50 protein-coding genes and 1 pseudogene (1 of these 51 running past the window's edge) are annotated in these 57,671 nt (G+C 71.1%); 37 read left to right on the top strand and 14 right to left on the bottom strand.

Features of this window, described 5'->3' with window-relative positions:
* Nucleotides 1-374 carry the 5' portion of a DUF2470 domain-containing protein gene (locus tag GA0115234_RS12840; RefSeq protein ID WP_176729150.1) on the bottom strand. It extends 328 nt beyond the left edge of the window, so the window shows 374 of its 702 coding nt (coding positions 1-374); the start codon lies at nt 372-374; its stop codon lies beyond the left edge, outside the window.
* Between the two features lie 188 nt (nt 375-562).
* On the opposite strand from GA0115234_RS12840, the gene rpsD reads away from it, so the two are divergent.
* Nucleotides 563-1,177, top strand: a complete 615-nt coding sequence (rpsD, locus tag GA0115234_RS12835) for a 30S ribosomal protein S4 (RefSeq protein ID WP_093541052.1) — start codon at nt 563-565, stop codon at nt 1,175-1,177.
* 17 nt (nt 1,178-1,194) lie between these two features.
* Here the strand turns inward: rpsD and GA0115234_RS12830 are convergent, their stop codons facing one another.
* Entirely contained in the window at nt 1,195-3,396 is a 2,202-nt protein-coding gene (locus GA0115234_RS12830) for an ATP-binding protein (protein ID WP_093541051.1), read from the bottom strand.
* Nucleotides 3,397-3,631: 235 nt separating this feature from the next.
* On the opposite strand from GA0115234_RS12830, the gene GA0115234_RS12825 reads away from it, so the two are divergent.
* The 13 genes from GA0115234_RS12825 to nusB all read left to right on the top strand — a co-directional run bounded on the left by GA0115234_RS12825 (nt 3,632) and on the right by nusB (nt 16,867).
* Nucleotides 3,632-4,069, top strand: a complete 438-nt coding sequence (locus GA0115234_RS12825) for a DUF948 domain-containing protein (protein WP_093541050.1) — start codon at nt 3,632-3,634, stop codon at nt 4,067-4,069.
* A 7-nt stretch (nt 4,070-4,076) separates the two neighbouring features.
* On the top strand, nt 4,077-4,439 hold the full coding sequence (locus GA0115234_RS12820) for a DUF6167 family protein (RefSeq protein ID WP_093541049.1): 363 nt from the start codon (nt 4,077-4,079) through the stop codon (nt 4,437-4,439).
* A complete protein-coding gene (alaS, locus tag GA0115234_RS12815) occupies nt 4,439-7,108 on the top strand; it encodes an alanine--tRNA ligase (protein ID WP_093541048.1) in 2,670 nt (889 codons plus the stop codon). Before GA0115234_RS12820 ends, alaS begins: the two co-directional genes overlap by 1 nt.
* Nucleotides 7,109-7,116: 8 nt before the next feature.
* Complete coding sequence (gene ruvX, locus GA0115234_RS12810; RefSeq protein ID WP_176729163.1) at nt 7,117-7,590, top strand: Holliday junction resolvase RuvX; 474 nt, start codon at nt 7,117-7,119, stop codon at nt 7,588-7,590.
* A 96-nt stretch (nt 7,591-7,686) separates the two neighbouring features.
* Entirely contained in the window at nt 7,687-9,441 is a 1,755-nt protein-coding gene (gene mltG / locus GA0115234_RS12800; protein WP_093541046.1) for an endolytic transglycosylase MltG, read from the top strand.
* Nucleotides 9,428-10,264, top strand: coding sequence for a shikimate dehydrogenase (locus GA0115234_RS12795; RefSeq protein WP_093541045.1), 837 nt, complete (start codon nt 9,428-9,430; stop codon nt 10,262-10,264). The genes mltG and GA0115234_RS12795 overlap by 14 nt, the downstream gene beginning before the upstream one ends.
* 147 nt (nt 10,265-10,411) lie before the next feature.
* Entirely contained in the window at nt 10,412-11,596 is a 1,185-nt protein-coding gene (gene aroC / locus GA0115234_RS12790; protein ID WP_093541044.1) for a chorismate synthase, read from the top strand.
* Nucleotides 11,593-13,239, top strand: a complete 1,647-nt coding sequence (gene aroB / locus GA0115234_RS12785) for a 3-dehydroquinate synthase (RefSeq protein ID WP_093541043.1) — start codon at nt 11,593-11,595, stop codon at nt 13,237-13,239. Before aroC ends, aroB begins: the two co-directional genes overlap by 4 nt.
* On the top strand, nt 13,236-13,676 hold the full coding sequence (aroQ, locus tag GA0115234_RS12780; RefSeq protein WP_093541042.1) for a type II 3-dehydroquinate dehydratase: 441 nt from the start codon (nt 13,236-13,238) through the stop codon (nt 13,674-13,676). The genes aroB and aroQ overlap by 4 nt, the downstream gene beginning before the upstream one ends.
* 128 nt (nt 13,677-13,804) lie before the next feature.
* A complete protein-coding gene (locus tag GA0115234_RS12775) occupies nt 13,805-14,617 on the top strand; it encodes a Pro-rich N-terminal domain-containing protein (protein ID WP_093541041.1) in 813 nt (270 codons plus the stop codon).
* Nucleotides 14,618-14,709: 92 nt separating this feature from the next.
* Nucleotides 14,710-15,816, top strand: coding sequence for an aminopeptidase P family protein (locus tag GA0115234_RS12770; protein ID WP_093541040.1), 1,107 nt, complete (start codon nt 14,710-14,712; stop codon nt 15,814-15,816).
* A 50-nt stretch (nt 15,817-15,866) separates the two neighbouring features.
* On the top strand, nt 15,867-16,433 hold the full coding sequence (gene efp / locus GA0115234_RS12765) for an elongation factor P (RefSeq protein ID WP_093541039.1): 567 nt from the start codon (nt 15,867-15,869) through the stop codon (nt 16,431-16,433).
* 2 nt (nt 16,434-16,435) lie between these two features.
* The gene (gene nusB, locus GA0115234_RS12760) at nt 16,436-16,867 is read left to right on the top strand and encodes a transcription antitermination factor NusB (RefSeq protein WP_072484538.1); all 432 of its coding nucleotides are present in this window, start codon (nt 16,436-16,438) and stop codon (nt 16,865-16,867) included.
* Nucleotides 16,868-17,037: 170 nt separating this feature from the next.
* Here nusB and bldD read toward each other — a convergent pair whose 3' ends face one another.
* On the bottom strand, nt 17,038-17,538 hold the full coding sequence (gene bldD / locus GA0115234_RS12755; RefSeq protein WP_014044812.1) for a transcriptional regulator BldD: 501 nt from the start codon (nt 17,536-17,538) through the stop codon (nt 17,038-17,040).
* 221 nt (nt 17,539-17,759) lie between these two features.
* Between bldD and pyrR the strand changes: the two genes are divergently transcribed.
* The 14 genes and pseudogenes from pyrR to GA0115234_RS12685 all read left to right on the top strand — a co-directional run bounded on the left by pyrR (nt 17,760) and on the right by GA0115234_RS12685 (nt 34,359).
* A complete protein-coding gene (pyrR, locus tag GA0115234_RS12750; RefSeq protein ID WP_093541038.1) occupies nt 17,760-18,344 on the top strand; it encodes a bifunctional pyr operon transcriptional regulator/uracil phosphoribosyltransferase PyrR in 585 nt (194 codons plus the stop codon).
* A 93-nt stretch (nt 18,345-18,437) separates the two neighbouring features.
* On the top strand, nt 18,438-19,424 hold the full coding sequence (locus GA0115234_RS12745) for an aspartate carbamoyltransferase catalytic subunit (RefSeq protein ID WP_093541037.1): 987 nt from the start codon (nt 18,438-18,440) through the stop codon (nt 19,422-19,424).
* Between the two features lie 2 nt (nt 19,425-19,426).
* Entirely contained in the window at nt 19,427-20,713 is a 1,287-nt protein-coding gene (locus GA0115234_RS12740) for a dihydroorotase (RefSeq protein ID WP_093541036.1), read from the top strand.
* The gene (locus GA0115234_RS12735) at nt 20,710-21,288 is read left to right on the top strand and encodes a PH-like domain-containing protein (protein ID WP_093541035.1); all 579 of its coding nucleotides are present in this window, start codon (nt 20,710-20,712) and stop codon (nt 21,286-21,288) included. The genes GA0115234_RS12740 and GA0115234_RS12735 overlap by 4 nt, the downstream gene beginning before the upstream one ends.
* On the top strand, nt 21,285-22,427 hold the full coding sequence (carA, locus tag GA0115234_RS12730) for a glutamine-hydrolyzing carbamoyl-phosphate synthase small subunit (protein WP_093541034.1): 1,143 nt from the start codon (nt 21,285-21,287) through the stop codon (nt 22,425-22,427). The genes GA0115234_RS12735 and carA overlap by 4 nt, the downstream gene beginning before the upstream one ends.
* A complete protein-coding gene (gene carB / locus GA0115234_RS12725; protein WP_093541033.1) occupies nt 22,420-25,728 on the top strand; it encodes a carbamoyl-phosphate synthase large subunit in 3,309 nt (1,102 codons plus the stop codon). Before carA ends, carB begins: the two co-directional genes overlap by 8 nt.
* A gap of 56 nt (nt 25,729-25,784) precedes the next feature.
* Entirely contained in the window at nt 25,785-26,894 is a 1,110-nt protein-coding gene (locus GA0115234_RS12720) for a quinone-dependent dihydroorotate dehydrogenase (protein WP_093541032.1), read from the top strand.
* Complete coding sequence (gene pyrF, locus GA0115234_RS12715) at nt 26,891-27,730, top strand: orotidine-5'-phosphate decarboxylase (protein WP_093541031.1); 840 nt, start codon at nt 26,891-26,893, stop codon at nt 27,728-27,730. Before GA0115234_RS12720 ends, pyrF begins: the two co-directional genes overlap by 4 nt.
* 244 nt (nt 27,731-27,974) lie before the next feature.
* A complete protein-coding gene (locus tag GA0115234_RS12710; RefSeq protein WP_003970367.1) occupies nt 27,975-28,298 on the top strand; it encodes an integration host factor in 324 nt (107 codons plus the stop codon).
* A 38-nt stretch (nt 28,299-28,336) separates the two neighbouring features.
* Nucleotides 28,337-28,954, top strand: coding sequence for a guanylate kinase (gene gmk / locus GA0115234_RS12705; RefSeq protein WP_093541030.1), 618 nt, complete (start codon nt 28,337-28,339; stop codon nt 28,952-28,954).
* A 79-nt stretch (nt 28,955-29,033) separates the two neighbouring features.
* Entirely contained in the window at nt 29,034-29,306 is a 273-nt protein-coding gene (gene rpoZ, locus GA0115234_RS12700) for a DNA-directed RNA polymerase subunit omega (RefSeq protein ID WP_003970369.1), read from the top strand.
* Between the two features lie 133 nt (nt 29,307-29,439).
* Nucleotides 29,440-30,642 (top strand): bifunctional phosphopantothenoylcysteine decarboxylase/phosphopantothenate--cysteine ligase CoaBC, encoded by a 1,203-nt coding sequence (coaBC, locus tag GA0115234_RS12695; protein WP_093541029.1) that lies wholly within the window; start codon nt 29,440-29,442, stop codon nt 30,640-30,642.
* 243 nt (nt 30,643-30,885) lie between these two features.
* Nucleotides 30,886-32,094: a methionine adenosyltransferase gene (gene metK / locus GA0115234_RS12690; protein WP_093541028.1), complete on the top strand. Its 1,209-nt coding sequence runs from the start codon at nt 30,886-30,888 to the stop codon at nt 32,092-32,094.
* Between the two features lie 127 nt (nt 32,095-32,221).
* Nucleotides 32,222-34,359, top strand: a pseudogene (locus GA0115234_RS12685) (primosomal protein N').
* Between the two features lie 65 nt (nt 34,360-34,424).
* On the opposite strand, the gene GA0115234_RS12680 reads toward GA0115234_RS12685, so the two are convergent.
* Nucleotides 34,425-34,970: a hypothetical protein gene (locus tag GA0115234_RS12680; protein WP_093541027.1), complete on the bottom strand. Its 546-nt coding sequence runs from the start codon at nt 34,968-34,970 to the stop codon at nt 34,425-34,427.
* Nucleotides 34,971-35,199: 229 nt separating this feature from the next.
* Here GA0115234_RS12680 and fmt point away from each other — a divergent pair, with 229 nt between their 5' ends.
* The 4 genes from fmt (at nt 35,200) to GA0115234_RS12660 (ending at nt 39,658) form a co-directional block, all read left to right on the top strand.
* Nucleotides 35,200-36,132 carry a methionyl-tRNA formyltransferase gene (fmt, locus tag GA0115234_RS12675; RefSeq protein WP_093541026.1) on the top strand — a complete coding sequence of 311 codons (933 nt, stop codon included), beginning with the start codon at nt 35,200-35,202 and terminating at the stop codon, nt 36,130-36,132.
* A gap of 73 nt (nt 36,133-36,205) precedes the next feature.
* On the top strand, nt 36,206-37,639 hold the full coding sequence (locus GA0115234_RS12670; protein ID WP_093541025.1) for an RsmB/NOP family class I SAM-dependent RNA methyltransferase: 1,434 nt from the start codon (nt 36,206-36,208) through the stop codon (nt 37,637-37,639).
* Between the two features lie 166 nt (nt 37,640-37,805).
* Entirely contained in the window at nt 37,806-38,489 is a 684-nt protein-coding gene (gene rpe / locus GA0115234_RS12665; RefSeq protein ID WP_093541024.1) for a ribulose-phosphate 3-epimerase, read from the top strand.
* Between the two features lie 152 nt (nt 38,490-38,641).
* Nucleotides 38,642-39,658 (top strand): sugar-binding transcriptional regulator, encoded by a 1,017-nt coding sequence (locus GA0115234_RS12660; RefSeq protein ID WP_093541023.1) that lies wholly within the window; start codon nt 38,642-38,644, stop codon nt 39,656-39,658.
* Between the two features lie 109 nt (nt 39,659-39,767).
* Here GA0115234_RS12660 and GA0115234_RS12655 read toward each other — a convergent pair whose 3' ends face one another.
* Entirely contained in the window at nt 39,768-40,790 is a 1,023-nt protein-coding gene (locus tag GA0115234_RS12655; protein WP_093541022.1) for a terpene synthase family protein, read from the bottom strand.
* Nucleotides 40,791-41,097: 307 nt separating this feature from the next.
* Between GA0115234_RS12655 and GA0115234_RS12650 the strand changes: the two genes are divergently transcribed.
* The 5 genes from GA0115234_RS12650 (at nt 41,098) to GA0115234_RS12630 (ending at nt 47,518) form a co-directional block, all read left to right on the top strand.
* Nucleotides 41,098-42,564, top strand: a complete 1,467-nt coding sequence (locus tag GA0115234_RS12650) for a GuaB1 family IMP dehydrogenase-related protein (protein WP_093541021.1) — start codon at nt 41,098-41,100, stop codon at nt 42,562-42,564.
* Between the two features lie 198 nt (nt 42,565-42,762).
* The gene (locus GA0115234_RS12645; RefSeq protein WP_093541020.1) at nt 42,763-44,220 is read left to right on the top strand and encodes an aldehyde dehydrogenase family protein; all 1,458 of its coding nucleotides are present in this window, start codon (nt 42,763-42,765) and stop codon (nt 44,218-44,220) included.
* A 111-nt stretch (nt 44,221-44,331) separates the two neighbouring features.
* Nucleotides 44,332-44,787 (top strand): Lrp/AsnC family transcriptional regulator, encoded by a 456-nt coding sequence (locus GA0115234_RS12640; protein WP_093541019.1) that lies wholly within the window; start codon nt 44,332-44,334, stop codon nt 44,785-44,787.
* 191 nt (nt 44,788-44,978) lie between these two features.
* Complete coding sequence (locus tag GA0115234_RS12635; protein ID WP_093541018.1) at nt 44,979-45,776, top strand: carbon-nitrogen hydrolase family protein; 798 nt, start codon at nt 44,979-44,981, stop codon at nt 45,774-45,776.
* Between the two features lie 50 nt (nt 45,777-45,826).
* Nucleotides 45,827-47,518, top strand: a complete 1,692-nt coding sequence (locus GA0115234_RS12630; protein ID WP_093541017.1) for a flavin monoamine oxidase family protein — start codon at nt 45,827-45,829, stop codon at nt 47,516-47,518.
* A 16-nt stretch (nt 47,519-47,534) separates the two neighbouring features.
* Here GA0115234_RS12630 and GA0115234_RS12625 read toward each other — a convergent pair whose 3' ends face one another.
* The 9 genes from GA0115234_RS12625 to GA0115234_RS12585 all read right to left on the bottom strand — a co-directional run.
* Entirely contained in the window at nt 47,535-48,383 is an 849-nt protein-coding gene (locus GA0115234_RS12625; RefSeq protein WP_093541016.1) for a fumarylacetoacetate hydrolase family protein, read from the bottom strand.
* 48 nt (nt 48,384-48,431) lie between these two features.
* On the bottom strand, nt 48,432-49,454 hold the full coding sequence (locus GA0115234_RS12620; protein ID WP_093541015.1) for a hydroxyacid dehydrogenase: 1,023 nt from the start codon (nt 49,452-49,454) through the stop codon (nt 48,432-48,434).
* Complete coding sequence (locus GA0115234_RS12615) at nt 49,438-50,493, bottom strand: dihydrodipicolinate synthase family protein (protein WP_093541014.1); 1,056 nt, start codon at nt 50,491-50,493, stop codon at nt 49,438-49,440. Before GA0115234_RS12615 ends, GA0115234_RS12620 begins: the two co-directional genes overlap by 17 nt.
* Before the next feature lie 8 nt (nt 50,494-50,501).
* The gene (locus GA0115234_RS12610) at nt 50,502-51,530 is read right to left on the bottom strand and encodes an NAD-dependent epimerase/dehydratase family protein (protein WP_093541013.1); all 1,029 of its coding nucleotides are present in this window, start codon (nt 51,528-51,530) and stop codon (nt 50,502-50,504) included.
* A 6-nt stretch (nt 51,531-51,536) separates the two neighbouring features.
* Nucleotides 51,537-52,484, bottom strand: coding sequence for a carbohydrate ABC transporter permease (locus GA0115234_RS12605; protein ID WP_093541012.1), 948 nt, complete (start codon nt 52,482-52,484; stop codon nt 51,537-51,539).
* A 2-nt stretch (nt 52,485-52,486) separates the two neighbouring features.
* Nucleotides 52,487-53,392 carry a carbohydrate ABC transporter permease gene (locus GA0115234_RS12600; protein ID WP_093541011.1) on the bottom strand — a complete coding sequence of 302 codons (906 nt, stop codon included), beginning with the start codon at nt 53,390-53,392 and terminating at the stop codon, nt 52,487-52,489.
* Nucleotides 53,393-53,500: 108 nt separating this feature from the next.
* Entirely contained in the window at nt 53,501-54,757 is a 1,257-nt protein-coding gene (locus GA0115234_RS12595; protein WP_093541010.1) for an ABC transporter substrate-binding protein, read from the bottom strand.
* A 47-nt stretch (nt 54,758-54,804) separates the two neighbouring features.
* Entirely contained in the window at nt 54,805-56,061 is a 1,257-nt protein-coding gene (locus GA0115234_RS12590; RefSeq protein WP_093541009.1) for a Gfo/Idh/MocA family protein, read from the bottom strand.
* Between the two features lie 94 nt (nt 56,062-56,155).
* On the bottom strand, nt 56,156-57,671 hold a 1,516-nt coding region (locus GA0115234_RS12585), incomplete at its 5' end, for a peptidase C14 (RefSeq protein ID WP_107405782.1).

The raw sequence follows: 57,671 nt of genomic DNA, 5'->3' as shown, positions 1-57,671 counted from the left end.
GCGCCCCACAGGTCGTCGACGTACACCTCGCCCGTCTCCAGCCTGAGCGTCGTCCGGCCGGGCCCCGACAGGCCGGGTACGGTGGTGAGCCAGCCCGAGACCCACGCGCGGCCGCGGATGCGGTGCGGGACGGAGACCGGGGCGACGTCCGTGATCTCCAGCACGGCCGTCAGCTCGTCGTCCTCGGCGTGCGTCGCGGCCCGTACGACCGGGGAATCCGCGGGCAGCTCCAGGAACAGATCCCCGTCCGGACCCACGCTCCTGGCCAGGGGCATCAGCTGGTCCGAGCCGGCCGCCTCCAGCCCGGGGACGAGCAGTACCGACGAGCAGGTACTCTGTACGAGAGTTCGTGTGCGCTCGGCTGCTGACGGCATCCGAGTGTTTTCAAGCCCGCCGGGACGCGGCTGACCACGATCTGATCGGTCCTCCGTCGTATCGGCACCCTGAGCGGTGTCGACGCTGTCAGTGCTGTCCGTGATGTGACTGGTGTTCCCCGGGCGAGACATGCGATCTCCTCAAGTAAGGTGAGCCTAACCTAACCTACAACGGAGGTCTGGAGAACGTGCCTAACCAGTCGCGTCCCAAGGTCAAGAAGAGCCGCGCGCTCGGCATCGCGCTGACGCCGAAGGCCGTCAAGTACTTCGAGGCCCGCCCCTACCCGCCGGGCGAGCACGGCCGTGGCCGCAAGCAGAACTCGGACTACAAGGTCCGTCTGCTGGAGAAGCAGCGTCTGCGCGCCCAGTACGACATCAGCGAGCGCCAGATGGCGCGCGCCTACGACCGTGCCAAGAAGGCCGAGGGCAAGACGGGCGAGGCGCTGGTCGTCGAGCTCGAGCGCCGTCTCGACGCGCTGGTCCTGCGTTCGGGCATCGCCCGCACCATCTACCAGGCCCGTCAGATGGTCGTGCACGGCCACATCGAGGTCAACGGTGGCAAGGTCGACAAGCCGTCGTTCCGTGTCCGTCCGGACGACATCGTGATGGTCCGCGAGCGCAGCCGCGACAAGCACCCCTTCCAGGTGGCCCGCGAGGGTGGGTACGACACCGACGGTGAGACCCCGCGCTACCTGCAGGTGAACCTGAAGGCCCTGGCCTTCCGCCTTGACCGGGACCCGAACCGCAAGGAAATCCCCGTCATCTGCGACGAGCAGCTCGTCGTCGAGTACTACGCCCGCTGATCCAGGCGCAGCCACTCTCACCAGCGCTCGGGCCCGCCCCTCCCGGAAGTACGGGAGGCGGCGGGCCTGCGTGTTTTCCCCGGGCCCGGCAGCGTTCCGGGCAGCCGCGCCGATGTCTCCCGGCGGTCCTCGGGGCCGCTCGCCAGCGCCCTGGCCACCGCCGCGTCCGGATCCAGCTGTCCACCCGCACGCAGTCCCGACGCGTACCGCTCGTCGCCCAGTTCCCGGCGGGCCAGCTCCGCGCAGCGGACCCGGGGCTGCCCGTAGTACGCCGATCCGAACAGCGGCAGTCCCACGGACGGCCAGATCCGGTCGGCGGCCCCCTGGAGCACCGCCGCCTCCGCCGCGTCGCCCTCGATCGCCGTGACCAGCGCCAGCAGCTCCAGGGCGAGCACCGATCCGAGCAGATCGTGGAAGGCGTGGCTGATCGTCAGCGACTGACCGAGCAGTTCCCGCGCCCGGTCCGGCCGGTCGCGCTGGAGGGCCGCGAAGGCCAGCACGTACAGCGCGTACGACAGGGTCCAGCGCTCCCCGTGGTCCTCGCAGATCTCCCGGACCTCCTCGCAGATCGTGGCGGCCCCGTCCAGATCCCCGTGGAAACCGACCGCCATCGCGAGCTCGACCTGGCCCATCAGCACGTTGCTGTTCAGCTCGCCGAGCTCCTGATAGCGGCGCAGCGCGTCCTCCAGCAGCTCCTTGGCCCTGGCCAGGTCGTCGGTGACGAGCGCCAGGCAGCCCTGCCGGTGCACCGCGTAGGCGAGCGCCGTGGCGTCGTCGGCCCGCTCCGCCGCGTCCCGGCACTCCTGCAGCGAGGCGACCGCACCGACCGCGTCGCCCTGGAGCACGGCCACGTACCCGAGCACCCACAGCGCCTTCAGCCGCGAGGAGTCGTACGGGGTGTCCTCCTCCAGTACATGGTCCAGCCAGTGCCGGCCCTCCGAGAGCCGCCCGCAGCCCACCCAGAGGAACCACAGGGTGCCGGCCAGATACTGGGCGAGATGGGCCTCGCCCGGACTCTCCAGCGAATACTCCATCGCCCGCCGCAGATTCGGCAGCTCGCTCCCGGCCCGTGCGGCCACCTCGCCCTGCCGCTGACTGAACCAGTCGAGCTCGCACCAGGTCGCGAGACCCAGGAACCAGTCCCGGTGACGGCGCCGCAGCCGGTCCGTGTCATCGGTGGCCGCCAGCCACTCGGCGCCGTACTCCCGCACCGTGTCCAGCATCCGGTAGCGGGTGCCGTGCGCCGCGTCCTCGCGCAGCACGACGGACTGCGCCAGCAGCGCGGAGAGCACATCGAGCACCGACTCGGCCGGCAGATCGGCGCCGCTGCAGATGTACTCGACGGCCTCCAGATCGAACTGCCCGGCGAACACCGAGAGCCGTGCCCAGAGCAGCCGCTGTTCCGGAGCGCACAGCTCGTGGCTCCAGCCGATGGCCGTACGGAGCGTCTGATGGCGTGCCTGCGCGCTGCGGCTCGAACCGGTCAGCAGCCGGAAGCGGTCGTCCAGACGTTGCAGCACCTGGGCGGTGGACAGGGCGCGCAGCCGCCCGGCGGCGAGTTCCAGCGCGAGCGGGATTCCGTCCAGGCGGCGGCACAGCTCCAGGGTGGTGGCGCGGTTGTCGTCGGTCAGCCGGAAGTCCGGCCGCACGGCGGCGGCCCGCTCCGCGAAGAGCAGCATCGCGTCCTCGTCCGTCATCGGCGGGAGCGGGAAGGTGAGCTCCCCGTCCAGCTCCAGCGGCAGCCGTCCGACGGCCAGCACCCGCAGCCCCGGGGCCCGGCGCAGCAGTTCCCGCACCAGCCCGGCGCAGGCGTCCACGAGATGCTCGAAGCCGTCGACCACCAGCAGGAGCCGGCGCCCGGCCAGGTGCTCCACGAGGGTCGTGCGGGGCGGTCTGCTGGTGTGATCGGTGAGCCCCAGGGCGTCGATGAGCGCGTGTTCCAGCAGCTCGGAGTCGTGGATGGCGGAGAGCTCGGCCAGCCAGACGCCGTCGCAGTACCGTTTCTCCAGAAGCGCGGCGATCCGGGTGGCGCAGCGGGTCTTGCCCACGCCGCCCACGCCGACCATGGTGACGAGCCTGGACTCTTCCAGGAGCTGAGCGAGACGGACGAGTTCGTTCTCCCGTCCCACGAATCTGTTCAGTTCCGCCGAGAGATTTCCGGGGGCGGTGGGGGCACCCGGATCGTGGGGGGAGGGAACGGTGCGGTGGGGGCGTCGCATGAAACACGCAGGGTACTGGTACGAAAGCTCTCCGTACAATCTCCTCGGGGCAACGCCCGTCCGTCCCGTCGGTAATGCGGTACGGGGTGCGACCACCGGCGCGATAGGCTCGGGGGACGACGATCGGCTGTTGCGACGGCCGTCGCCGGACCGAGCAGAGACAGACAGTACGCAGAAACAGACAGTACAGAGACAGCGACAAGCTAGAGAGCGGTGCACTGTGTCCGGTGGAGAGGTGGCCGGGATCCTGGTGGCCGTCTTCTGGGCGATCCTGGTTTCGTTCCTCGCCGTCGTGCTGGTGAGGCTGGCCCAGACGCTCAGGGCGACCACCAAGCTCGTGGCGGACGTGACCGAGCAGGCGGTCCCGCTGCTCGCCGACGCCTCCGACACCGTGCGCTCCGCGCGGACCCAGCTCGACAAGGTCGACGCGATCGCGACGGACGTCCAGGAAGTCACCTCGAACGCCTCCGCGCTCTCCACCACCGTCGCCTCGACCTTCGGCGGCCCGCTCGTCAAGGTCGCCGCGTTCGGCTACGGGGTACGGCGGGCCATCGGCCGCAAGTCCGACCCCGAGCCGGAACCCGCCCGCCGTTCGGTGCTCGTCGGCCGCACCGTGCCGTCCGCGCGCGGCAGGAAGCGCAACGGCAGAAACCCCCGCGGACCGAAGGACTGACGCAGCCATGTTCCGCCGTACGTTCTGGTTCACCGCCGGTGCCGCCGCCGGTGTCTGGGCCACCACCAAGGTCAACCGGAAGCTCAAGCAGCTGACCCCCGAGAGCCTTGCGGCGCAGGCCGCGGACAGGGCGATCGAGACGGGGCACAAGCTCAAGGACTTCGCCCTGGACGTCCGTGAGTCCATGGCCCGGCGCGAGGCCGAACTGGGCGAGGCGCTCGGCCTGGCGGCCCCGGTCGACCAGGACCTCCCGGTCCGCCCGCACTACGTCGTCGAGGCGTCCGAGCCCGTCGGGCCCGACCGGGCTCTCAAGGCCACCGCACACCGCAAGCTCCCCTACACGTCGTACAACCGGAATGAGGACCACTGATGGAGTCGGCTGAAATTCGTCGCCGCTGGCTGAGCTTCTTCGAGGAGCGCGGTCACACCGTCGTCCCTTCGGCGTCGCTCATCGCGGACGACCCGACTCTGTTGCTCGTCAACGCGGGCATGGTCCCCTTCAAGCCGTATTTCCTCGGTGAGACCAAGCCGCCCGCCCCGCGTGCCACCAGCGTGCAGAAGTGCGTGCGTACGCCGGACATCGAAGAGGTCGGCAAGACCACCCGGCACGGCACGTTCTTCCAGATGTGCGGCAACTTCTCCTTCGGCGACTACTTCAAGGAAGGGGCCATCGGCTACGCCTGGGAGCTGCTCACCGGTTCCGTGGCGGACGGTGGCTACGGCCTCGACCCCGAGCGGCTGTGGATCACGGTCTACCTCGACGACGACGAGGCCGAGAAGATCTGGCGCGAGAAGATCGGCGTTCCCGCCGAGCGCATCCAGCGCCTGGGCAAGAAGGACAACTTCTGGTCCATGGGCGTCCCCGGTCCCTGCGGCCCCTGCTCCGAGATCAACTACGACCGCGGCCCCGAGTTCGGCGTCGAGGGCGGCCCGGCCGTCAACGACGAGCGGTACGTGGAGATCTGGAACCTGGTCTTCATGCAGTACGAGCGGGGTGCCGGTGACGGCAAGGAGGACTTCCCGATCCTCGGCGACCTGCCGTCGAAGAACATCGACACGGGTCTGGGCCTGGAACGCCTCGCCATGATCCTGCAGGGCGTACAGAACATGTACGAGACCGACACCCTGCGCGTCGTCATGGACAAGGCCACCGAGCTGACCGGCGTCCGCTACGGCGACAAGCACGACTCCGACGTCTCGATGCGCGTGGTCGCCGACCACATCCGCACCTCCGTGATGCTCATCGGCGACGGCGTGACGCCCGGCAACGAAGGCCGTGGGTACGTGCTGCGCCGCATCATGCGCCGCGCCGTCCGCAACATGCGCCTGATGGGCGCCACCGGACCGGTCGTCAAGGACCTGGTCGACGTCGTGATCGAGACGATGGGGCAGCAGTACCCGGAGCTGATCACCGACCGCAAGCGCATCGAGACCGTCGCCCTCGCCGAGGAGGCCGCCTTCCTCAAGGCGCTCAAGGGCGGCACCAACATCCTCGACACCGCCGTCACCGAGACCAAGGCGGCCGGCGGCCAGGTCCTCGCCGGCGACAAGGCGTTCCTGCTCCACGACACCTGGGGCTTCCCGATCGACCTCACCCTGGAGATGGCCGCAGAACAGGGCCTCTCGGTGGACGAGGACGGCTTCCGCCGCCTGATGAAGGAGCAGCGGGACCGCGCCAAGGCGGACGCCCGCGCCAAGAAGACCGGTCACGCCGACCTGTCGGCCTACCGCGAGGTCGCCGACAACTCCGGCGCCACCGACTTCACCGGCTACACCACCACCGAGGGGGAGTCGACCATCGTCGGGCTCCTCGTCGACGGCGTGTCCTCCCCGGCCGCCTCCGAGGGCGACGAGGTCGAGGTCGTCCTCGACCGCACCCCGTTCTACGCCGAGGGCGGCGGCCAGATCGCCGACCAGGGCCGGATCAGGCTCGACACCGGTGCCGTCATCGAGGTCCGCGACGTCCAGAAGCCGGTCCCCGGCGTCCACGTCCACAAGGGCGTCGTCCAGGTCGGCGAGGTCACCGTCGGCGCTCCGGCCTTCGCCTCGATCGACGTCAAGCGCCGCCGCGCCATCGCCCGCGCCCACTCCGCCACGCACCTCACGCACCAGGCCCTGCGCGACGCGCTCGGTCCGACGGCCGCCCAGGCCGGTTCCGAGAACCAGCCCGGCCGCTTCCGCTTCGACTTCGGCTCGCCGAACGCCGTCCCCGGCTCGGTCATGACCGACGTCGAGCAGAAGATCAACGACGTGCTCTCGCGTGAACTCGACGTCCAGGCCGAGGTCATGTCGATCGACGAGGCCAAGAAGCAGGGCGCCATCGCCGAGTTCGGCGAGAAGTACGGCGAGCGGGTCCGGGTCGTCACCATCGGGGACTTCTCCAAGGAGCTCTGCGGCGGTACGCACGTCCACAACACCGCCCAGCTGGGTCTGGTGAAGCTGCTCGGCGAGTCGTCCATCGGTTCCGGCGTGCGGCGCATCGAGGCCCTCGTCGGCGTCGACGCGTACAACTTCCTCGCCAAGGAGCACACGGTCGTCGCCCAGTTGCAGGAGCTGGTCAAGGGGCGCCCCGAGGAGCTGCCGGAGAAGATCGCCGGAATGCTCGGCAAGCTGAAGGACGCCGAGAAGGAGATCGAGAAGTTCCGCGCGGAGAAGGTCCTCCAGGCCGCCGCCGGACTGGCCGAGTCCGCCAAGGACGTACGCGGCGTCGCCCTGGTCACCGGCCAGGTCCCGGACGGCACGTCGGCCGACGACCTCCGCAGGCTCGTCCTCGACGTCCGTGGCCGCGTCCAGGGCGGCCGGCCGGCCGTCGTGGCCCTGTTCACCACGGCGAACGGCCGCCCGCTGACCGTCATCGCCACCAACGAGGCCGCCCGCGAGCGTGGCCTCAAGGCCGGTGACCTGGTCCGTACCGCGGCCAAGACCCTCGGCGGCGGTGGCGGCGGCAAGCCGGACGTCGCCCAGGGCGGCGGCCAGGACCCGGAGGCCATCGGCGCCGCGGTCTCCGCCGTCGAACGCCTCGTCACCGAGACGGCGTGACGACGGGAATGACGCAGATGCGCCGCGGTCGCCGTCTCGCGATCGATGTCGGGGACGCCCGGATCGGGGTCGCCTCGTGCGACCCCGACGGGATCCTCGCCACGCCGGTGGAAACCGTTCCGGGACGTGATGTCCCGGCGGCCCACCGGCGGCTCGGGCAGATCGTCGAGGAGTACGAGCCGATCGAGATCATCATCGGCCTGCCGCGGTCCCTCGGCGGCGGTGAGGGACCCGCCGCCGCCAAGATCCGGGTCTTCGCCCAGGAGGTCGCCCGCTCGGTCGCACCCATTCCGGTACGGCTGGTGGACGAGAGGATGACCACAGTGACGGCCAGTCAGGGACTGCGCGCTTCGGGCGTGAAGTCCAAGAAAGGCCGATCCGTCATCGACCAAGCTGCCGCTGTGGTGATCCTTCAGAACGCTCTGGAGTCCGAACGGGCGTCAGGCACGGCACCCGGCGAAGGCGTCGAAGTGGTTGTCTGATCGCGATACGGTAACGTTCCGCGCGATGCGGCGGTGTATCGAACAAACACCGCACAGCAAAGAGACGGAATAGCGTCTCGCGGCTCTAGGGGATCGATGACTGAGTATGGCCGGGGCCCCGGCTCCGAACCGTGGCATCCCGAGGATCCCTTGTACGGGGACCAGGGATGGGGAGGACAGCAGTCCGCCCACGGCCAGAACCAGTACGGCCAGCAGCAGCCCTACCCGCAGGACCCGTACGCGCAGCAGCAGCAGCAGCCGCAGCAGCCGCACGACCCGTACGCGCAGCAGCCGCAGCAGCCGCACGATCCGTACGCCCAGCAGCACTATCAGCAGCAGCCTGACTACGGAGTCCCGCAGGACCCGTACGCGCAGCAGCCCCAGCAACCCCAGCAGCCGCAGTACGACAACGGCGGTTGGGACACCGGGCAGCAGTCCGCCGGGATGCCGTACGCCGCCCAGCCGGCCGACCCGTACGGCGCCGGGCAGGCCGGCTACGGCGAGACGCACGACTACTACGGCACACCGGAGGCCTACCCGCCGCCGCAGCCGCCGGGCCGTCGTGAGGCCGCCGCTCCCCAGCAGGCCCCGGCGGAGAACCCGGACTGGGACCCGGAGGTCCAGCCGGAGGAGACCCATCCCTTCTTCACGGGCACCGACACGCCTGACGACAACGGCGACGACAAGGACGACAGGGGCGACGAGTACGACGACTCGCGCGCGTCGCGTCGCGGCAGCCGTGGCGGCAACGAGCGGCGCGGCAAGGGCAAGAAGAAGAGCCGCAACGGCTGTGCCTGCCTGGTCGTCTCCCTGGTCCTGGTCGGTGGTCTCGGCGGGGTGAGTTACTTCGGTTACTCGTACTGGAAGGACAAGTTCGGCTCGGCGCCCGACTACGCGGGCAGCGGCTCGGGGTCGGTCGAGGTGGAGATCCCCAAGGGTTCCTTCGGCTCCGACATCGGCAACATCCTGAAGAAGAAGGGTGTCGTCAAGAGCGTCGACGCGTTCGTCTCCGCGCAGAGCGAGAACCCCAAGGGCAAATCGATCCAGGCCGGTGTCTATCTCCTCCACGAGAAGATGTCCGCGGCCGAGGCCCTGAAGATGATGGTCGACCCGAAGAGCCAGAATCTTCTGGTGATTCCCGAGGGTTACCGCAATGTCGCCGTCTACGAGATGGTCGACAAGAAGCTGGGCCTCAAGAAGGGCACGACCGAGGACGTCGCCAAGTCCGGGACGTCCGAACTCGGGCTGCCCGACTGGGTGAGCAAGAACAAGGACATCAAGGACCCGCTGGAGGGGTTCCTTTACCCGGCCGCCTATCCGGTCACCAAGCAGACCAAGCCGGAGACCCTTCTGAAGAAGATGGTCTCCCGCGCCAACGAGGAATACGACAAGCTCGACCTCGAAGGCGCGGCCAGGAAGTACAAGCTGGACGGACCTTGGCAGGTTCTCACGGTCGCCAGCCTGGTCCAGGCGGAAGGGCTCACGCATGACGACTTCCGCAAGATGGCCGAAGTCGCCTACAACCGCCTGAAGCCCGACAATATCGCCACGAACCGCAAGCTCGAATTCGACTCCGCGTTCAATTACCTCAAGAAGCAGAGCAAGATCAAGATCGGGTCGAACGAGATCCGGACCAATCCGGACCCGTACAACACCTATTATCACGCGGGCCTTCCGCCCGGCCCGATCAGTAATCCGGGCGACGAAGCCCTGCGGGCCACGCTCAATCCCACCCGTGACGGGTGGATGTTCTTCATCTCGCTCGACGGCAAGAAGACCCAGTTCACCAAGACGGCCGCCGAGCACGAGAAACTCAACCAGAAATTCAAGGAACAACATGGCCTCGGCTGACCGGCGCCACCGCGCAGCCGTCCTCGGTTCGCCCATCGCGCACTCGCTCTCGCCGGTCCTGCACCGGGCCGCGTACGCCGAGCTCGGGCTCACCCACTGGACATACGACCGGTTCGAGGTCGACGAGGCCGCACTGCCCGGCTTCGTCGAGGGGCTCGACTCCAACTGGGCCGGGCTCTCGCTGACCATGCCGCTCAAGCGGGCGGTCATTCCGCTGCTGGACTCCATCAGCGAGACCGCGTCGTCGGTGGAGGCCGTCAACACGGTCGTCCTCACCGAGGACGGCCGGCGGACCGGCGACAACACCGACATCCCCGGGATGATCGCCGCGCTGCGCGAACGCGGGGTGGAGGAGACCGGGTCCGCCGCCGTCCTCGGCGCCGGGGCGACCGCGTCGTCGGCGCTCGCCGCGCTGTCCGAGATCTGTACGGGACCGGTCACGGCCTACGTCCGCAGCCGGGAGCGGGGCCGGGAGATGCGCGGCTGGGGCGAACGCCTCGGTGTGGACGTCCGGATCGCCGACTGGGCGGAGGCCGAACGGGCACTGCACGCCCCACTGGTCATCGCCACCACCCCGGCCGGTGCCACCGACGCCCTGACCGACGCCGTACCGGAGCACCCGGGCACGCTCTTCGACGTGCTGTACGAGCCCTGGCCCACCCGGCTCGCCGCCGCCTGGACGGCACACGGAGGCGCAGTGGTCGGAGGTCTGGACCTCCTGGTGCACCAGGCCGTCCTCCAGGTCGAGCAGATGACGGGCCGCGCGCCCGCGCCGCTCGCGGCCATGCGGAAGGCCGGGGAAGCGGCGCTCGCCGCCCGCTGAACCCCCGCGCCCGCCGGTGCGATCCGTCCGGCTGCTGGACCGGCGGCCGGTCCGGCCCCCCGGTCGTGGGAGGATCGGAGACGGCGGGCCAGGGCCGCGCACCCGGTCGCGCCGTCGCAGTTCCAGGCGCGAGCATGAGGAGCACCGTTGAGCAGGTTGCGCTGGCTGACCGCGGGGGAGTCGCACGGCCCCGCACTCGTGGCGACGCTGGAGGGTCTTCCCGCCGGCGTCCCGATCACCACGGAGATGGTGGCGGACGCACTCGCCCGGCGGCGGCTCGGGTATGGCCGCGGTGCGCGGATGAAGTTCGAGAAGGACGAGGTGACCTTCCTCGGCGGGGTGCGCCACGGTCTCACCATGGGCTCCCCGGTCGCCGTGATGGTGGGCAACACCGAGTGGCCCAAGTGGGAGCAGGTCATGTCGGCCGACCCGGTCGACCCCGACGAGCTGGCCGCGCTGGCCCGCAACGCCCCGCTGACCCGCCCGAGGCCCGGCCACGCCGACCTCGCGGGCATGCAGAAGTACGGCTTCGACGAGGCCCGGCCGATCCTGGAGCGCGCCAGCGCCCGGGAGACCGCGGCCCGCGTCGCACTCGGCGCCGTCGCCCGGTCGTACCTCAAGGAGACCGCCGGCATCGAGATCGTCAGCCATGTCGTCGAGCTGGCCGCGGCCAAGGCGCCCTACGGCGTCTACCCGGTGCCCGCCGACGTAGAGCGCCTCGACGCCGACCCGGTGCGCTGCCTGGACGCCGACGCGAGCAAGGCGATGGTCGCGGAGATCGACCAGGCCCACAAGGACGGCGACACCCTCGGCGGCGTCGTCGAGGTGCTGGCGTACGGGGTGCCGGTCGGCCTCGGCTCGCACGTCCACTGGGACCGCAGGCTCGATGCCCGGCTCGCCGCCGCCCTGATGGGCATCCAGGCCATCAAGGGGGTCGAGGTCGGCGACGGCTTCGATCTGGCGCGGGTCCCCGGCTCCAAGGCGCACGACGAGATCCTGGTCACCGAGGACGGCATCAAGCGCGCCTCCGGCCGCTCCGGCGGCACCGAGGGCGGTCTGACCACCGGTGAGCTGCTGCGGGTCCGTGCCGCGATGAAGCCCATCGCGACCGTGCCGCGCGCGCTCGCCACCGTCGACGTCGTCACGGGCGAACCCGCCAAGGCCCACCACCAGCGCTCCGATGTCTGTGCCGTTCCGGCCGCTGGCATCGTCGCCGAGGCGATGGTCGCCCTGGTCCTGGCCGACGCCGTCGCGGAGAAGTTCGGCGGCGACAGCGTCCCCGAGACCCACCGCAACGTGCAGTCGTACCTCGACCACCTCCAGATCCGATGAGCGGCCCGCTGATCGTCCTCGTCGGCCCGATGGGCGTAGGCAAGTCCACGGTCGGCGAGCTGCTCGCCGACCGGCTCGGCACCGGCTACCGGGACACCGACGCGGACGTCGTGGCCACGGCCGGCAAGCCGATCCCCGAGATCTTCTACGACGAGGGCGAGGAGCACTTCCGCGAGCTGGAGCGGCAGGCGGTGCACACCGCCGTCGCCGAGCACACGGGTGTCCTCTCCCTCGGCGGCGGCGCCGTGCTCGACGACACGACCCGCGCCCTGCTCGCCGGCCGCCCCGTCGTCTATCTCTCGATGGACGTGGAGGAAGCCGTCAGACGGGTCGGCCTGAACACCGCCCGCCCGCTGCTCGCCGTCAACCCGCGCCGGCAGTGGCGCGAGCTGATGGACGCCCGCCGCCATCTGTACACCGAGGTGGCCCGGGTGACCGTCGCCACCGACGAGCGCACCCCCGAAGAGGTCGCCCAGGCGGTCCTCGACGCACTGGAACTGCCGGAGCGCACGGGCGAGCCCGTCACCTCCGGCCGGGAGAACACACGTATGACCGAGCAGGGCCCCACCCGTATCGCGATCGCAGGCAGCGCGGGCACCGACCCGTACGAGGTGCTGGTCGGCCGACAGCTGCTGGGCGAGCTGCCCGCGCTCATCGGCGACCGTGCCAAGCGCGTCGCGGTGCTGCACCCCGAGGCGCTCGCGGAGACCGGTGAGGCGGTCCGCCAGGACCTCGCCGACCAGGGCTACGAGGCCATCGCGATCCAGTTGCCGAACGCCGAGGAGGCCAAGACCGTCGAGGTCGCGGCGTACTGCTGGAAGGCGCTCGGGCAGACCGGCTTCACCCGCACCGACGTGATCGTCGGCGTAGGCGGCGGTGCCACCACCGATGTGGCCGGGTTCGTCGCGGCGAGCTGGCTGCGCGGGGTGCGCTGGATCGCCGTACCGACCACCGTGCTCGGCATGGTCGACGCGGCCGTCGGCGGCAAGACCGGTATCAACACCGCCGAGGGCAAGAACCTCGTCGGCGCCTTCCACCCGCCGGCCGGGGTCCTCTGCGACCTGGCCGCCCTGGACTCGCTGCCCGTCCACGACTACGTCAGCGGAATGGCCGAGGTGATCAAGGCCGGGTTCATCGCCGACCCGGCCATCCTCGGCCTCGTCGAGGCGGACCCGGAGGGCGCCCGTACGCCCACCGGACCGCACACCGCCGAGCTGATCGAGCGCGCCATCAGGGTCAAGGCCGAGGTCGTCTCCAGCGACCTCAAGGAATCCGGACTGCGCGAGATCCTCAACTACGGCCACACCCTGGCGCACGCCATCGAGAAGAACGAGCGCTACAAGTGGCGGCACGGCGCGGCCGTCTCGGTCGGCATGGTCTTCGCCGCCGAGCTGGGCCGGCTCGCCGGGCGCCTCGACGACGCCACCGCCGACCGGCACCGCACCGTCCTGGAGTCCGTCGGGCTTCCGCTCACCTACCGGGGCGACCAGTGGCCCAAGCTGCTGGAGAACATGAAGGTCGACAAGAAGTCCCGCGGCGACCTGCTGCGCTTCATCGTCCTGGACGGCCTGGGCAAGCCCACCGTCCTGGAGGGCCCCGACCCGGCCGTGCTGCTCGCCGCCTACGGGGAGGTGTCGGCGTGACCCGCCGGGTGCTCGTCCTCAACGGCCCGAACCTCGGGCGGCTGGGCTCCCGGGAGCCGGATGTGTACGGCGCCACCTCCTACGCCGGGCTCGTCGAGACCTGCCGGGCGCTCGGCAAGGAACTCGGCTTCGACGTGGACGTCCGCGAGACCAACGACGAGGGCGAGCTGATCCGCTGGCTCCACGAGGCCGCGGACGGTTCAATTCCGGTCGTTCTCAACCCGGGCGCCTTCACCCACTACTCGTACGGGATGCGGGATGCGGCCGCCCAGCGGACCGCCCCGCTGATCGAGGTGCACATCTCGAACCCGTACGCGCGGGAGGAATTCCGCCACAACTCCGTGGTCGCGCCGGTCGCCACGGGGACCGTGGCCGGATTCGGCATCGGCTCCTACCGCCTCGCCCTGCGTGCCCTCGCGGACGAGCTGACCGACTGACGGACCGGGTTTTACCGGCCGACCGGGCACTGTGACGCGTCCCCGACCGTTGTCCCTGCGGCGGCCGGGGACGGTACGGTTGCCGTTCCACCAGCGCCAGTTGCCTGTACGAGACGGAGTGGCACCGGATGCAGCACGCAGTGGGGGCCCCGCTGCCGCCGCCCCAGGGACCGGGAAGCGGACCTGTCGGCTGGTCGCACCAGGCCCAGCACCCCGGCCACCCGGGCCCGCCGCCCACCACCCCTCCCGCGCCCGGCGGATGGAGCGGGCCGGCCCCGCACCATGCCCCGGGCCCGCCCTCCAGGGAGACCACCGGGCACGTCCAGCTGCCGCCCGGCGGCCCCGTCCCGCTGCCCGCACCGCCCGCCGAGCCCGGCACCGGCAGCGCGACCCTCGCCGTCCTGCTGATCGGCCCCGCGGGCGCCGGAAAGACCACCGTGGCCAAGCTCTGGGCCAGCCGCCGCCGGGTGCCCACCGCCCATGTCAGCCTCGACGACGTCCGGGAATGGGTCTGTTCCGGCTTCGCCGATCCGCAGGCCGGGTGGAACGACCACTCCGAGGCGCAGTACCGCCTCGCCCGCCGCACCTGCGGCTTCGCCGCCCGCAATTTCCTGGCCAACGGCATCTCCTGCATCCTCGACGACGCCGTCTTCCCCGACCGTCCGGTCGTCGGTCTCGGCGGCTGGAAGCGCCATGTCGGCCCCGGACTCCTGCCCGTCGTCCTGCTGCCCGGCCTGGAGATCGTCCTGGAGCGCAACGCCGCCCGCAGTGGGAACCGCCGTCTCTCGGACGAGGAGGTGGCCAGGATCCACGGCAGGATGGCCGGCTGGTACGGCTCCGGACTGCCGATCATCGACAACTCGACGTACGACGTGGAGACCACCGCCCGCGTCCTGGACGACATACTCGCCCGCTCCATAACCAGCCCCCCGGCCTGGTGAACCGCCACCGCGCGACGCTCCCGGCCCGGCGGCGCCCCCCGGTCGGATGCGCTGACCGAGCAGGTCCGCGCCACCGCTCGTAGGCTCGTGGCATGTCAGACGTGTACGCCGTCCGCCGCGGGCAGCTCCGCGACCGGTGCGCCGCCGTCGGATCCGCGGCCGCACTGGTCTCCCGCCCTGCCAACGTCCGCTATCTCGCGGGCGGGGCGCCCTCGGGGGCCGTGCTGCTGCTCGGACCCGGCGGGGACGTCCTGCTCTCCCCCCGTGCCCCGGGCGGTGATCCCGCCGACGGCCGTACCGACGACCAGCTGCGGGTGTCGGTGCTGCCTGCCGCCGACGGCGATCCGGTGGTCGCGGCCGCCGATCTGGCCACGTCCTCCGGCGCGGAGTCCCTGGCCGTGGAGGAGCACCATCTGACGGTCTCCCGCCACCGGGCCATGGGCTCGGTCGCCCCCCGCCTCCGGCTGGCCGACCTCGGGGCCACCGTCGAGCAGCTGCGGGTGGTCAAGGACGAGGAGGAGATCGCCTGTCTGCGGATCGCCGCGGAGATCACCGACCAGGCCCTGGGCGAGCTCCTCGAATCCATCCTGGTGGGCCGCACCGAACGGCATCTCGCCCTGGAGCTGGAGCGCCGCCTGGTGGACCACGGCGCCGACGGCCCGGCCTTCGCCACCTCCGTCGCCACCGGCCCGAATTCCGGCCAGGGGCGGCACCGCCCCTCGGACCGGCGGGTGGAGGAGGGAGATTTCCTCTCCGTCTGCCTGGGCGCGAACTACCGCGGCTACCGCTGCGAGATCGGCCGCACGTTCGTCATCGGGACGACGCCGGCGGACTGGCAGATCGAACTCTACGACCTGGTTTTCGCCGCTCAGAGGGCCGGCCGCGAGGCTCTCGTACCGGGCGCCGCCTACCGCGACGTGGACCGCGCGGCCCGCTGTCTCCTGGACTCCGCGGGGCACGGCGGGGGCCTGGCGCCCTGGACCGGGCACGGGGTGGGACTCGAAATCGACGAGGACCCGCAGTTGGCACCTGCGGCCATGGGTAAACTGGACGCTTGTGTGCCGGTCACCGTCGAACCGGGGGTCCACCTCCCGGGCCGGGGCGGGGTCCGGATCGATGACACGCTCGTCGTGCGCCCCGAGGCGGACGGCGGACCCGAGCTACTCACCATTACGACCAAGGAGCTGCTCGCGCTCTAGCGCGCATCCTCGGCCGTTCCACCAGCTTCAGTCCAGGAGATTCCGCAACCGTGGCTTCCACGAACGACCTCAAGAACGGCCTGGTGCTCAAGCTCGACGGAGGCCAGCTCTGGTCCGTCGTCGAGTTCCAGCACGTCAAGCCCGGCAAGGGCCCGGCCTTTGTGCGCACCAAGCTCAAGAACGTGCTCTCCGGCAAGGTCGTCGACAAGACGTTCAACGCCGGCGTGAAGGTCGAGACGGCCACCATCGACCGTCGCGACATGCAGTTCTCGTACATGGACGGCGAGTACTTCGTCTTCATGGACATGGACACCTACGACCAGCTCATGGTCGACCGCAAGGCCGTCGGCGACGCCGCCAACTTCCTCATCGAGGGCTTCACCGCCTCCGTCGCGCAGCACGAGGGCGAGGTGCTCTACGTTGAGCTGCCGGCCGCCGTCGAGCTCGTCATCCAGGAGACCGAGCCGGGCGTCCAGGGCGACCGCTCCACCGGTGGCACCAAGCCCGCCACCCTGGAGACCGGGTACCAGATCCAGGTCCCGCTCTTCATCACCACGGGTGAGAAGGTCAAGGTCGACACCCGCACCAGCGACTACCTCGGCCGGGTGAACAGCTAACCGTGGCTGCCCGGAACAAGGCCCGCAAGCGCGCCTTCCAGATCCTCTTCGAGGCCGACCAGCGCGGCGAGTCCGTGCAGACGGTCCTCGCGGACTGGGTGCGGCACTCGCGGGCCGACAACCGTCAGCCGCCGGTCACCGAGTACACGATGGAGCTCGTCGAGGGGTACGCGCAGTACGCGGACCGGATCGACGACCTCATCGTGACCTACGCGGTGGACTGGGAGATCGACCGCATGCCGGTCGTCGACCGGAACATCCTGCGGCTCGGTGCCTACGAGCTGATCTGGGTGGACGGCACCCCGGACGCGGTGGTGATCGACGAGGCGGTCCAGCTCGCCAAGGAGTTCTCCACCGACGACTCCCCGTCCTTCGTGAACGGGCTGCTGGCCCGCTTCAAGGACCTCAAGCCGAACCTCCGCCGGGAGCAGTAGCCTCCGGCGCTGTTCGGCCTCCGAAGCGCCCGCGGTCGTCGGACCGCGGGCGCTTCGGCATGCGGTGGACGACCGCGCGTCGACCGGCGCACACGAAAAAGCCGTACCGGCACGGGCACCCGAAAGAGTGAACCCGCACTGGTACGGCGGCACGTTTCTTCAGCGGGGCCTCAGCCCTCTTCGTGGGCCACGGCGCGACGCGCGTCGGCGTCCAGCACGCCCCAGCTGATCAGCTGCTCCGTGAGCACGGACGGCGACTGGTCGTAGATCACGGCCAGGGTGCGCAGGTCGTCCTGGCGGATCGAGAGCACCTTGCCGTTGTAGTCGCCGCGCTGGCTCTGGATCGTCGCCGCGTAGCGCTGCAGCGGACCGGCCTTCTCCGGCGGGACGTGGGCGAGGCGCTCCAGGTCCAGGACCAGCTTCGGCGGCGGCTCGGCGGCCCCTCCGGGCGTCGTACCGGGCAGCAGCTCCTGCACCGGGACCCCGTAGAAGTCCGCGAGCTCAGCGAGGCGCTGCACGGTCACGGCACGGTCGCCGCGCTCGTACGAACCGACGACAACGGCCTTCCAGCGGCCCTGGGACTTCTCCTCCACGCCATGGAGGGAGAGGCCCTGCTGGGTGCGGATGGCACGGAGTTTGGCCCCGAGCTGTTTTGCGTATTCGCTGGACATATGGCTCCCCGGACGCTGGGACATTTCGCGGCTCCGCCGCGTTGCTGGTAACTCACTGTGAGGTTACGCAGCGTTACTTGGATGCGTCAAGCCGAATGGTCCGGACCGGCGCCTCCCGGGGGTGCGATCAGAGGGCGGCGCAAGCCCTGGTAACGTGGATGACGCAATTTCGACGTCCTTTAAGGTCCGTCCCGTGAGGCGGAGAAGGAGGTCCGTTTCTTATGGACGCACAGCACGAAGCCCCCGGCAATGCGGCACGCCCCGTTCTGGAGGCTCCCGACATCGCCCGGGTACTGACCCGGATCGCCCACGAGATCGTCGAACGCGCCAAGGGCGCCGACGACGTGGTGCTCCTCGGCATCCCGACGCGAGGCGTGTTCCTCGCCCGCAGGCTCGCCGAAAAACTCGAAGAGATCACCGGCGGAAAGATGCCGGTCGGCTCCCTCGACATCACCATGTACCGCGACGACCTGCGGCTGCGCCCGGCGCGCGCCCTGGCCCGCACCGAGATCCCCGGCGAGGGCATCGAGGGCCGCCTGGTCGTCCTGGTCGACGACGTCCTCTTTTCGGGACGCACGATCCGTGCCGCGCTCGACGCCCTGGGCGACATCGGCCGGCCGCGTGCGGTGCAGCTCGCGGTCCTCGTCGACCGTGGCCACCGCGAACTCCCGATCCGTGCCGACTACGTCGGCAAGAACCTCCCCACGTCGCTGCGGGAGACGGTCAAGGTCCAGCTCGCCGAGGAGGACGGCCGGGACGCCGTGCTGCTCGGCGTCGAGCGGACCGCCCCGGCGGGCGGGCAGTAGCTCCACCACACCCGTACGGCCCCCTCACGGGCCCGTACGGCTGCTTCCGCACGCCCGCATGCCTGAATCCTCCAGCCCCCGGAGAACACCCAGATGAAGCGCCACCTCATCTCGGCCGCCGATCTCACCCGCGACGACGCCGTCCTGATCCTCGACACCGCCGAGGAGATGGCCAGGGTCGCGGACCGGCCGATCAAGAAGCTCCCGACCCTGCGCGGCCGTACCGTCGTCAACCTCTTCTTCGAGGACTCGACGCGTACCCGCATCTCCTTCGAGGCCGCCGCCAAGCGCCTCTCCGCCGACGTCATCAACTTCTCCGCGAAGGGTTCGTCCGTCTCCAAGGGCGAGTCGCTCAAGGACACCGCGCTGACCCTGGAGGCGATGGGCGCCGACGCCGTCGTCATCCGGCACGGCGCCTCCGGCGCCCCGTACCGCCTCGCCACCTCCGGCTGGATCGACGGCGCCGTCGTCAACGCCGGTGACGGCACCCACGAGCATCCCACCCAGGCCCTCCTGGACGCCTTCACGATGCGCCGCCGCCTGGTCGGGGCCGACAGCGGTCTCGGCCGGGACCTCGAAGGGCGCCGGATCACCATCGTCGGCGACATCCTGCACAGCCGGGTGGCCCGCTCCAACGTCCATCTGCTCAACACGCTCGGCGCCCACGTCACCCTGGTGGCCCCGCCGACCCTCGTGCCGGTCGGCGTCGAGCAGTGGCCCTGCGAGATCAGCTACGGCCTCGACGAGGTGCTGCCGGAGTCCGACGCGGTGATGATGCTGCGTGTGCAGCGCGAACGGATGAACGCCGCGTACTTCCCGACCGAGCGCGAGTACTCCCGCCGCTACGGTCTGGACGCCGACCGCATGGCGCGGATGCCCGAGCACGCCATCGTCATGCACCCCGGCCCGATGGTGCGCGGCATGGAGATCACCGCCGAGGTCGCCGACTCCGACCGGTGCACGGTCGTCGAGCAGGTCGCCAACGGCGTCTCGATCCGCATGGCCGTCCTGTACCTGCTGCTCGGGGGGTACGAATCCGCCGCCCCCGCCGCCCCGTCCCGTACCGAGGAGAACAAGTAACCATGAGCAAGATCCTTATCCGCGGCGCGAGGATCCTCGGCGGCGCCCCCCAGGACGTCCTCATCGACGGCGAGACCGTCGCGGCGGTCGGCACCGGCCTCGACGCCGGGGACGCGACCGTCGTCGAGGCCGAGGGCCAGATCCTCCTGCCCGGCCTGGTCGACCTCCACACCCATCTGCGCGAGCCCGGCCGCGAGGACTCCGAGACCGTCCTGACCGGCACCAAGGCGGCGGCGGTCGGCGGCTTCACCGCCGTGCACGCCATGGCCAACACCTTCCCGGTCGCGGACACCGCCGGTGTGGTGGAGCAGGTCTGGCGGCTCGGCAAGGAGTCCGGCTACTGCGACGTGCAGCCGATCGGCGCCGTCACGGTCGGCCTGGAGGGCAGGAAACTCGCCGAGCTCGGCGCCATGCACGATTCGGCCGCCGGGGTGAAGGTCTTCTCCGACGACGGCAAGTGCGTCGACGACGCGGTGATCATGCGCCGCGCGCTGGAGTACGTGAAGGCCTTCGACGGCGTCGTCGCCCAGCACGCCCAGGAGCCCCGCCTCACCGAGGGCGCCCAGATGAACGAGGGCGTCGTCTCCGCCGAACTCGGCCTCGGCGGCTGGCCCGCCGTCGCCGAGGAGTCGATCATCGCCCGCGACGTCCTGCTCGCCGCCCACGTCGGCTCCCGGGTGCACATCTGCCACCTGTCGACCGCCGGTTCCGTCGAGATCGTCCGCTGGGCCAAGTCCAAGGGCTGGAACGTCACCGCCGAGGTCACCCCGCACCACCTCCTGCTCACCGACGAACTCGTACGGTCCTACGACCCGGTCTACAAGGTGAACCCGCCGCTGCGCACCGAGGCCGACGTGATGGCCCTGCGCGAGGCGCTCGCCGACGGCACCATCGACTGCGTCGCCACCGACCACGCCCCGCACCCGCACGAGGACAAGGACTGCGAGTGGGCCGCCGCCGCCATGGGCATGGTGGGCCTGGAGACCGCGCTCTCCGTGGTCCAGCAGACGATGGTCGACACCGGGCTGACCGACTGGGCGGGCGTCGCCGACCGGATGTCGTTCCGCCCCGCCGCCATCGGCCGGCTCGACGGACACGGCCGGCCCGTCTCGGCCGGTGAACCCGCCAACCTCACCCTGGTCGATCCGGCTTACCGTGGTGTCGTGGACCCCGCGGGCTTCGCGTCCCGCAGCCGCAACACTCCGTACGAGGGGCGCGAGCTGCCGGGCCGAGTCACCCACACCTTCCTGCGGGGCCGTGCCACGGTCGTCGACGGGAAGCTCGCGTGACATCACTCATCCCCCTGCACCAGCTCGCTGCCGAACAGAAGTCGGCAGAGGTGACCGACTGGTCCGCCCGGATCAGCTGGGTCATCGGACTGATCGTCCTCATCGCCTTCGTCTACTGGCTGATGCGCCAGGGATGGAAGTGGCGGGGCAGCCTCCAGTCCGGTCTGCCGGAACTCGCCTCCACCCCGGAAGGGTTCGCGGACGGCGAGAAACCGCTCACCCTGACCGGCCGGTACCACGCTTCGACCACCGCCGGGCAGTGGCTCGACCGGATCGTCGCCCACGGCCTCGGCACCCGCAGCCGCGTCGAACTCACCCTGACCGCTCAGGGCCTCGACGTCGTACGCCCCGGCGCGGCCGACTTCTTCGTGCCGGCCGCCGCGCTGCGCGAGGCCCGGCTCGACAAGGGCATCGCCGGCAAGGTCCTCCCCGAGGGCGGCCTGCTGATCATCACCTGGGCCCACGGCGACCAGCTGATCGACTCCGGCTTCCGCTCCGACCGCTCGGCCGAGCACCCCGCCTGGGTCGAGGCCATCGACCAACTCACCAGAACTACGGAAGGCACCGCACGATGACGATCTCCACCCGGGGAGCCGTGAAAGCTCCCGCCGTACTCGTCCTGGAGGACGGCCGCGCCTTCCGCGGCCGCGCCTACGGGGCCGTGGGGGAGACCTTCGGCGAGGCGGTTTTCTCCACCGGCATGACCGGCTACCAGGAGACGCTGACCGACCCCTCTTACCACCGCCAGGTCGTCGTGATGACCGCCCCGCACGTCGGGAACACCGGGGTGAACGACGAGGACCCCGAGTCCGGACGGATCTGGGTCTCCGGCTACGTCGTCCGCGACCCCGCCCGGGTGCCCTCCAACTGGCGCTCGCGGCGCTCGCTCGACGAGGAGCTGGAGCGTCAGGGCGTCGTCGGCATCAGCGGCATCGACACCCGCGCCCTCACCCGCCACCTGCGCGAGCGGGGCGCCATGCGCGTCGGCATCTTCTCCGGTGACGCGGTCGCCGACGAGGCCACGCTGCTCGCCCGGGTCCAGCAGGCCCCCGAGATGGTGGGCGCCGACCTCTCCGCCGAGGTCGCCACCAAGGAGGAGTACGTCGTCCCCGCGATCGGCACCAAGAAGTTCACCGTCGCCGCGATCGACCTCGGCATCAAGGGCATGACCCCGCGCCGGATGGCCGAGCGCGGCATCGAGGTGCACGTGCTGCCCGCCACCGCCACTCTGGAGGACGTGTACGCGGTCGAGCCCGACGGCGTCTTCTTCTCCAACGGCCCCGGCGACCCCGCCACCGCCGACCACCCGGTCTCCGTCATGCGGGGCGTCCTGGAGCGGAAGACCCCGCTCTTCGGCATCTGCTTCGGCAACCAGATCCTGGGCCGCGCCCTCGGCTTCGGCACCTACAAGCTGAAGTACGGCCACCGCGGCATCAACCAGCCCGTGCAGGACCGCACGACCGGCAAGGTCGAGGTCACCGCGCACAACCACGGCTTCGCCGTCGACGCCCCGCTCGACAAGGTGTCCGACACGGAGTTCGGCCGCGCCGAGGTCTCCCACGTCTGCCTGAACGACCAGGTCGTCGAGGGGCTCCAGCTCCTCGACCAGCCGGCCTTCAGCGTCCAGTACCACCCCGAAGCAGCCGCCGGCCCGCACGACGCCGCGTACCTCTTCGACCGTTTCGTCTCCCTGATGGAGGGCCAGCGTGCCTAAGCGCTCCGATATCCAGTCCGTCCTGGTCATCGGCTCCGGCCCGATCGTCATCGGCCAGGCCGCCGAGTTCGACTACTCCGGCACCCAGGCCTGCCGCGTCCTCAAGGCCGAGGGCCTGCGTGTCATCCTGGTGAACTCCAACCCGGCGACGATCATGACCGACCCGGAGATCGCCGACGCCACGTACGTCGAGCCGATCACCCCCGAGTTCGTCGAGAAGATCATCGCCAAGGAGCGCCCCGACGCGCTGCTCCCCACCCTGGGCGGCCAGACCGCGCTCAACACCGCGATCTCCATGCACGAGAACGGTGTCCTGGAGAAGTACGGCGTCGAGCTCATCGGCGCCAACGTCGAGGCCATCAACAAGGGCGAGGACCGCGACCTCTTCAAGGGCGTCGTCGAGGCCGTCAACGCCAAGATCGGCCACGGCGAGTCCGCCCGCTCGGTCATCTGCCACTCCATGGACGACGTCCTCGCGGGCGTCGAGACGCTCGGCGGCTACCCCGTCGTCGTCCGCCCCTCCTTCACCATGGGCGGCGCCGGCTCCGGCTTCGCGCATGACGAGGACGAGCTGCGCCGCATCGCCGGACAGGGCCTCACGCTCTCGCCGACCACCGAGGTGCTCCTGGAGGAGTCCATCCTCGGCTGGAAGGAGTACGAGCTGGAGCTGATGCGCGACCGGAACGACAACGTCGTGGTCGTCTGCTCCATCGAGAACTTCGACCCGATGGGCGTCCACACGGGCGACTCGATCACCGTCGCCCCGGCGATGACGCTCACCGACCGCGAGTACCAGCGGCTGCGCGACATCGGCATCGCGATCATCCGCGAGGTCGGCGTCGACACCGGCGGCTGCAACATCCAGTTCGCCATCGACCCGGTCGACGGCCGGGTCATCGTGATCGAGATGAACCCGCGCGTCTCCCGCTCCTCGGCGCTCGCCTCGAAGGCCACCGGCTTCCCGATCGCCAAGATCGCCGCCAAGCTGGCCGTCGGCTACACGCTCGACGAGATCCCCAACGACATCACCGAGAAGACCCCGGCCTCCTTCGAGCCGACCCTCGACTACGTCGTCGTCAAGGCCCCGCGCTTCGCCTTCGAGAAGTTCCCCTCCGCCGACTCCACCCTCACCACCACCATGAAGTCGGTGGGCGAGGCCATGGCGATCGGCCGGAACTTCACCGAGGCGCTCCAGAAGGCGTTGCGCTCGCTGGAGAAGAAGGGCTCGCAGTTCGCCTTCACCGGCGAGCCCGGCGACAAGGCCGAGCTGCTGGCCGAGGCGGTCCGCCCGACCGACGGCCGGATCAACACCGTCATGCAGGCGATCCGGGCCGGCGCCACCCAGGAGGAGGTCTTCGACGCCACGAAGATCGACCCCTGGTTCGTCGACCAGCTCTTCCTGATCAAGGAGATCGCCGACGAGCTGGCCGCCGCCGACGAGCTCGGTCCCGAGCTGCTCGCCGAGGCCAAGCGGCACGGCTTCTCCGATGCCCAGATCGCCGACATCCGCAGCCTGCGCGAGGACGTCGTGCGCGAGGTGCGGCACGCGCTGGGCATCCGTCCGGTCTACAAGACGGTCGACACCTGCGCCGCCGAGTTCGCCGCGAAGACGCCGTACTTCTACTCCAGCTACGACGAGGAGAGCGAGGTCGCGTCCCGCACCAAGCCCGCGGTGATCATCCTCGGCTCCGGCCCCAACCGCATCGGCCAGGGCATCGAGTTCGACTACTCCTGCGTCCACGCCTCCTTCGCGCTGAGCGACGCGGGCTACGAGACCGTGATGGTCAACTGCAACCCGGAGACCGTCTCCACCGACTACGACACCTCCGACCGCCTGTACTTCGAGCCGCTGACGCTGGAGGACGTGCTGGAGATCGTGCACGCGGAGACCCTCGCGGGCCCGGTCGCCGGTGTCATCGTCCAGCTCGGCGGCCAGACCCCGCTGGGTCTCTCGCAGGCGCTCAAGGACAACGGCGTGCCGGTCGTCGGCACCTCCCCGGAGGCGATCCACGCCGCCGAGGACCGCGGCGCCTTCGGCCGCGTCCTGGCCGAGGCCGGGCTCCCGGCCCCGAAGCACGGCACGGCCACCACCTTCGACGAGGCCAAGGCCATCGCCGACGAGATCGGCTACCCCGTCCTCGTCCGCCCCAGCTACGTGCTCGGCGGCCGCGGCATGGAGATCGTCTACGACGAGGCGCGGCTCTCCTCGTACATCGCCGAGTCCACCGAGATCAGCCCCACCCGGCCGGTCCTGGTCGACCGCTTCCTCGACGACGCGATCGAGATCGACGTCGACGCCCTCTACGACGGCACCGAGCTCTACCTCGGCGGCGTCATGGAGCACATCGAGGAAGCCGGCATCCACTCCGGCGACTCCGCCTGCGCGCTGCCCCCGATCACCCTCGGCGGCCACGACATCAAGCGGCTGCGGGCCTCCACCGAGGCCATCGCCAAGGGCGTCGGCGTACGCGGGCTGATCAACATCCAGTTCGCGCTCTCCGGCGACATCCTCTACGTCCTGGAGGCCAACCCGCGCGCCTCGCGCACCGTCCCCTTCACCTCGAAGGCGACCGCGGTCCCGCTCGCCAAGGCCGCCGCCCGCATCTCGCTGGGCGCGACCGTCGCCGAGCTGCGCGCGGAGGGGCTCCTCCCGGCCAACGGCGACGGCGGCACCCTCCCGATGGACGCGCCGATCTCCGTCAAGGAGGCCGTCATGCCGTGGTCGCGCTTCCGCGACATCCACGGCCGCGGCGTCGACACCGTCCTCGGCCCGGAGATGCGCTCCACCGGTGAGGTCATGGGCATCGACTCGGTCTTCGGCACGGCGTACGCCAAGTCGCAGGCCGGCGCCTACGGTCCGCTGCCCACCAAGGGCCGCGCGTTCATCTCGGTCGCCAACCGCGACAAGCGCTCGATGATCTTCCCGGCGCGCGAACTCGTCGCCCACGGCTTCGAGCTGCTCGCCACCTCCGGCACCGCCGAGGTCCTCAAGCGCAACGGCATCAACGCCCGCGTCGTGCGCAAGCAGTCCGAGGGCGTGGGCCCGCAGGGCGAGAAGACCATCGTCCAGCTGATCCACGACGGCGAGGTCGACCTCATCGTCAACACGCCGTACGGGACCGGCGGCCGCCTCGACGGCTACGAGATCCGTACCGCGGCCGTGGCCCGGTCCGTGCCGTGCCTGACGACGGTCCAGGCGCTCGCCGCCGCCGTCCAGGGCATCGACGCGCTCACCCACGGAGGCGTCGGCGTCGGTTCCCTCCAGGAACACGCGGAACATCTGACCGCGGCCCGCGACTAGCAGACCGGCAGGGGGACACCGGAAACGGTGTCCCCCTCTCTGTGAGGACACTCCCGATGTACAAGTTCTTCTTCCGGCTGGTCTTCAAGCGGATGGACCCCGAACAGGCCCACTACCTGGCCTTCCGGTGGATCCGCCTCGCCGCCCGCGTCCCCGTGCTGCGCACCTTCGTCGCGGCCGCGCTCGCGCCCCGCTACGAGGAGCTGCGCACCGAGGCCCTCGGTCTGCGGATGCACGGCCCCTTCGGCCTCGCCGCCGGCTTCGACAAGAACGCCGTCGCGATCGACGGCATGGCGATGCTCGGCTTCGACCACGTCGAGATCGGCACGGTCACCGGCGAGCCGCAGCCCGGCAACCCCAAGAAGCGCCTGTTCCGCCTCGTCGCGGACCGCGCGCTGATCAACCGCATGGGCTTCAACAACGAGGGCTCCGCGGCCGTGGCCGAGCGCCTGGCCGCCCGTGAGCCGGTCTTCCGGACCACGGTCGGCGTCAACATCGGCAAGACCAAGGTCGTGCCGGAGGCCGAAGCGGTCGGCGACTACGTGAAGTCCACCGAGCGCCTCGCCGCCCACGCCGACTACCTGGTCGTGAACGTCTCCTCGCCCAACACCCCCGGGCTGCGCAACCTCCAGGCCACCGAGGCGCTGCGGCCCCTGCTCAGCGCCGTGCGCGAGGCCGCCGACCGCACCGTCACCGGGCGGCGGGTCCCGCTGCTCGTCAAGATCGCCCCGGACCTCGCGGACGAGGACGTCGACGCCGTCGCCGACCTCGCGGTAGAGCTGGGCCTGGACGGCATCATCGCGACCAACACCACCATCGCCCGCGACGGCCTCGGCCTGCGGTCCTCGCCGTCCCTGGTCGCGGAGACCGGCGGCCTCTCCGGAGCCCCCCTCAAGGCCCGCTCACTGGAGGTGCTGAGCCGCCTGTACGCGCGGGTGGGCGACCGGATCACCCTGGTGGGTGTCGGGGGTGTCGAGAACGCCGAGGACGCCTGGCAGCGCATCCTCGCGGGCGCCACGCTCGTCCAGGGCTACAGCGCCTTCATCTACGAGGGCCCGTTCTACGCCCGCGCGATCCACAAGGGCCTGGCCGCGCGCCTGGCCGCCTCCCCGTACACCACCCTCGCCGAAGCCGTCGGCGCCGAGACCAGGAAGGCCACCGCATGAGCCCCGAACCGTTCGGCGCGCGCCTGCGCCGCGCCATGGACACCCGCGGTCCGCTGTGCGTCGGCATCGACCCGCACGCCTCGCTGCTCACCGCCTGGGGCCTGAACGACGACGTCGCCGGGCTCGAACGCTTCACGCGCACGGTCGTCGAGGCGCTGGCCGACCGGGTCGCCGTGCTCAAGCCGCAGTCCGCGTTCTTCGAGCGCTTCGGCTCGCGCGGCATCGCCGTCCTGGAGAAGGCGGTCGAGGAGGCGCGGGCGGCCGGCGCGCTGGTGCTGATGGACGCCAAGCGCGGCGACATCGGCTCCACCATGGGCGCCTACGCGGCGACCTACCTGGAGCAGGGCTCGCCGCTGTTCTCGGACGCGGTCACCGTCTCGCCGTACCTCGGCTTCGGCTCGCTGCGCCCGGCGCTCGACGCGGCGGTCCTCTCCGGCGCGGGCGTCTTCGTGCTCGCCCTCACCTCCAACCCGGAGGGCGCCGAGGTGCAGCGGGCCACCGCCGCCGACGGCCGTTCGCTGGCCCAGCTCATGCTCGACCACATGGCCGCCGAGAACGAGGGCGCGGCCCCGCTGGGCTCCGTCGGCGCGGTGGTGGGAGCCACGCTCGGGGACGCGGGCGCCGACCTGGCGATCAACGGTCCGCTGCTCGCCCCCGGGATCGGGGCGCAGGGCGCGACGCCCGCGGATCTGCCCGGAGTGTTCGGTGCCTCGGTGGGCAATGTGGTGCCCAGCGTGAGCCGCGGCGTACTGAGCCAGGGTCCGGACGTGACGGGGCTGCGCGAGGCCGCCGAACGGCTCACGGGCGAGATCCGGGCAGCTGTCGCAGGTAGGTGAGCATGCCACGTAACAGGGTGTTGACTCTTTCCTGACCAAAAAACTCGGTTGTTATGCCAGAAATGTCCTGGTCGGCCAAGGCTGACCAGGACTTTTCGTTGGTTCTCGCTGACTCCGGCGGTCCTGGCCGCTAGTCTCCGTCGAGAGCCGACGTACACGAGGTGTCCGTCGCTCACCTGGTGTGGAGCGTTCAGCTTCCTCACCGGTCCGTATCCGACAGATCGACATCCGAGGTGACGTAGGCGTGGCTCTTCCGCCCCTTACCCCTGAACAGCGCGCAGCCGCGCTCGAAAAGGCCGCCGCGGCTCGCCGGGAGCGGGCCGAGGTCAAGAATCGACTCAAGCACTCCGGCGCCTCCCTCCACGAGGTCATCAAGCAGGGCCAGGAGAACGACGTCATCGGCAAGATGAAGGTCTCCGCCCTGCTGGAGTCCCTGCCGGGCGTGGGCAAGGTCCGCGCCAAGCAGATCATGGAGCGGCTCGGCATCTCCGAGAGCCGCCGGGTCCGGGGTCTCGGCTCCAACCAGATCGCATCCCTGGAGCGTGAGTTCGGCGGCAGCCCCGCCTGACGTTCTCAGGCACTCCTGAGAACCTGGATAATCGCTCCATGGCTGCAACATCCCGGGGGACGTCCCCCGTACCCCCGGACGTACGTCCGCGGCTGACCGTGCTCTCCGGCCCCTCCGGGGTCGGCAAGAGCACGGTCGTCGCTCATATGCGCAAGGTCCACCCCGAGGTCTGGCTCTCGGTGTCGGCGACGACCCGCAGGCCGCGCCCCGGCGAGCGCAACGGTGTCCACTACTTCTTCGTGGACGACGAGGAGTTCGACAAGCTGATCGCCAACGGCGAGCTGCTGGAGTGGGCTGAGTTCGCGGGCAACCGCTACGGCACGCCCCGCCGCGCCGTGCTCGACCGCCTGGAGGCGGGTGAGCCGGTGCTGCTGGAGATCGACCTCCAGGGTGCCCGGCTGGTCCGGCAGTCGATGCCGGAAGCACAGCTGGTCTTCCTGGCCCCGCCCAGCTGGGAGGAGCTGGTCCGCCGGCTCACCGGTCGCGGGACCGAGGCGCCCGAGGTGATCGAGCGCAGGCTCGCCGCCGCCCGGGTCGAACTGGCCGCCGAGTCCGAGTTCGATACGACGCTGGTCAACACCTCCGTCGAGGATGTGGCCCGTGAGCTGCTAGCCTTGATGTTGGAGGTTTCCGGCCACCGTGCCGACAGCGACTGACGAAGTCGGTACGCACACCACCGCGAGTCTCCGCACGTCAAAGGTTTCTTTGATCTTTACCCCCTTCGGAAGGCAGAGAGTGTCCTCTTCCATCACCACGCCCGAGGGCATCATCAACCCGCCGATTGATGAGCTCCTCGAGGCCACCGACTCGAAGTACAGCCTCGTGATCTACGCCGCCAAGCGCGCGCGCCAGATCAACGCGTACTACTCGCAGCTCGGCGAGGGTCTCCTGGAGTACGTCGGTCCGCTCGTCGACACCCACGTGCACGAGAAGCCGCTCTCGATCGCGCTCCGCGAGATCAACGCGGGCCTGCTCACCTCCGAGGCCATCGAGGGCCCCGCGCAGTAAGCAGGAATTGCACCTTCACCTCAGGCCCGGCGGCCACGGCTGCCGGGCCTGAGGTGTGTCCGGGGCGACAGCATCGGACCCGCCGCGGTGAGGCAGCATGGGGGTTGTTCGTATCCGAGTGCGGGGAGACGCAGTGGACAAGCCGAAGGTCGTTCTGGGGGTCAGCGGGGGCATCGCCGCGTACAAGGCGTGCGAACTGCTGCGCCGGCTGACCGAGTCCGGTCACGATGTGCGCGTCGTACCGACCGAGTCGTCGCTGCACTTCGTGGGCGCCGCCACCTGGTCGGCGCTCTCCGGCCACCCGGTGTCCACCGAGGTCTGGAACGACGTCCACGAGGTGCCGCACGTCAGGATCGGGCAGGGCGCCGATCTGGTGGTCGTCGCCCCCGCCACCGCCGACCTGCTCGCCAGGGCCGCCCACGGCCTCGCCGACGACCTGCTCACCAACACGCTCCTCACCGCCCGCTGTCCCGTCGTCTTCGCACCCGCCATGCACACCGAGATGTGGGAGCACCCCGCCACCCGGGAGAACGTCGCCACCCTGCGCCGCCGGGGCGCCGTCGTCATCGAGCCGGCCGTCGGCCGGCTCACCGGCGTCGACACCGGCAAGGGCCGGCTGCCCGACCCGGGGGAGATCTTCGAGGTCTGCCGCCGGGTGCTGGCCCGGGGACCCGTCGAGGCCGATCTGGCCGGCCGCCATGTCGTCATCAGCGCGGGCGGTACGCGCGAACCGCTCGACCCGGTGCGCTACCTCGGCAACCGCTCCTCCGGCAAGCAGGGCTACGCCCTGGCCCGGACCGCGGTCGCCCGCGGCGCCCGGGTCACCCTCGTCGAGGCCAACACCGGACTGCCCGACCCTGCCGGTGCCGACGTGCTGCACGCGGGGACCGCCGTGCAGCTGCGCGAGGCCGTGCTGAAGGCCGCCGCCGACGCCGACGTGGTCGTGATGGCGGCGGCGGTCGCCGACTTCCGGCCCGCCGAGTACGCGCAGGGAAAGATCAAGAAGAAGGACGGCCAGGAGCCCGCGCCCCTCACACTCGTCCGCAACCCGGACATCCTCGCCGAGGTGGCCGGCGAACGCGCCCGGCCGGGGCAGATCGTCGTCGGATTCGCCGCCGAGACCCACGACGTCCTCGCCAACGGCCGGGAGAAGCTCCGCCGCAAGGGCTGCGATCTCCTCGTGGTCAACGAGGTGGGGGAGCGCCGGACCTTCGGCTCGGAGGAGAACGAGGCGGTGGTGCTCGCCGCCGACGGCGGCGAGACCCAGGTGCCGTACGGACCCAAGGAGGCACTCGCCGACACGGTCTGGGATCTCGTGTCGTCGCGTCTCGGATGAAATTCTTGTGTCACGTCCGCGACCGGGCCGAAACCCTTGAAATATGGGCGTAAATGACGTTGTCCCGGGGCGGCCGGCCCGCCTCGGCGGGCCGTGCCTCAGGTCACAGAACTCCCAAAGGGCGAGACACGCTGTCCGCCGGACGGAAGCGACCGATAAACTGACCCCGGACCATGCCGGGCGCAGCTCCCGGCCAGTCCGCCAAATGATCAGCCAGCAGCCGCTGCAACCCCAGGGAGCGATGTGTCCCGCCGTCTCTTCACCTCGGAATCCGTCACCGAGGGTCACCCCGACAAGATCGCTGACCAGATCAGCGACACCATTCTCGACGCGCTGCTCCGCGAGGACCCCCGGTCCCGCGTCGCCGTCGAGACCTTGATCACCACCGGTCTGGTGCATGTTGCGGGTGAGGTCACGACCAAGGCCTACGCCGACATCCCGACCCTCGTACGCAACAAGGTCCTGGAGATCGGCTACGACTCCTCCAAGAAGGGCTTCGACGGCGCCTCCTGCGGTGTCTCGGTGTCCATCGGAGCGCAGTCCCCCGACATCGCGCAGGGCGTCGACACCGCGTACGAGCAGCGGGTCGAGGGCGACGAGGACGAGCTCGACAAGCAGGGCGCCGGCGACCAGGGCCTGATGTTCGGCTACGCCTGCGACGAGACGCCCGAGCTCATGCCGCTCCCGATCCACCTCGCGCACCGGCTCTCCCGCCGGCTCTCCGAGGTCCGCAAGAACGGGACCATCCCGTACCTGCGCCCCGACGGCAAGACCCAGGTCACCATCGAGTACGACGGCGACAAGGCCGTCCGTCTCGACACGGTCGTCGTCTCCTCGCAGCACGCCAGCGACATCGACCTCGACTCGCTGCTCGCGCCCGACATCCGCGAGTTCGTCGTCGAGCACGTGCTCGGGCAGCTGATCGAGGACGGCATCAAGCTGGACACCGACGGCTACCGGCTGCTGGTCAACCCGACCGGGCGCTTCGAGATCGGGGGCCCGATGGGTGACGCCGGTCTGACCGGCCGCAAGATCATCATCGACACCTACGGCGGCATGGCCCGCCACGGCGGCGGCGCCTTCTCGGGCAAGGACCCGTCGAAGGTCGACCGCTCGGCCGCCTACGCCATGCGCTGGGTCGCCAAGAACGTCGTCGCCGCGGGCCTCGCCGCCCGTTGCGAGGTGCAGGTCGCGTACGCCATCGGCAAGGCCGAGCCGGTCGGTCTCTTCGTCGAGACGTTCGGCACCGCCGCCGTCGAGACCGAGAAGATCGAGCACGCCATCGGCGAGGTCTTCGACCTCCGCCCGGCCGCGATCATCCGCGACCTCGACCTGCTCCGCCCGATCTACGCCCAGACCGCGGCCTACGGCCACTTCGGCCGTGAGCTCCCCGACTTCACCTGGGAGCGCACCGACCGCGTGGACGCGCTGCGCGCGGCGGCCGGTCTGTAGGACCGCCGCTCCTTCGTCCGTACGCCGGGGCCCGGACACCGCACGCGGTGTCCGGGCCCCGGCACGTCCGGCCTCCGGCGCCGCCTCGTCGGGGCCGCTGTCGGTGGTGTCTGGTAGGTATGTGGCTGTGAGCAGCGACGACGAGCGATCCGAGGACCCCGGGGACGGGGCCCCGGAGCAGCTTGCGCTGATCCGGGAGACGGTACGGAAGGCCAAGGTGCCGCGGGCCAAGCCGCGGACCTGGCGCGGCGCCGCGCTCGCCAAGGAGCTGCCCGTCGCCCGGGTGCTGGTCAACAAGGGCGTGCTCCATCTCGACCAGTACTTCGACTACGCGGTGCCCGAGGAGCTCGACGCCGAGGCCCAGCCGGGGGTGCGGGTGCGGGTGCGCTTCGGGGCCGGGGGCGCCAGGTGCGCGGCGGCCGGCGCGAGGGCGGCGGGCTGATCGACGGCTTCCTGGTCGAACGGCGCGCCGAATCGGACTACCCCGGCGCCCTCGCGGCCCTCGCCTACGTCGTGTCGCCCGAGCCCGTGCTCGGGCCCGAGCTGCTCGCGCTCTCGCGCGCCGTCGCCGACCGGTACGCGGGCAGCCTCGCCGATGTGCTCCAGCTCGCCGTGCCGCCCCGGAACGGCAGGGCCGAGTCCAGACCCTCGCCCGAGCCGCTGCCGCCCCCGCCCGCGCCGTCGGCCGGGAGCTGGGAGCGGTACGCGCAGGGTCCGGCTTTCCTGCGGGCGCTGTCCGAGGGCGGTGCGCCCCGGGCCGTGTGGACGGCGCTGCCCGGACCCCACTGGCCCGAGGAGCTCGCCCGAGCCACGGCCGCGACCCTCGCGTCCGGGCGCGGCGCCCTCGTCGTCGTCCCCGACGGCCGCACCGCGGGGCGGGTGGACGCCGCGCTCACCGCACTGCTCGGCCCGGGACGCCACGCCCTGCTGACCGCCGACTCCGGCCCGGAGAAGCGCTACCGCGAGTGGCTCGCCGTACGGCGCGGCTCGGTGCGGGCGGTCGTCGGGACCAGGGCGGCGATGTTCGCCCCGGTCGCCGACCTCGGCCTGGTCGCCGTCTGGGACGACGGGGACGCCAGCCACAGCGACGACAACGCCCCCTTCCCGCACGTCCGCGAGGTCCTCGAACTACGGGCCGCGCACGGCCGGTGCGCGTTCCTGCTCGGCGGTACGAACTGCACGGTGGAGGCCGCCCAGCTGGTGGAGAGCGGCTGGGCGCTGCCGCTGCGCGCGGACCGGGAGCAGCTGCGGATCGCGGCACCCCTGGTGCGCACGGTCGACGACGGGGAGCTGGCGCGCGACGGCGCGGCGCGCGCCGCGCGGCTGCCCAGCCTGGCCTGGCAGACGGTACGGGACGGGCTGCGCCGCGGCCCGGTCCTGGTCCAGGTGCCACGCCGGGGATACGCGCCGCGGCTGGCCTGTGAGCGCTGCCGCGAGCCCGCCCGGTGCCGGCACTGCGCCGGACCGCTCCAGGCGCCGGACCAGCGGGATCTCGACTGCGCCTGGTGCGGGCGGCCCGAGACCGCCTGGCACTGCGCCGCCTGCGGCTCCAACCGGCTCCGGGCCCGGATCGTCGGCGCCCGCCGGACGGCCGAGGAGCTGGGCCGGGCCTTTCCCGCCGTGCCGGTGCGGACGTCGGGCCGCGACCACATCCTCGACTCGGTGCCGGACGCGCCCGCGCTGGTCGTCAGCACCCCCGGCGCCGAGCCCGTCGCCGACGGTGGCTACGCGGCCGCGCTGTTGCTGGACGGCTGGGCGATGGTCGGCCGCCCCGATCTGCGGGCGGGCGAGGAGGCGCTGCGCCGCTGGACGGCGGCGGCCGCGCTGGTGCGCGGGCAGCCGGAGGGCGGCACGGTGGTGGTCGTCGCCGAGCCGACGCTGAGGCCCGTACAGGCCCTGGTGCGCTGGGACCCGGTCGGGCACGCCCGCCGTGAGCTGGCGGAGCGGGCCGAGCTCGGCTTTCCCCCGGTGTCCCGGATGGCTTCGGTGACCGGCACGCCGGAGGCGCTGGCCACGTTTCTCGCGGCGGCCGCACTGCCGCCGGAGGCCGAGGTGCTGGGTCCGGTGCCGGTGACCGGACCGGGCAGGCCCCGCAGGCCCGGGGACGCACCGCCGGGCGAGACCTGGCAACGGGCGCTGCTCAGGGTGCCGCCGGGCAGCGGGGCGGCGCTCGCGGCCGCGCTGAAGGCCGCGCAAGCGGCGCGGATGTCCCGGGGGAACGCCGAGCAGGTCCGGATCAGGGTGGACCCGCCGGACATCGGATGACGGCGCGGACATACGGCTGCCCCGCCGTGCGTCGGGCGCGGCGGGGCAGGGGACGGGCGGGGTGGTCAGCCGTTGCGCGGGCCTGGGAAGGCGCCGGGGCGCAGGTCCTCGCGCAGTGACGGGCGGTCCGCCGATGGCTGCGGCGGCATGGAGCGTGCGGCGGGTACGGCGGGCAGCGCGGGTGCGTTGCCGGAGCCGGGCACGACGGGCAGGGTGCGCGGCACGGCGCCCTCCCCGGCGGTCTCGGCCCCCGGCTGCCGGGCGTTGCGGCGTGCGCCGTAGCGGCGGTGCACGGCCTGCTTGGTGACCCCGAGCGCGGAGCCCACCGCGTCCCAGGAGAAGCCCAGCGAGCGGTCGAAGTCGACCGCGGCGGTGACCAGGGTCTCGACGCTGTCGCGCAGTTCCTGGGCCAGCCTGACGGTGGGGGCCGGGGCCCTGCCGTAGACGACGAAGCCCGTGGACGGGCCGGAGCGGCGCGGACGGTAGACGTTGCCCAGTTGGGCGGTGAGCGTGCGCAGCGCGTCCACCTGCCGCCGGACCCGCTCGATGTCCCGCACCAACAGATGCAGACTGGCCCTCGCTTGGGCGTCGTGGGTTGCGTGGTCGGCCATGAAGAAGCCTCTCGAACCGGCGTTGAAAGGGATCGGGCCGCACCATGGCGGCTCGCTTCGGTCAATCTCTCTTGACCAACGCCTCAGCCGTGGATCTGGTCACGCTTCAGGGGCGCGTGCGCCCTTCAAAGGGGCGCACGGCCATGCGTACGCCCCCCGGCCGCCCGGCCCATAGACTTGTGCGTTGCTCGTCACCGCACGTTTCGGCCCGAGAGGCAGTCAGCCACCCATGAAGCTCGTCTTCGCAGGCACCCCCGAGGTAGCCGTACCCGCCCTGGACGCCCTGATCGCCTCCGACCGGCACGAGGTGGCCGCCGTGGTGACCCGGCCCGACGCCCCCGCCGGGCGGGGCCGCCGTCTGGTCGCCAGCCCGGTCGCCGAGCGCGCCGAGGAGGCCGGCATCGAGGTGCTCAAGCCCGCCCGGCCGCGCGAGGCGGACTTCCTCGCCCGGCTGCGGGAGATCGCCCCGGACTGCTGCCCGGTCGTCGCCTACGGGGCGCTGCTCCCCAAGGAGGCGCTCGCCGTCCCCGCCCGTGGCTGGGTCAACCTCCACTTCTCGCTGCTGCCCGCCTGGCGCGGCGCGGCCCCGGTGCAGCACTCGGTCATGGCCGGGGACGAGGTGACCGGCGCGTCGACCTTCCTGATCGAGGAGGGGCTCGACTCCGGCCCGGTGTACGGCGTCCTCACCGAGGAGGTGCGCCCCACCGACACCAGCGGCGATCTGCTCACCCGGCTGGCGTTCGCCGGCGCGGGACTGCTCGTCGCGACGATGGACGGCATCGAGGACGGCACCCTGCACGCCGTGCCCCAGCCGGCCGAGGGAGTCACCCTCGCACCGAAGATCACCGTCGAGGACGCCCAGGTGCGGTGGTCGGCGCCCGCCCTGCGGGTCGACCGGGTGGTGCGCGGCTGCACCCCCGCTCCCGGCGCGTGGACGCTGTTCCGCGGCGAGCGCCTCAAGCTGATCCAGGCGGTCCCCGTCCTGGACCGCACCGACCTGGCGCCCGGCGAGCTCTCGGCGGCCAAGAACAACGTGTACGTGGGCACCGGATCGCACGCGGTCGAGCTGCTCTGGGTCCAGCCCCAGGGCAAGAAGCCGATGCGGGCCGCGGACTGGGCGCGCGGGGTGCGGATCGCCCACGGCGAGCTGCTGGGGAGCTGAGGCCCGCCGGGCCCGGGGCGGCGACGTAGGCTGGGAGGGTTCGCCCCCTCACCATCAGCGGAGCACCTTCCACGTGAACGACCAGCAGCCTCGCCGTCCCGCCAAGCCGCACCGCCGCCCCAAGAAGGACCCGGTCCGGTTCCTCGCCTTCGAGGCACTCAGGGCCGTCGACGAACGGGACGCCTACGCCAACCTCGTCCTGCCCCCGCTGCTGAAGAAGGCCCGTGCCAAGGGCGACTTCGACAACCGGGACGCGGCGCTGGCGACCGAGCTGGTCTACGGCACGCTGCGCCGCCAGGGGACGTACGACGCGATCGTCGCGGCCTGCATCGACCGGCCGCTGCGGGAGGTCGACCCGCCGGTCCTGGACGTGCTGAACATGGGCGTGCACCAGCTGCTGGGCACCCGTATCCCCACCCACGCGGCGGTCTCCGCCAGCGTGGAGCTGGCCCGGGTGGTGCTCGGCGAGGGCCGGGCCAAGTTCGTCAACGCCGTGCTGCGCAAGGTCTCCGCGGACGATCTCGACGGCTGGGTGGCCAAGGTGGCCCCGTCGTACGAGGAGGACGCCGAGGACCACCTCGCGGTCGTGCACTCGCATCCGCGCTGGATCGTCTCGGCGCTGTGGGACGCGCTGGGCGGCGGCCGCGCCGGGATCGAGGACCTCCTCGAAGCGGACAACGAGCGGCCCGAGGTCACCCTGGTCGCCCGCCCCGGCCGCTCCACCACCGACGAGCTGCTCACCGCCCTCGGCGACGAGAACGGCCTGCCGGGCCGCTGGTCGCCGTATGCCGTACGGATGGCGGAGGGCGGCGAGCCCGGCGCGCTGACCGCCGTCCAGGAGGGCCGGGCCGGGGTCCAGGACGAGGGCAGCCAGCTGGTGGCCGCGGCCCTCGCCGCCGCACCGGTGGAGGGCCGTGACAGCCGTTGGCTCGACGGCTGCGCGGGTCCCGGCGGCAAGGCCGCCCTGCTCGCCGCGCTCGCCGCCGAACGGGGCGCCGCCCTGCTCGCCGCCGAGAAGCAGCCGCACCGGGCCCGTCTCGTCGAGCGCGCACTGGCCGGCAACCCCGGCCCGTACCAGGTGATCACCGCCGACGGCACCCGGCCGCCGTGGTCGGCCGGCAGCTTCGACCGGGTCCTGATGGACGTGCCGTGCTCGGGCCTCGGCGCCCTGCGCCGCCGCCCCGAGGCGCGCTGGCGCCGCCGCAAGGAGGACCTGGAGAATTTCGCGCCGCTCCAACGCGCCCTGCTGCGCGAGGCGTTGAGCGCGGTACGGGTCGGCGGCGTGGTCGGCTACGCGACCTGCTCGCCGCATCTCGCGGAGACCCGGGTCGTCGTCGACGACGTGCTCAAGGGGCGCGGCGGCCGGCCCGTCGAGGCCGAGTGGGTGGACGCCCGCCCGCTGATGCCGGGCGTGCCCGCGCTGGGCGACGGCCCCGACGTCCAGCTGTGGCCGCATCTGCACGGCACGGACGCGATGTACCTGGCCCTGCTGCGGCGCACCGCCTGAGAGCCTGTCGCGATGCGCCCCGGGCGGCCCCGCGTACCACCGGGCCGCCCGAAACGCCCGTATCGCGCTGCCGGAGGGCCTCGATCGCGCGAACTGTAATGATCCCGTGAGGCTTTGGCCCGCACCGCGGCGGGGAAGCGGCGCGGAACATGGCAGGCTTGGGGGCATGGCCCAGATCAACCCCAGCATCCTGTCCGCCGACTTCTCCCGTCTCGCCGAGGAGGCGAAGGCGGTCGAAGGCGCCGACTGGCTCCATGTCGATGTGATGGACAACCACTTCGTGCCCAATCTGACACTCGGCGTGCCGATCGTCGAATCGCTCAGCCGGGCCACGGACACCCCGCTGGACTGCCATCTGATGATCGAGGACCCGGACCGCTGGGCTCCCCAGTACGTCGAGGCCGGTGCCGGTTCCGTGACCTTCCACGCGGAGGCCGCGGCGGCCCCGGTGCGGCTGGCGCGGGAGATCCGGGCCAAGGGCGCCCGCGCCTCGATGGCGCTCAAGCCCGCGACGCCCATCGAGCCGTACGAGGACCTGCTCCCCGAGCTCGACATGTTGCTGATCATGACGGTGGAGCCGGGCTTCGGCGGCCAGGCCTTCCTGGACATCATGCTGCCGAAGATCCGCCGCACCCGTGAGCTGATCTCCAAGCACGGTCTGGAGCTGTGGCTCCAGGTCGACGGCGGCGTCTCCGCCGCCACCATCGAGCGGTGCGCCGAGGCCGGGGCGGACGTCTTCGTCGCGGGTTCCGCGGTCTACGGGGCGGCGGACCCGGCCGAAGCGGTGCGGTCCCTGCGTGACCGGGCGGCCGGGGCCACCGCCTCGGCGGCCTGGGCGTGCGGCCACTGACGCCGGAGACGGCCTCCGTCCGCGCTTGCGGGTCGGTGGGGCCAAGGGCAGATGAACTCGGTCCGACGGGACCGATCAGGGAACGCCGGATCTGACAGGATGAACGGCGTATCGAGAGTGTGAACAGCAGTGAGGAGATCGCGGTGTCTGCAATGTCGGCGGGACGGTCCGCCCTGCGGATGGGGCCCGCGGAGCTGGTGCAGGCGGCGGCCATGGCCCGCCGCTTCTACCTTGAGGGAAAGTCGAAGATCCAGATCGCCGAGGAGTTCGGCGTCAGCCGCTTCAAGGTGGCCCGGGTCCTGGAGACGGCCCTTGAGCGCGACCTCGTACGGATCGAGATCCGCGTCCCCGCCGAACTGGACGCCGAGCGCTCCGACGCGCTCCGGGCCCGCTACGGGCTGCGCCACGCGGTCGTCGTCGAATCCCCGGCCGAGGAACAGGACGACGCACCCGACCCGGAGAACCTGGGCGAGGTCGCGGCCGATCTCCTCGGCGAACTGGTGAACGAAGGCGATGTGCTGGGTCTGGCCTGGGGCCGCTCCACCATCCACATGGCCGCGGCGCTCGACCGGCTGCCGCCCTGCACGGTCGTGCAGCTCACCGGGGTGTACGACGCGGGGACGGCCGAGCGCGGCTCCGTGGAGGCGGTCCGGCGGGCCGCCCAGGTCTCCGGCGGCGAGGCCCACCCCATCTATGCGCCGATGCTGCTGCCCGACCCGGCCACGGCCGCCGCGCTGCGCCACCAGACCGGTATCGCCCGCGCCTTCGACTACTTCGACAAGGTGACGGTCGCGGCGGTCTCCATCGGCTCCTGGGAGCCGGGCATCTCGACCGTCCACGACATGCTCAGCGACGAGGAGCGGGCGCACTACGCCTCGCTCGGCGTCGCGGCGGAGATGTCGGCGCACCTCTTCGACACCGAGGGGCGGCGGGTCGGCCGGGACCTGGGGGAGCGGTGCATCACGGTCGAGGCCGACCGGCTGCGCCGGATCCCCGAGGTGGTGGCGATCGCGGGCGGTCAGCGCAAGGCCGCGGCGATCGGGGCGGTGCTGCGGTCCGGGCTCGTCACCAGCCTGGTGACGGACACGGCGGCGGCCGACTATCTGCTGACGGAGTCGGCGGCGCCGCAGCGGCCGGCACTGGAGCGGGCCGACCCGGACGGGGACTGAGCGGTCCCGGGGGCGGTGACCGCCGCCCCCGGTACACGGTGGACAGCGGACGGCCCGGACAGCGCACAGGCTGTCCGGGCCGTCCGCTCCGGTGGCCCGGTCCGACGGTTCAGTCCGAGGCCACGCCCAGGACCGTCGCCTCCAGGTACTCCTCCGGCTCCTCGTACTGGCTCACATCGGCCGGGTTGTAGCGCGGGGTCTCCCGCGACCAGTCGAGGTTGCCGCGCATCCAGCTCCGCATGCCGTCCAGGTACGGCGTGAGCATCCAGGACAGCTGCGGATACGCGGCCAGCAGCTCCGCCTCGGCGGTGAGGAAGCGCTCCGTCTCCGTGGTGATCTCCGCGCAGACGTGTTCGAGCGCCTGCCGCTCGCCGTAGCCCCGATGGTGCCGGACCAGGTGGACGAGGTTGTGGATCTCGCCGAGCACCTGTTCCTTCTCGTACGAGTACACGTCGTTGGCCCAGCACACGACGTTGCACGAGGCTTCCAGCGCGGTGATGAACCGGGAGTCGTTGTGGATCGACTCGGGAGCCTCGATCCCGGCCACGATCTCTATCAGGTCCATGCAGACATGTATCGCCCCGGTGTGACGACGCTTGGCGATGTACGTCGCCTCGGACGGCACCACTCCGGCGGCCCGGTTCCCCGCCTCCCACGTGGTGGCCGTCGTGAGATACGTGGTGAGGTGCCAGCCGAACCGGGTGCGCCAGTGCGCGGCGGCGGACGGAGTGGTCCGCTCCCACAGATCGGCCAGGGCGACCACCGCGGCGGGAAGCCGCCCGTCCGGCAGGGCACCCGGGGTGTCGCCCTCGATCACGGTCCGCATCAGGCCGACCACGTCCCGCACCCGCTCCGGGCTGCGGCCGAGATGACCGTCGTCGAGCTGGTCGTCGACGAGAAACAGCCAGACGAACCAGTCGGCGACGAGGTCGAGATTCTTGCTGTCGGCGGTCGGGTACACCATGCCGACGAACGAGCCGAAGTCCGCCTGGACGAAGCGGTCCCTGGCCGAATCGCGGTGCACCAGACCGGTGTTGCGCGTCCATTCGTCGAGGTGGACTCTGGTGTGCCCGACGTGCGGGTTGGTGCGCTGGGGGAACGGGCAGTAGATGTCCGGCAGTTCGCTCTCCACGGGTGGGTCGTGATCCTCTCCGGTCGTACGGATGACGGAAGTTGTGACCCTTCCGGCTGTTCCCCCGGGGCGCAGACGACACCCACGGGACCTGCGGGTTTGAAGCTACCGGACCCCTTGTGGCCAGGTCCAGGGAAGATGATCGGGAATGATTCGAACGTCCTTCGGGTAGGGTCCGCCGGCAAGGCAGGTTCCACTTGCCCGGGACTCCCGCCCGGTTCCTTCGGAGGAACATACGAACGCGGGTGTCTTTTGTTGTGTCTTCGTGGAAGCGACCTGCTCCGTTTCGTGTGAAAAAATGAGCGATATGCGTTTCCTTGAGCCCGGTACTGGTCGTTACACAGAGTCCCCTTCGGTCCCGTACGACCTCACCTACGACGACGTCTTCATGGTCCCGGGCCGTTCGGCAGTCGGTTCCCGCCAGGGTGTCGACCTCTCCTCGCCCGACGGCACCGGCACCACCATCCCGCTCGTCGTCGCGAACATGACGGCCATCGCGGGCCGCCGGATGGCCGAAACGATCGCCCGCCGCGGTGGGCTCGTCGTCATCCCGCAGGACATCCCGATCGAGGTCGTCACCGACGTCATCTCCTGGGTGAAGACGCGCCACCTGGTGCTCGACACACCGATCGTGCTGGCCCCGGGCCAGACGGTCGCCGACGCCCTGTCGCTGCTGCCCAAGCGCGCGCACGGCGCGGGCGTCGTCGTCGACGAGGAGCGGCGCCCCGTCGGCGTCGTCACCGAGCACGACCTGGCCGGCGTCGACCGCTTCACCCAGCTCTCCGAGGTCATGTCCAAGGACCTGGTGCTGCTGGACGCGGACATCGACCCGCGCGACGCGTTCAACAAGCTGGACGGTGCCAACCGCAAGCTCGCCCCCGCGGTCGACGCCGAGGGCCGGCTCGTCGGCATCCTCACCCGTAAGGCCGCACTGCGCGCCACCCTGTACACCCCCGCCACCGACGCCGACGGCAGGCTGCGGATCGCCGCCGCCGTCGGGATCAACGGTGATGTCGCGGGCAAGGCCAAGCAGCTCCTCGACGCGGGCGTCGACACGCTCGTCGTGGACACCGCCCACGGCCACCAGGAGTCCATGATCAGCGCGGTCCGGGCCGTGCGCGCGCTCGACCCGCAGGTCCCGATCGTCGCGGGCAACATCGTCGCCGCCGAGGGCGTGCGCGACCTCGTCGAGGCCGGCGCGGACATCATCAAGGTCGGTGTCGGACCCGGCGCCATGTGCACCACCCGGATGATGACCGGTGTGGGCCGGCCGCAGTTCTCGGCCGTCCTGGAGTGCGCCGCCGAGGCGAAGAAGTACGGCAAGCACGTCTGGGCGGACGGCGGCGTCCGGCACCCGCGCGATGTCGCCATGGCGCTCGCCGCGGGCGCGTCCAATGTGATGATCGGCTCCTGGTTCGCCGGTACGTACGAGTCGCCCGGCGACCTCCAGCAGTCCGCCGACGGCCGCTTCTACAAGGAGTCCTTCGGCATGGCGTCCGCGCGCGCCGTGAAGAACCGCACCTCCGACGAGTCCGCGTACGACCGGGCCCGCAAGGCGCTCTTCGAGGAGGGCATCTCCACCTCGCGGATGTTCCTCGACCCGGCCAGGCCCGGCGTCGAGGACCTGATCGACTCGATCATCGCGGGCGTCCGTTCCTCCTGCACCTACGCCGGTGCGGCCTCCCTGGCGGAGTTCGCCGAGAAGGCGGTCGTCGGGGTGCAGAGCGCCGCCGGATACGCCGAGGGCAAGCCGCTGCACGCCAGCTGGAGTTGATCCCCGGATCACGCGACACCGATGCCCCTCCGAGCCGTTCGGGCCCGGAGGGGCATCGGCGTTTTCCGGGGTCCTGGCCGGGTGGCACGGATGTCCGGTTCCGTGTCCCGGCAGGCGCGGCGATCAGCTTCAACCCCTTTGGAATGTAAGTAACATGAAGCCCAGTCAGCCGCCCGTTCCTCTGTGGTAAGGGATCTCATGTCCTTCTTCACCGACCTGGCCCATCAGTACATCGACGGAGAGTGGAGGCCGGGCAAGGGCTCCTGGGACATCATCGACTTCAATCCGTACAACGGTGAGAAGCTCGCCTCGATCACGGTGGCCACGGCCGACGAGGTGGACCAGGCCTACCGGTGCGCGCAGGACGCCCAGCGGGCCTGGGGCGACACCAACCCGTACGACCGCCGGATGGTGCTGGAGAGGGCGCTGCGCATCGTCGAGGAGCGCGAGGCCGAGATCGGTGACGCGATCGTCGCGGAGCTGGGCGGCACCCGGCTGAAGGCGGCCTTCGAGCTGCATCTCGCCAAGGAGTTCCTGCGCGAGTCGGTCCAGCTCGCGCTGCGGCCCTCCGGACAGATACTGCCCTCGCCGACCGAGGGCAAGGAGAACCGTGTCTACCGGGTGCCCGTCGGAGTCGTCGGCGTCATCAGCCCGTTCAACTTCCCGTTCCTGCTGTCGCTGAAGTCGGTCGCCCCCGCCCTGGCCCTCGGCAACGCGGTGGTGCTCAAGCCGCACCAGAACACCCCGGTCTGCGGTGGCACGCTGGTGGCGAAGGTGTTCGAGGAGGCCGGGCTGCCGGCCGGTCTCCTGAACGTCGTGGTCACCGACATCGCCGAGATCGGCGACGCCCTGCTGGAGCACCCCGTACCGCAGGTCATCTCCTTCACGGGCTCGGACAAGGTGGGGCGGCACGTCGCCACGGTGTGCGCGGCGAACCTCAAGCGCGCCGTGCTCGAACTGGGCGGCAACAGCGCGCTGATCGTCCTCGACGACGCCGATCTGGACTACGCCGTGGACGCGGCCGTGTTCAGCCGGTACGTGCACCAGGGCCAGGTCTGCATGGCCGCCAACCGGATCCTGGTCGACCGGGCGGTGGAGAAGGAGTTCACCGAGAAGTTCGTCGCCAAGGTCGCCTCGCTGCCGGTCGGCGACCCGGCCGCCCCGGGGACCGTGATCGGCCCGCTGATCAACTCCACGCAGGCCGAGGCCATTTCCTCGCTCGTCGAGCAGGCCGTGGCGGCCGGTGCGACGGCCCTGCTGCACGGCCGGGCCGAGGGCAACCTGGTGAGCCCGTCCGTGCTGACCGACCTGGCCGCCGATTCCCCCGTGCTGTCCCAGGAGATCTTCGGCCCGGTCGCGCTCCTCGTGCCCTTCGACGGCGAGGACGAGGCGGTGCGGATCGCCAACGACACCCCGTACGGCCTCAGCGGCGCGGTGCACACCGGCGACATCGAGCGCGGCGTACGGATCGGGCAGCGGATCCACACCGGCATGATCCACATCAACGACGGCACGGTCCACGACGAGCCGATCGTCCCCTTCGGCGGCGAGAAGAGCTCGGGTCTCGGCCGGCTGAACGGCGACGCCATGGTCGACGCCTTCACCACCCAGAAGTGGATCTCGGTGCAGTACGGCCGCTCGCGCTTCCCGTTCTGACCGGTCACGCCCCGCGGTGAGCGCGCCCGGCCGGGCGCGCCATGGTCTACTTCGGGGGCGGCCCGCGCCGCCCCCGACACCGGCCCATCGCAGAGAAGTGAACCGCCCGACGTGCGCCTGAACGACCTCGACGAACGCATCGTCCACGCCCTCGCCGAAGACGCCCGGCGCTCCTACGCGGACATCGGCGCGATGATCGGCCTCTCCGCGCCCGCCGTGAAGCGCCGGGTGGACCGGCTGCGCGCCGAGGGCGCCATCACCGGCTTCACGGTCCGGGTGGACCCGGCGGCGCTGGGCTGGGAGACCGAGGGCTTCATCGAGATCTACTGCAGCCGCAACACCTCGCCGGAGGCGATCAAACAGGGGCTGGCGCGCTATCCGGAGATCGCCTCGGCCTCCACCGTCACGGGCGAGGCCGACGCGATCGTGCAGGTCTTCGCCGCGGACATGCGCCACTTCGAGCAGGTCCTGGAACGGATCGCGGGCGAGCCGTACGTGGAGCGGACGAAATCCGTACTGGTGCTCTCACCGCTGCTGCGGCGCTACTCCTCGGGCGCGCCGGACTGAGCGCCGTCCCGCATGAGACCTGAATCACCCTTTTGACCTGCGAAGACGCCCCACGCAACGAATCGCCGCGCACGGTGGTGGGCGCGCAATGGATCGACGGTGCACGCGCAATGGTCGCGTCTTGTAGGGCGCGGGCGGCGGACCGTACCTTCGATACGTCCCCGTCCCGCCCGCACCGTCCGAGGTCAGCCATGCCGCCGTTGCGCACCGCCCTGCTCCAGAACTCCGGACGTCCCGGGCACGTGGACGAGAACATCGAGGTGCTCGACGGTGCGGCACGGCGCGCGGCCGACGCCGGGGCGCGGCTCCTGGTCTGCCCCGAGCTGTTCCTGACCGGCTACGCGATCGGGGCCGAGATGGACCGGCTGGCCGAGCCGGCCGACGGGCCGGCCGCCCTGGCCGTAGGCGAGATCGCCGACCGGCACGGGCTCGCCGTCCTCTACGGCTACCCCGAGCGCGCCGGTGAGCGGATCTTCAACGCCGCACAGCTCATCGGCCCGGACGGGACCCCGCTCGCCAACTACCGCAAGACCCACCTCTTCGGCGCCTTCGAGCACGAGTGGTTCACCCCGGGCGAGCAGGCCGTGGTCCAGGCCGAACTGGACGGCGTACGCATCGGGATCATGATCTGCTACGACGTCGAGTTCCCGGAGAACGTCCGCGCCCACGCCCTCGCGGGCACCGATCTGCTGCTGGCGCCCACCGCCCAGATGCACCCCTTCCAGTTCGTCGCCGAGTCCCTCGTCCCGGTCCGCGCCTTCGAGAACCAGATGTACATCGCGTACGTCAACCGGACCGGTCCCGAGGGCGAGTTCGAGTTCGTCGGGCTGAGCTGCCTGGCCGGTCCCGACGGCGCCGTCCGCACCCGCGCCGGACGCGGCAAGGAACTGGTCGTCGGTGAGGTGGACCCCGCGCTGCTGAGCGCCTCGCGGACCGCCAACCCGTATCTGCGCGACCGCCGCCCCGGTCTGTACGGCTCCCTCGTCTGAGCCCGCCCGCCCCGTTCCCCCTCTTCACCCGCGCAAGGAGTCCGCACCCCATGACGTCCACGGTGCCCAACGCCGTCCAGCACACCGACGCCACCGAACCGATCACCATGTTCGGGCCGGACTTCCCCTACGCGTACGACGACTTCCTGGCGCACCCCGCCGGGATCGGGCAGATACCCGCGACCGGGCACGGCACCGAGGTCGCCGTCATCGGCGGGGGGCTCTCCGGCATCGTCGCCGCGTACGAGCTGATGAAGATGGGGCTCAGGCCCGTCGTCTACGAGGCGGACGAGATCGGCGGCCGGCTGCGCACCGTCGGCTTCGACGGCTGCGATCCCGAGCTCACCGCCGAGATGGGCGCGATGCGCTTCCCGCCGTCCTCCACCGCGCTCCAGCACTACATCGACCTGGTCGGCCTGGAGACCAGGCCGTTCCCCAACCCGCTCTCCGCGGCCACCCCGTCGACCGTCGTCGACCTCAAGGGCGAGTCGCACTACGCGCGGACCATCGACGACCTGCCGCAGGTCTACCGCGATGTGATGGACGCCTGGAACCGGTGCCTGGAGGAGGGCGCGGACTTCTCCGACATGAACCGCGCCATGCGCGAGCGCGACGTGCCGCGCATCCGGGAGATCTGGGCGAAGCTCGTCCAGAAGCTCGACAACCAGACCTTCTACGGATTCCTCTGCGACTCCGACGCCTTCAAGTCCTTCCGGCACCGGGAGATCTTCGGCCAGGTCGGCTTCGGCACCGGCGGCTGGGACACCGACTTCCCCAACTCCATCCTGGAGATCCTCCGCGTCGTCTACACCGAGGCCGACGACCACCACCGGGGCATCGTCGGCGGCAGCCAGCAACTCCCGCTGCGGCTCTGGGACCGCGAGCCGCAGAAGATCGTCCACTGGCCGCTCGGCACATCGCTGTCCTCGCTGCACGACGGCACGCCGCGCCCCGCCGTGACCCGGCTCAACCGCACCGCCGGGAACCGGATCACCGTCACCGACGCCGACGGCGACATCCGTACCTACCCGGCCGCGATCTTCACCGGGCAGTCCTGGCTGCTGCTCTCCAAGATCGACTGCGACGACGCGCTCTTCCCGATCGACCACTGGACGGCGATGGAGCGCACCCACTACATGGAGTCGTCCAAGCTCTTCGTCCCCGTCGACCGGCCGTTCTGGCTGGACGAGGACGAGGCGACGGGGCGCGACACCATGTCGATGACGCTCACCGACCGGATGACCCGGGGAACGTATCTGCTGGACGACGGCCCCGACCGGCCCGCCGTCATCTGCCTCTCGTACACCTGGTGCGACGACAGCCTGAAGTGGCTGCCGCTCTCCCCGAACGAGCGCATGGACGTCATGCTCAAGTCGCTCGGCGAGATCTACCCGGACGTCGACATCAGGAAGCACATCATCGGCAACCCTGTGACCGTCTCCTGGGAGAACGAGCCCTGGTTCATGGGCGCGTTCAAGGCCAACCTGCCGGGCCACTACCGTTACCAGCGGCGGCTGTTCACCCACTTCATGCAGGACCGGCTGCCCGCCGACCGCCGGGGCCTGTTCCTCGCGGGCGACGACATCTCCTGGACGGCCGGGTGGGCCGAGGGCGCCGTACAGACCGCGCTCAACGCCGTCTGGGGCGTGATGACCCAGTTCGGCGGCGCGACCGACGCGACGAACCCCGGCCCCGGCGACGTCTTCGACGACATCGCCCCGGTCGAACTCCCGGAGGACTGAGCGGCCCCGGGTCCCGTTACGCGGGCCGGCAGACGCTGCGCTGCCGGCCGAGGCCCGAGATCTCGACCTCCATCACATCGCCCGCCCCCAGGTAGGGGAAGCGGCCGGAGAGCGCCACGCCCTGCGGGGTACCGGTGTTGACGATGTCACCGGGCTCCAGCACCAGGTACTGCGACAGATGGTGCACCAGGTGCGCCACGCTGAAGATCATGTCCGCGGTGACGGAGTCCTGCCGGGGCTCGCCGTTGACGTAGCTGCGCAGCCGGAGCTGCTGCGGGTCGCCGACCTCGTCGGCCGTCACCAGCACCGGGCCCAGCGGGTTGAACGTGGCGCAGCTCTTGCCCTTGGACCACTGGCCGCCCGACTCCTCCAGCTGGAAGGCCCGTTCGGAGACGTCGTTGCTGACGGCGTAGCCCGCGATGTGCGCGGCGGCGTCGGCGGGGGAGTCCAGGTAGGAGGCGCGGCGGCCGATGACGACGGCCAGCTCCACCTCCCAGTCCGTCTTCTTCGAGCCGCGCGGGATCAGCACGTCGTCGTACGGGCCGACGACGGTGTTCGGTGACTTGTAGAAGAGGATCGGCTGCTCGGGCGGCTCGGCACCGGACTCCGCCGCGTGGGCCGCGTAGTTCTGGCCGATGCAGAGCAGCGCGGAGGGGCGGGCCACGGGGGCGCCGATCCGCCGGCCCGTGATGTCGATCTCCGGGAGCACCGGCTCGGCGGGCACCAGGTGCGGGTTGTCGGCGAGCGCGGCGAGGAACGCGCCGTCGATGTCGTCGGTGATGCCGGACAGGTCGTAGTGACGGCCCTCGGGGCAGACGAGGACCGGGCGCTCCTGGCCCGGCTCGCCGATGCGCATCAGTCGCATGAAGTGAAATCTCCTGATCGGTACGGGGGGCGAGGGCTCGGTGAGCCCTCAGTGCAGACGGGTGAGGGCGTCGGCGGTGACGGCGTGCACCGGGGGACGTCCGGCGAGCAGCCGCAGCACCTCGTTGACGGCGCTGGCGCCCAGCCGCTGCCGGCACTCGACGCTGCCCGCCGCCTGGTGCGGGGTGAGCAGCACGTTGGGCAGCGAACGGAACGGGTGGTCGGCGGGCAGCGGTTCGGCGTCGAACACGTCGATCGCCGCGTCCAGCCGGCCCGGGGCCAGTTCGGCGAGGAGCGCGTCCTCGTCCACCAGCCACGACCTGGCGGTGTTCACCAGACCCGCCCCGTCCGGCATCAGCGCCAGCTGCTCGGCGCCGATCATCCGGTGGGTCTCCTCGGTGACCGGTGCGTGCACGGCCACGATCCTGCTGCGCGAGAGCAGCGTTTCGAGGGGTACGGACTCCACACCGAGCGCCTCGGCGTCCGCGGCGGACAGATACGGGTCGGTGACGCTCACCCGCGCGCCCATCGCCCGCACCAGGGCGATGTAGGCGCGCCCGGTGCGGGAGGCACCGATCACGCCGATGTCGCTGCCGTGGATCTCGTGGCGCGGCGGGGCCTCGCTCGCCGCCGCCCACTCCAGACCACCGCGCAGCGCGTGGTCGAAGCGCTGGATGCGGTGCAGCAGCGAGAGCGTGAAGGCGAGGGCCACCTCGGCGACCGGGCGGGCCATCTCGTCACCGGCCTGGGTGACCAGGATGCCGCGCCGGAACACCTCCTCGGTGACATAGGGCGCGACCGCCGAACCGGTGTGCGCCACCAGCTCCAGCCGGTCGGCCGAGGCGAGCAGCCCGGCGTCCACCTTGGGCGCCCGCCACGAGGTGATCAGCGCCCGGGCGCCGGGCAGCGCGGCCGTGACCGCCGCCCGGTCGGAGTGCTCGTCGACGACGGTGAGTTCGGCGGCCCGCTCCAGCTCCCGCCACACCTCGGCGGTGAAGAACTGGGCCCGCAGGCCCGGCGGTACGGCGACGACCACCCGGGAGCGGTCGGCAGGGTCAGGAGAGCCAGGCATCGAGGTGCTCCGCAACGAAGGCGTCATCGGTCAGCCAAGGGTAGGCCGCGGCCACCCGGCTGATCTCCTCGGCCTGTCCGGGGGAGAGCGTCTCGGCCGGGTCCAGGCACCGGATGTTCGCCAACAGGCCCTGGCGGCGCAGCACTTCGTGCACCCCGGCGATGCAGCCGCGGAACGCGCCGCGCACATCGAAGACCGCGCTGTTGGCATCGGTCAGCTCGGGGCGCCGGGCCAGACAGCGCACCATCGCCTCGTGGTCCCCGCCGCGCGCCCTGCGGACATCCTCCAGGAGCGTCACCGCGGAGCCGGTCCACACGGCCCACTGGCCGAGGAGCCCGCCCGCGAACCAGCGCTCGGTGCCGCCCGCCGTCTCGTACGGGGTGAGCAGATCACCGATGATGTCGTCGTCGTTTCCGGTGTACAGCGCCACCTCGTCGGCCCGGTCGGCGGCGGCCACGGCGCGTACGACATCGGCGGTGCGGTAGCGGTCGAACGGGGCGATCTTCACCGCGGCCGTGTTCGGCAGATCGGTGAACGACGACCAGAAGTGCGGCGACAGATACCGTCCGCCGACGGCCTCCTGGAGGTAGAAGCCGATCACCGGCAGCACCTCGCCGACCGCCCGTGCCCGCTCCAGCAGGCCCTTCTCGTCCGCGCCGGGCACGGCCGGGCTGAGCAGCACCGCGTCGTAGCCGAGTCCGGCGGCGGTCTCCGCCTCGGCGACGGCCTGGGCCGTGTAGCCGCAGGCACCGGCGACCTTGATGAACGGGCGGCCGGCCTCGGCGTCGATCGTCTCGGCGGCGAGTTCCAGCACCGGCCGGAACAGGCCGACCTCCGGCTCGCGGATCTCGAACTGGGTGGTGTGCACGGCGACGGCGACGCCGCCCGCGCCCGAGGCGAGGTAGTAGCGGGTCAGCGCCCGCTGCCGGCGCTCGTCGAAGGAGCCGTCGTCGTGCAGGGCGAGCGGGTGCGCGGGGATCACGGCACCCTGGGCGAGCGCGTCCAGGGCGGGGGTCGACGCGAGGGAGGGAGTGGACATGGAGTGGATCAGAACCTTCCGTCACGGACCTGGAACTTGGTGGGCTTGCCGGACAGCGGCAGCCCGCGGCGCAGCCAGTCGGCCTGCCACTCGACGAGGGTGCGCAGGGCGACGTCCGGGTAGCCGAACAGCGCGTGGCAGCGGCTCGCGTCGGAGAGCAGCGCGGTGGGCGCCTCCTCGCCGGCCAGCACCGGCTCCTTGCCGAACTCCTCGCCGAACCACTGGGCGATCCGGCGCACCGAAGCGGTCTCGGGGCCGGTGAGGTTGAGGGTGAACGCCTCGCCGTCGGTGGCGTGCAGCAGCGAGCGCAGCGCGACCTCGTTGGCGTACCCCTGCCACACCACGTTGGCATGACCGGTCGTCACATCGACGGGCTCGCCCGCCTGTACGCGGTAGGCGATGTCGGCGAGGACGCCGTAGCGCAGATCGACCGCGTAGTTGAGGCGGATGTTGGCGACCCTGGTGCCACGGGTCAGCGCCGCGTGGCCGAAGATCCGCTCCCGGCCCAGGCAGGACATGGCGTACTCGCCGACCGGGCCGACCGGGCCGCTCTCGGTGCAGCCGCCGGAGGCGACCGGGACCAGCGGATACACATTCCCGGTGGAGAACGCGGCGATCCGCGCCCCCGACCAGCGGCGCGCCACCCGGTCCGGCATCGCGGCGTTCACCGCCCAGGCGTGCGAAGGAGCCCCGGCGGAGCCGAACTTGGCACCGACCATGAAGACGACGTTCCCGGCGTCCGGCAGTTCGGCCAGGTCGGCGGCGGGGTCCATCAGGTCGAAGGCGACGGTGGAGACCCCGGCGGCCTCCAGCTCGTCGGCGGCGGACTTGTCGGACCAGCGGGAGACCGCGTACACGGTCACGTCCTGGCGGCCCGCGGCGTCCAGCGCCCGGCGGGCCAGCCGGCAGAGGCTGGGGCCCATCTTGCCGCCGGCGCCGAGCACCAGCAGATCGCCTTCGAGGCGGCCGAGATCGGCGACGAGCGCGGGGGAGGGGGTGGCGAGCCGCTCTTCGAGCGCGGCCTCATCGGTGAACATTCGTAGCTATCCCTTGATTCCGGACGCGGTGACGCCCTCGGTGAAGTAGCGCTGGCCCACCATGTACGCGGCGAAGATGGGCACGAACGCGATGACGGAGCCGGAGAGCACCACATTGAGCGGCACGTTCTGCTGCTGGAGCGAGGCGATGCCGACGGTCAGGGTGCGCATGTCGGTGGACTGGCCGATGACCAGCGGCCACAGGAAGTCGTTCCAGTGCCACAGGAAGACGAAGACGCCGAGCGTGGCCAGGATCGGCTTCAGCAGCGGCAGCACGATCCGGTAGAAGATCTGCCACTCGTTGCAGCCGTCCAGCCGGGCCGCCTCGAAGAGCTCGTCCGGCAGCCCCTGGATGAACTGCCGCATCAGGAACACCGCCTGGGCGTTGGCGAGGGTCGGCACGATCAGACCCCAGTACGTGTCCACGCCGCCCAGCTTCGCGATCATCGCGAAGGTCGGGATCATCGTGACGTGGTACGGGACCATCACCATCGACAGGAACGACCAGAACATCGTCTCCCGGCCCGGGAAGCGCTTCTTGGCGAAGGCGTACCCGGCGAGCGAGGCGAGCAGCAGCACGCCGACGACCGAGACCACCGAGTAGATCAGCGTGTTGAGCAGCCAGCGTGGCACGTCCTGGGCGTTCATGACGGTGTCGTACGCCTCGCCGGTCAGCGGCCAGGGCAGCAGGCTGCCGGGGAACTCGACCGCCGCGGACGGCTTCAGGGAGAGCACGACCATCGCGTAGAACGGGAAGATCGTCACGAGCGCGGCCACCGTCAGCAGGACGGCGCGGCCGATCCGGCCGGCCCGGGTGGGCCGCATGCCGTACGGGACGGTGTCCTGCTCCGAGAGCTTGCGCAGCTTGCGTTCGGCGCGGCGGGCGGCCCGGTCGGGGGCCGCGGGGGCCTTCGCCTCGGGCGGGGCCTCGGTCTGGGCGGGTGCTGCGGTCATGGTCACTGGTCCTTCCCGATCACGAGCCGCTGGATCACCGCGACCACCACGGTCAGCGCGAAGAGCGCGACGCCGATGGCGGAGGCGTAACCCAGGTCGAAGTACTTGAAGCCCGCGTCGTAGAGCTGGAAGACGAGCGTGTAGCTGGCGTTGGCGGGGCCGCCGCCGGTCATCGTGTAGACCGCGTCGAAGACCTGGAACGAGGCCGTCGTCTCGATCACGGCGAGGAAGAACAGGGCGGGCTTGAGCTGCGGCAGCACGATGTACCGGAACCGCTGCCAGGGGCCGGCGCCGTCGGTGAGGGCCGCCTCCTCCAGCTCACGCGGGATGTCCTGCATCCGGGCCAGCAGGATGAGCATCCCGTACCCGAAGCGGGACCAGACGCCGACGATCGCGAGCGCGGGCAGCACCAGCACGTCGTCGGAGAGCCAGGAGCCCTCGGACATCCCGAACCAGCTCATCAGGGTGGACCAGGGCCCGCCGGTCGAGAAGATCCAGACGAAGACGGTGGCGGCCAGCACCAGCGAGGTGACGACCGGCAGGAAGAACACCGAACGGAAGAACTTGGCGCCGCGGAACGCGCGGCGGGTGATCAGCGCCAGGGACACCGAGGCGATCAGCGTGCCCGGCACCGCGAGCACCGTGTAGAGGACGGTGACCTTGAGCGCCTGCCAGAACAGCGGGTCGTCCCACAGGCGGGTGAAGTTGTCCAGCCCGATGAAGCTGCCGCCGCCCGTGAGGGAGTAGTCGGTGAAGCTCATCAGCACCCCGGCGATGCCCGGACCGAACCGGAACGCCAGGAAGAGCAGGAAACACGGAAGGACGAAGAGCAGGCCGATCCGGGCCTCGCGGCGCGCCTGCGGCCCGCTGCGACGGCCCCGGCGGGTTGGTTCCGCGACGACTGCCACGGGGATCTCCTTGCGGTACGGGGGAATTGCGGGGGTGGGGGCGGGGAATGCCCCGGGGAGGAGCGGTATCGGGGTCCGGGTGCGGCCGGACCCCGATACCGCGCCCGATCAGCGGCCGAGCATCGCCTGAGCGGCCTTCTGCGCGGCGTTCAGCGCCTCCTGCGGGCTCTTCTTGCCCAGCAGCGCCGCCTGGATCTCCGGCGCGAGGACGCCCTGGACCTCACGGGCCTTGTCCTGGAGCGGGCCCACGGTCATGCTCGGCAGGGTGGCGCCGACCGCCGTCTGAAGGGCGTCGCCCGGGTACAGGTCGCCGCCGGACTCGCGGGCCGGGAAGTAGCCCGCGGCCTTCTGCAGACCGGCCGCGTTCTTCGACTCGGCGACGAAGTTCAGCCAGTCGCCGGTGTTCTTCTTGTCGGCGCCCTTCAGCATCGACAGCGCGCCGACCGTGCCGTAGCCGACCGACTTCGCGTCCTTCAGCGGCGGCTGGACGACGATGTTCTCCTTGCCCCAGAACGGCTCGACGTCCGCCGGGGTGTTCTGCCAGGTGCAGGCGATCTTGCCCTTGGCGGTCGGGGTCTGCTCCAGCTTGGGCGTGGTGGTGACCAGGTCCTTGTCGGTGTAGCCGCCGTCCACGAGCTTCTTCAGGTACGTCAGCGCCTTGACGCCGGCCGCGTCGTTGAAGGTGACCGTCTTGCCGTCCTCGGAGAAGACGTCGCCGCCGGCCTGCCACAGCAGCGGGTAGAAGGTCATGTTCAGGGTCTGCTGGGTGTCACCGCTGTAGCTGGTGGCGTAGTAGCCCTTCGCCTTCAACTCGGGGGCCAGCGCCTCCAGGTCCGCCCAGCTCGTCGGGTAGGTCTTCTCACCGATCGCGGCGAACACCCGCTTGTCGCAGATCAGCGGGTTGGCGCTGGTCAGGATCGGGGTGCCGAGCGCCTTGCCGTCGACCGTGACCGACTTCAGGGCGAAGTCCGTGTAGTCCGACTTGGCGTCGGCCGGCATGTAGTCGTCGGCCGGGACGATGTTCTTGGCGTACTTCGGCAGCTGGTCCGGGATCAGGTAGACCGCGTCCGGGCCCTTGCCGGAGGCGATCGCGGTGGCCAGCGCGGTGTCGCGGTTGGCCCACGGGAAGGTCTCCACCTTCACCGTGACGCCCTTGTGCTCCTTCTCGAACGCCTTGACCAGGCCGTCCCAGTACGCCTTGTTCTTGGCCTCGTCGAAGATGACCGGGTAGGTCCACATGGTGACGGTGTTGCCGTCGCTGCCGCTGCCGGAACAGCCGGCCAGCGCACCGACCGCGAGCGCGGTCGCCAGCACGGGGGCGGCTACGGCGCGGACTCTGGAACGGCGGGTGAGAAGACGGGACATGAGCTGGTCCTCCGAGGACGTGAGGGTGGGGCCGGGAAGAGTGGGGGTCACGTGGCCGGGACCGTCTGGACGGTGCCGGTGTGCCGGGCGCGTTCGGCGGCGAACGCCGCGAGATGGCTGCCGAGCGAGGTGGCGGGACCGGAGCGGACCGCCCCGGGGTCACCCGTGGCGACGGCGGTGACGAACGCCTCGACGAGCGCGGCGTCCCCGCCACCGTGCCCGTCCGCCGCGTTCGAACCGGACGCGCCGAGTTCATGGACGGTGGTCTCGCCGGTCCGGAAGTCCTGGACCGTGACCCGCTCGCCGTCACCGGTCAGCCAGCCGTGCGAACCGAAGATCCGGGTCTGGCGGTGCGTCTGCTCGGTGAACGCCACCATCTGGAAGGTCGCGGTCACCCCGTCCGTCAGCTGCATGGCGAGCACCTGGTGGTCGACCACGTCGTTGTCGCCGCGGTACGCGCAGACGCCGTACGGGCCCTCGCGCAGCGCCTGCACGAGACCGGCCTCGTCGGTCGCCTCGGTGACATGGGTGACCGGCCAGACCGCGCCCTTCTCGCGCAGCGTCGGCATGTACAGCTTCAGGGCGCTGTACGGGCAGTCGGCCTCGACCGCACAGTCGAGGCAGCGATCGGCGGACCCGGCCGGGGCGTTCTCCGGACGGAAGTGCTTCAGCCCGCCGAAGCTGGACACCCGCTCGATCCGGCCGCCCATCACATAGGTGATCCAGTCCAGGTCGTGGCAGGACTTGGCGAGCAGCATCGGCGAGGAGTCCTTCTCGCTGCGCCAGGGCCCGCGCACATAGCTGTGGGCGTAGTGCCACCAGCCGACCGGCTCCAGATGGTCGAGGGAGACCAGCTGACCGAGCACACCGGAGTCCACGACCTCCTTCACCAGGTCGGTGTACGGGGTGTACCGCATGACGTGGCACACCGCGAACAGGACCCCGGCCCGCTCCACGCCCTCGACGATCCGCCGGGTCTCCTCCTCGGTCGGGGCGAGGGGCTTCTCGGAGAGGATCGCGTAACCGGCCTCGGCCAGGGCCAGCACCGGCTCCACATGGAAGCGGTCCTGGGTGGCGACGACGACGGCGTCGGCGATGCGGTTCTCGACCAGCGGCCGCCAGTCGTCGAACTCCACGGGTGCGCCGGCGGCGGCCCGCGCCGCGTGGCGCGGATCGGCGACGGCGACGAGCTCGGCGCGCTCGGGGTGCGCCTTGATCCACTCGGCGTACGTCAGACCGCGGTTGCCGGCGCCGACGAGCGCGACCCGTACGGGCCGGCCGGTGATCGGGGTATGCGTGGACACGGGAATCCCTGGTGCTCGATGGGTCAGGGCCTCTCGTCCGGACCGGGGCGCGGGCCGGAGTCCGGGACGGTCCGGACGAGAGGTCCTGAGGTGGTCAGATGCGCAGCGTGGCCGCGGTGTGGGCGACGCGGTCGCCCTCGTCCGGCAGCGCGGTGCGCTCGGTGCCGTCCTCGACGCAGCCGGTGTGCAGCAGGTGGCTGTCGCCGGTGAACGCCGCGGGCCGCAGTTCGAGCCGGCCGCCGGTGAAGGTGGAGCCGGTGGCCCGGTAGCGGTTGGGGCCCTCGGTGACCAGCAGATGGGCGGTGCCCTTGGGCGCGGCCGAGTCGAGGCCGGACAGCTGCCAGTCGACGGTCCGTCCGGAGCCGGTACGGGCGAGCAGGGCGCCGTCCTTGTTGGTGCCGCTCAGCCGGGTGCCGTCGACACGCAGCCGCTGGTCCTTCGCCGAGGTCAGCTTCAGCCCGGTGTCGCGGAGTTCGCCGCCCAGGACGGTGATGTCGGTGTGGGCGAGCGAGACCGGGGCGGTGTCCTTGGAGCCGGTCAGGGTGCACTGGTCCAGGGTGAGCGGGCCGGTGCCGTTGAACACCGCGCCGTCGACGCCCTTCAGGGTGGAGCGCTGGAGGGTGAGCGGTGCGGTGACATTGGCCTGGGTGATCTCCGCGCCCGCCGCGAACGCGAACGAGGAGTCGGCGATCACGTTGGGGCGGGCGGAGAGGTCGGAGGCCCGGGAGACGATCAGCGGGCCCGTGGCCGTACAGCCGCGCATCTGCACCCCGTCGGCGTTGACCCAGAGCATCCCGGAGCCTGCGAGGGACTTCTTGCCGATGACCAGGACGTCCTCCAGGGTCAGATCGGTGATCTTGACCCGGGCCACGAACCAGGAGCAGGCGTGCCGGCGTACGGTGATCCGCTTGGCCCGGCCGCCCCAGGCCGCACCGGAGTTGGCGAAGGTCATCAGGCCGGAGTTGCCGGTGTAGACGAGGTCGTGCTCGAACTGGCCGTGCGTCACGAACGGGCCCTCGTCGTCACCGTCGCCGTGGCAGTTGGTGACGTAGCAGTAGGCGGAGGCCGTGAAGTCGTTGAGATGACGGGCGTTGGAGGTGTGACAGTCCTCCACGTGCCCGTACAGGCAGTAGATCTGCTGGGTGAGATAGCCCGCGCCGCCGTAGGTGACGGACTTCGGATTGGTCAGCGAGCACTGCTCGGTGCGGTAGTACGTGCACCAGCGGCGCATCACCACCGGCCAGAAGGTGCCGATGGCCTCGATCCCGGAGACGTCGCAGCGCACCGCGTACTCGTACGCGACCGGGTGCGAGCCGGTCATCTCGTCCTCGCCCCAGCCCTCGAAGACCATGTTGCGGACGTGGGCGCGGTCGACGGGCTCGACGCGGGTCCAGGTCAGTGTGCGGCCCGCGGCCAGGTCCCAGCCGATCTGGTAGTTGACCCGGATGTGCGTCGCGTCGACGACCTCGGTGACCTGGACGAGCCGCTGGATCTCCTTCTCGTACTTCCCGGCCAGCGCGTTGATCTCCACGGCCCACCACTGGCCCACGGCGAACTTCGACGAGTCACCGACCTCGAAGAGGTCCGACAGGTCCGGCATCGCCGCGCTC

The sequence above is a fragment of the Streptomyces sp. DvalAA-43 genome, from assembly GCF_900091725.1.
Taxonomy (GTDB): Bacteria; Actinomycetota; Actinomycetes; order Streptomycetales; family Streptomycetaceae; genus Streptomyces; species Streptomyces pulveraceus.
The sequence above is the reverse complement of the archived record's forward strand: the minus strand, read 5'-3'. Positions and strand labels throughout refer to the sequence as shown.

Bases quoted from the DNA above. Each gene is read 5' to 3' on its own strand.
- aroB (WP_093541043.1), top strand. From the start codon at position 11,593: ATGAGCGGCCCGCTGATCGTCCTCGTCGGCCCGATGGGCGTAGGCAAG.
- GA0115234_RS12630 (WP_093541017.1), top strand. From the start codon at position 45,827: ATGACGTCCACGGTGCCCAACGCCGTCCAGCACACCGACGCCACCGAA.
- GA0115234_RS12820 (WP_093541049.1), top strand. From the start codon at position 4,077: ATGTTCCGCCGTACGTTCTGGTTCACCGCCGGTGCCGCCGCCGGTGTC.
- alaS (WP_093541048.1), top strand. From the start codon at position 4,439: ATGGAGTCGGCTGAAATTCGTCGCCGCTGGCTGAGCTTCTTCGAGGAG.
- mltG (WP_093541046.1), top strand. From the start codon at position 7,687: ATGACTGAGTATGGCCGGGGCCCCGGCTCCGAACCGTGGCATCCCGAG.
- GA0115234_RS12770 (WP_093541040.1), top strand. From the start codon at position 14,710: ATGTCAGACGTGTACGCCGTCCGCCGCGGGCAGCTCCGCGACCGGTGC.
- carA (WP_093541034.1), top strand. From the start codon at position 21,285: ATGACGATCTCCACCCGGGGAGCCGTGAAAGCTCCCGCCGTACTCGTC.
- GA0115234_RS12720 (WP_093541032.1), top strand. From the start codon at position 25,785: ATGTACAAGTTCTTCTTCCGGCTGGTCTTCAAGCGGATGGACCCCGAA.
- rpe (WP_093541024.1), top strand. From the start codon at position 37,806: ATGGCCCAGATCAACCCCAGCATCCTGTCCGCCGACTTCTCCCGTCTC.
- GA0115234_RS12625 (WP_093541016.1), bottom strand. From the start codon at position 48,383: ATGCGACTGATGCGCATCGGCGAGCCGGGCCAGGAGCGCCCGGTCCTC.
- GA0115234_RS12740 (WP_093541036.1), top strand. From the start codon at position 19,427: ATGAGCAAGATCCTTATCCGCGGCGCGAGGATCCTCGGCGGCGCCCCC.
- bldD (WP_014044812.1), bottom strand. From the start codon at position 17,538: ATGTCCAGCGAATACGCAAAACAGCTCGGGGCCAAACTCCGTGCCATC.
- GA0115234_RS12775 (WP_093541041.1), top strand. From the start codon at position 13,805: ATGCAGCACGCAGTGGGGGCCCCGCTGCCGCCGCCCCAGGGACCGGGA.
- GA0115234_RS12745 (WP_093541037.1), top strand. From the start codon at position 18,438: ATGAAGCGCCACCTCATCTCGGCCGCCGATCTCACCCGCGACGACGCC.
- GA0115234_RS12680 (WP_093541027.1), bottom strand. From the start codon at position 34,970: ATGGCCGACCACGCAACCCACGACGCCCAAGCGAGGGCCAGTCTGCAT.
- gmk (WP_093541030.1), top strand. From the start codon at position 28,337: ATGGCTGCAACATCCCGGGGGACGTCCCCCGTACCCCCGGACGTACGT.
- GA0115234_RS12610 (WP_093541013.1), bottom strand. From the start codon at position 51,530: ATGTTCACCGATGAGGCCGCGCTCGAAGAGCGGCTCGCCACCCCCTCC.
- pyrR (WP_093541038.1), top strand. From the start codon at position 17,760: ATGGACGCACAGCACGAAGCCCCCGGCAATGCGGCACGCCCCGTTCTG.
- GA0115234_RS12650 (WP_093541021.1), top strand. From the start codon at position 41,098: ATGCGTTTCCTTGAGCCCGGTACTGGTCGTTACACAGAGTCCCCTTCG.
- fmt (WP_093541026.1), top strand. From the start codon at position 35,200: ATGAAGCTCGTCTTCGCAGGCACCCCCGAGGTAGCCGTACCCGCCCTG.
- GA0115234_RS12605 (WP_093541012.1), bottom strand. From the start codon at position 52,484: ATGACCGCAGCACCCGCCCAGACCGAGGCCCCGCCCGAGGCGAAGGCC.
- ruvX (WP_176729163.1), top strand. From the start codon at position 7,117: ATGACGCAGATGCGCCGCGGTCGCCGTCTCGCGATCGATGTCGGGGAC.
- pyrF (WP_093541031.1), top strand. From the start codon at position 26,891: ATGAGCCCCGAACCGTTCGGCGCGCGCCTGCGCCGCGCCATGGACACC.
- GA0115234_RS12620 (WP_093541015.1), bottom strand. From the start codon at position 49,454: ATGCCTGGCTCTCCTGACCCTGCCGACCGCTCCCGGGTGGTCGTCGCC.
- GA0115234_RS12830 (WP_093541051.1), bottom strand. From the start codon at position 3,396: ATGCGACGCCCCCACCGCACCGTTCCCTCCCCCCACGATCCGGGTGCC.
- GA0115234_RS12635 (WP_093541018.1), top strand. From the start codon at position 44,979: ATGCCGCCGTTGCGCACCGCCCTGCTCCAGAACTCCGGACGTCCCGGG.
- GA0115234_RS12795 (WP_093541045.1), top strand. From the start codon at position 9,428: ATGGCCTCGGCTGACCGGCGCCACCGCGCAGCCGTCCTCGGTTCGCCC.
- GA0115234_RS12615 (WP_093541014.1), bottom strand. From the start codon at position 50,493: ATGTCCACTCCCTCCCTCGCGTCGACCCCCGCCCTGGACGCGCTCGCC.
- GA0115234_RS12595 (WP_093541010.1), bottom strand. From the start codon at position 54,757: ATGTCCCGTCTTCTCACCCGCCGTTCCAGAGTCCGCGCCGTAGCCGCC.
- GA0115234_RS12660 (WP_093541023.1), top strand. From the start codon at position 38,642: ATGTCGGCGGGACGGTCCGCCCTGCGGATGGGGCCCGCGGAGCTGGTG.
- GA0115234_RS12645 (WP_093541020.1), top strand. From the start codon at position 42,763: ATGTCCTTCTTCACCGACCTGGCCCATCAGTACATCGACGGAGAGTGG.